Origin of the sequence: Youngimonas ophiurae (nom. illeg.) (assembly GCF_049803795.1) — a bacterium.
Lineage (GTDB): Bacteria > Pseudomonadota > Alphaproteobacteria > Rhodobacterales > Rhodobacteraceae > Thalassobius.
Genome location: NZ_JBNAGJ010000003.1, coordinates 338,356 through 394,493, shown reverse-complemented (window position 1 = coordinate 394,493; position 56,138 = coordinate 338,356). Strand labels below are relative to the sequence as shown.

The 56,138-nt window shown below is 62.2% G+C and carries 57 protein-coding genes (2 of these 57 only partly in view); 14 read left to right on the top strand and 43 right to left on the bottom strand.

Annotated elements, in window-relative coordinates:
* The 28 genes from nuoN to ACP15O_RS09485 form a co-directional block, all read right to left on the bottom strand.
* A protein-coding gene (gene nuoN / locus ACP15O_RS09620) for an NADH-quinone oxidoreductase subunit NuoN (protein WP_425095866.1) crosses the window boundary here: on the bottom strand, positions 1-240 show its start. 1,200 nt of this gene lie to the left of the window's left edge; only the first 240 of its 1,440 coding nucleotides appear in the window; its start codon is at positions 238-240; the stop codon falls past the left edge of the window.
* 17 nt (positions 241-257) lie between these two features.
* A complete protein-coding gene (locus tag ACP15O_RS09615; protein ID WP_425095865.1) occupies positions 258-1,802 on the bottom strand; it encodes an NADH-quinone oxidoreductase subunit M in 1,545 nt (514 codons plus the stop codon).
* Positions 1,802-3,895, bottom strand: coding sequence for an NADH-quinone oxidoreductase subunit L (gene nuoL / locus ACP15O_RS09610; RefSeq protein WP_425095864.1), 2,094 nt, complete (start codon positions 3,893-3,895; stop codon positions 1,802-1,804). Before nuoL ends, ACP15O_RS09615 begins: the two co-directional genes overlap by 1 nt.
* Before the next feature lie 6 nt (positions 3,896-3,901).
* Positions 3,902-4,207 (bottom strand): NADH-quinone oxidoreductase subunit NuoK, encoded by a 306-nt coding sequence (gene nuoK / locus ACP15O_RS09605; protein ID WP_425095863.1) that lies wholly within the window; start codon positions 4,205-4,207, stop codon positions 3,902-3,904.
* A gap of 35 nt (positions 4,208-4,242) precedes the next feature.
* A complete protein-coding gene (locus ACP15O_RS09600) occupies positions 4,243-4,851 on the bottom strand; it encodes an NADH-quinone oxidoreductase subunit J (protein WP_425095862.1) in 609 nt (202 codons plus the stop codon).
* Positions 4,848-5,255 carry a carboxymuconolactone decarboxylase family protein gene (locus ACP15O_RS09595; RefSeq protein ID WP_425095861.1) on the bottom strand — a complete coding sequence of 136 codons (408 nt, stop codon included), beginning with the start codon at positions 5,253-5,255 and terminating at the stop codon, positions 4,848-4,850. The genes ACP15O_RS09600 and ACP15O_RS09595 overlap by 4 nt, the downstream gene beginning before the upstream one ends.
* A complete protein-coding gene (locus tag ACP15O_RS09590; RefSeq protein WP_425095860.1) occupies positions 5,248-5,652 on the bottom strand; it encodes a carboxymuconolactone decarboxylase family protein in 405 nt (134 codons plus the stop codon). The genes ACP15O_RS09595 and ACP15O_RS09590 overlap by 8 nt, the downstream gene beginning before the upstream one ends.
* Complete coding sequence (nuoI, locus tag ACP15O_RS09585) at positions 5,649-6,143, bottom strand: NADH-quinone oxidoreductase subunit NuoI (RefSeq protein ID WP_425095859.1); 495 nt, start codon at positions 6,141-6,143, stop codon at positions 5,649-5,651. Before nuoI ends, ACP15O_RS09590 begins: the two co-directional genes overlap by 4 nt.
* Before the next feature lie 3 nt (positions 6,144-6,146).
* Positions 6,147-7,187, bottom strand: a complete 1,041-nt coding sequence (nuoH, locus tag ACP15O_RS09580) for an NADH-quinone oxidoreductase subunit NuoH (RefSeq protein ID WP_425095858.1) — start codon at positions 7,185-7,187, stop codon at positions 6,147-6,149.
* Between the two features lie 7 nt (positions 7,188-7,194).
* The gene (locus ACP15O_RS09575; protein WP_425095857.1) at positions 7,195-7,587 is read right to left on the bottom strand and encodes a hypothetical protein; all 393 of its coding nucleotides are present in this window, start codon (positions 7,585-7,587) and stop codon (positions 7,195-7,197) included.
* On the bottom strand, positions 7,587-9,605 hold the full coding sequence (gene nuoG / locus ACP15O_RS09570; protein WP_425095856.1) for an NADH-quinone oxidoreductase subunit NuoG: 2,019 nt from the start codon (positions 9,603-9,605) through the stop codon (positions 7,587-7,589). Before nuoG ends, ACP15O_RS09575 begins: the two co-directional genes overlap by 1 nt.
* 6 nt (positions 9,606-9,611) lie before the next feature.
* Entirely contained in the window at positions 9,612-10,016 is a 405-nt protein-coding gene (locus ACP15O_RS09565) for a DUF5333 domain-containing protein (protein ID WP_425095855.1), read from the bottom strand.
* Positions 10,017-10,146: 130 nt separating this feature from the next.
* The gene (locus ACP15O_RS09560; RefSeq protein ID WP_425095854.1) at positions 10,147-10,479 is read right to left on the bottom strand and encodes a hypothetical protein; all 333 of its coding nucleotides are present in this window, start codon (positions 10,477-10,479) and stop codon (positions 10,147-10,149) included.
* Positions 10,480-10,484: 5 nt separating this feature from the next.
* Positions 10,485-11,783, bottom strand: a complete 1,299-nt coding sequence (gene nuoF, locus ACP15O_RS09555) for an NADH-quinone oxidoreductase subunit NuoF (protein WP_425095853.1) — start codon at positions 11,781-11,783, stop codon at positions 10,485-10,487.
* A 4-nt stretch (positions 11,784-11,787) separates the two neighbouring features.
* On the bottom strand, positions 11,788-12,009 hold the full coding sequence (locus ACP15O_RS09550; RefSeq protein WP_425095852.1) for a DUF5337 domain-containing protein: 222 nt from the start codon (positions 12,007-12,009) through the stop codon (positions 11,788-11,790).
* A gap of 12 nt (positions 12,010-12,021) precedes the next feature.
* Positions 12,022-13,143 (bottom strand): NADH-quinone oxidoreductase subunit NuoE, encoded by a 1,122-nt coding sequence (nuoE, locus tag ACP15O_RS09545; RefSeq protein WP_425095851.1) that lies wholly within the window; start codon positions 13,141-13,143, stop codon positions 12,022-12,024.
* Between the two features lie 82 nt (positions 13,144-13,225).
* Positions 13,226-14,449, bottom strand: coding sequence for an NADH-quinone oxidoreductase subunit D (locus ACP15O_RS09540; RefSeq protein ID WP_425095850.1), 1,224 nt, complete (start codon positions 14,447-14,449; stop codon positions 13,226-13,228).
* A complete protein-coding gene (locus ACP15O_RS09535; RefSeq protein WP_425095849.1) occupies positions 14,449-15,051 on the bottom strand; it encodes an NADH-quinone oxidoreductase subunit C in 603 nt (200 codons plus the stop codon). The genes ACP15O_RS09540 and ACP15O_RS09535 overlap by 1 nt, the downstream gene beginning before the upstream one ends.
* An 18-nt stretch (positions 15,052-15,069) precedes the next feature.
* Entirely contained in the window at positions 15,070-15,603 is a 534-nt protein-coding gene (locus ACP15O_RS09530) for a NuoB/complex I 20 kDa subunit family protein (protein ID WP_425095848.1), read from the bottom strand.
* Positions 15,594-15,959 carry an NADH-quinone oxidoreductase subunit A gene (locus tag ACP15O_RS09525; protein ID WP_425095847.1) on the bottom strand — a complete coding sequence of 122 codons (366 nt, stop codon included), beginning with the start codon at positions 15,957-15,959 and terminating at the stop codon, positions 15,594-15,596. Before ACP15O_RS09525 ends, ACP15O_RS09530 begins: the two co-directional genes overlap by 10 nt.
* 365 nt (positions 15,960-16,324) lie before the next feature.
* Positions 16,325-17,107 carry a crotonase/enoyl-CoA hydratase family protein gene (locus ACP15O_RS09520; protein ID WP_425095846.1) on the bottom strand — a complete coding sequence of 261 codons (783 nt, stop codon included), beginning with the start codon at positions 17,105-17,107 and terminating at the stop codon, positions 16,325-16,327.
* A gap of 66 nt (positions 17,108-17,173) precedes the next feature.
* A complete protein-coding gene (locus ACP15O_RS09515; protein WP_425095845.1) occupies positions 17,174-18,028 on the bottom strand; it encodes a hydroxymethylglutaryl-CoA lyase in 855 nt (284 codons plus the stop codon).
* Between the two features lie 3 nt (positions 18,029-18,031).
* Positions 18,032-19,963 carry an acetyl/propionyl/methylcrotonyl-CoA carboxylase subunit alpha gene (locus ACP15O_RS09510; RefSeq protein WP_425095844.1) on the bottom strand — a complete coding sequence of 644 codons (1,932 nt, stop codon included), beginning with the start codon at positions 19,961-19,963 and terminating at the stop codon, positions 18,032-18,034.
* Positions 19,964-19,988: 25 nt separating this feature from the next.
* Positions 19,989-20,714, bottom strand: a complete 726-nt coding sequence (locus tag ACP15O_RS09505; RefSeq protein WP_425095843.1) for a hypothetical protein — start codon at positions 20,712-20,714, stop codon at positions 19,989-19,991.
* 10 nt (positions 20,715-20,724) lie between these two features.
* A complete protein-coding gene (locus ACP15O_RS09500) occupies positions 20,725-22,329 on the bottom strand; it encodes a carboxyl transferase domain-containing protein (RefSeq protein WP_425095842.1) in 1,605 nt (534 codons plus the stop codon).
* Positions 22,326-22,703, bottom strand: coding sequence for a hypothetical protein (locus ACP15O_RS09495; protein WP_425095841.1), 378 nt, complete (start codon positions 22,701-22,703; stop codon positions 22,326-22,328). Before ACP15O_RS09495 ends, ACP15O_RS09500 begins: the two co-directional genes overlap by 4 nt.
* The gene (locus ACP15O_RS09490) at positions 22,700-24,274 is read right to left on the bottom strand and encodes an AMP-binding protein (RefSeq protein WP_425095840.1); all 1,575 of its coding nucleotides are present in this window, start codon (positions 24,272-24,274) and stop codon (positions 22,700-22,702) included. Before ACP15O_RS09490 ends, ACP15O_RS09495 begins: the two co-directional genes overlap by 4 nt.
* 3 nt (positions 24,275-24,277) lie before the next feature.
* A complete protein-coding gene (locus ACP15O_RS09485; RefSeq protein WP_425095839.1) occupies positions 24,278-25,441 on the bottom strand; it encodes an isovaleryl-CoA dehydrogenase in 1,164 nt (387 codons plus the stop codon).
* A gap of 141 nt (positions 25,442-25,582) precedes the next feature.
* Between ACP15O_RS09485 and ACP15O_RS09480 the strand changes: the two genes are divergently transcribed.
* On the top strand, positions 25,583-26,038 hold the full coding sequence (locus ACP15O_RS09480) for a CreA family protein (protein WP_425095838.1): 456 nt from the start codon (positions 25,583-25,585) through the stop codon (positions 26,036-26,038).
* Positions 26,039-26,236: 198 nt separating this feature from the next.
* Here ACP15O_RS09480 and ACP15O_RS09475 read toward each other — a convergent pair whose 3' ends face one another.
* Positions 26,237-27,430 (bottom strand): DegT/DnrJ/EryC1/StrS family aminotransferase, encoded by a 1,194-nt coding sequence (locus ACP15O_RS09475; RefSeq protein ID WP_425095837.1) that lies wholly within the window; start codon positions 27,428-27,430, stop codon positions 26,237-26,239.
* A 31-nt stretch (positions 27,431-27,461) separates the two neighbouring features.
* A complete protein-coding gene (locus tag ACP15O_RS09470) occupies positions 27,462-28,136 on the bottom strand; it encodes an HAD-IA family hydrolase (RefSeq protein ID WP_425095836.1) in 675 nt (224 codons plus the stop codon).
* A gap of 135 nt (positions 28,137-28,271) precedes the next feature.
* Here ACP15O_RS09470 and glmU point away from each other — a divergent pair, with 135 nt between their 5' ends.
* From glmU to ACP15O_RS09455, 3 genes are read left to right on the top strand one after another with little or no spacing between them, the layout of a single operon-like run.
* Positions 28,272-29,627 (top strand): bifunctional UDP-N-acetylglucosamine diphosphorylase/glucosamine-1-phosphate N-acetyltransferase GlmU, encoded by a 1,356-nt coding sequence (gene glmU, locus ACP15O_RS09465; protein ID WP_425095835.1) that lies wholly within the window; start codon positions 28,272-28,274, stop codon positions 29,625-29,627.
* Positions 29,627-31,450, top strand: coding sequence for a glutamine--fructose-6-phosphate transaminase (isomerizing) (gene glmS / locus ACP15O_RS09460; RefSeq protein ID WP_425095834.1), 1,824 nt, complete (start codon positions 29,627-29,629; stop codon positions 31,448-31,450). Before glmU ends, glmS begins: the two co-directional genes overlap by 1 nt.
* Entirely contained in the window at positions 31,447-32,145 is a 699-nt protein-coding gene (locus ACP15O_RS09455; protein WP_425095833.1) for a DNA alkylation repair protein, read from the top strand. Before glmS ends, ACP15O_RS09455 begins: the two co-directional genes overlap by 4 nt.
* Here ACP15O_RS09455 and ACP15O_RS09450 read toward each other — a convergent pair.
* Positions 32,133-32,573 carry a hypothetical protein gene (locus ACP15O_RS09450; protein ID WP_425095832.1) on the bottom strand — a complete coding sequence of 147 codons (441 nt, stop codon included), beginning with the start codon at positions 32,571-32,573 and terminating at the stop codon, positions 32,133-32,135. The genes ACP15O_RS09455 and ACP15O_RS09450 overlap by 13 nt on opposite strands.
* 83 nt (positions 32,574-32,656) lie before the next feature.
* Here ACP15O_RS09450 and moaA point away from each other — a divergent pair, with 83 nt between their 5' ends.
* Genes moaA through ACP15O_RS09435 form a run of 3 tightly spaced genes read left to right on the top strand, consistent with a single transcriptional unit; the run spans position 32,657 to position 35,980 of the window.
* Positions 32,657-33,664, top strand: coding sequence for a GTP 3',8-cyclase MoaA (moaA, locus tag ACP15O_RS09445; protein ID WP_425095831.1), 1,008 nt, complete (start codon positions 32,657-32,659; stop codon positions 33,662-33,664).
* Positions 33,661-34,920 carry a 3-deoxy-D-manno-octulosonic acid transferase gene (locus ACP15O_RS09440; protein ID WP_425095830.1) on the top strand — a complete coding sequence of 420 codons (1,260 nt, stop codon included), beginning with the start codon at positions 33,661-33,663 and terminating at the stop codon, positions 34,918-34,920. The genes moaA and ACP15O_RS09440 overlap by 4 nt, the downstream gene beginning before the upstream one ends.
* Positions 34,921-34,960: 40 nt before the next feature.
* Positions 34,961-35,980 (top strand): polysaccharide pyruvyl transferase family protein, encoded by a 1,020-nt coding sequence (locus tag ACP15O_RS09435; protein WP_425095829.1) that lies wholly within the window; start codon positions 34,961-34,963, stop codon positions 35,978-35,980.
* On the opposite strand, the gene ACP15O_RS09430 is transcribed toward ACP15O_RS09435, so the two are convergent.
* The 5 genes from ACP15O_RS09430 to ACP15O_RS09410 are packed head-to-tail and all read right to left on the bottom strand — an operon-like array spanning position 35,977 to position 42,098.
* Positions 35,977-36,729, bottom strand: a complete 753-nt coding sequence (locus tag ACP15O_RS09430) for a hypothetical protein (protein ID WP_425095828.1) — start codon at positions 36,727-36,729, stop codon at positions 35,977-35,979. The two genes, ACP15O_RS09435 and ACP15O_RS09430, sit on opposite strands and share 4 nt — an antisense overlap.
* 32 nt (positions 36,730-36,761) lie before the next feature.
* Entirely contained in the window at positions 36,762-37,925 is a 1,164-nt protein-coding gene (locus tag ACP15O_RS09425) for a M20 aminoacylase family protein (protein WP_425095827.1), read from the bottom strand.
* Between the two features lie 12 nt (positions 37,926-37,937).
* The gene (locus tag ACP15O_RS09420; protein ID WP_425095826.1) at positions 37,938-39,101 is read right to left on the bottom strand and encodes a M20 aminoacylase family protein; all 1,164 of its coding nucleotides are present in this window, start codon (positions 39,099-39,101) and stop codon (positions 37,938-37,940) included.
* 14 nt (positions 39,102-39,115) lie between these two features.
* Positions 39,116-40,276, bottom strand: a complete 1,161-nt coding sequence (gene argE, locus ACP15O_RS09415) for an acetylornithine deacetylase (RefSeq protein ID WP_425095825.1) — start codon at positions 40,274-40,276, stop codon at positions 39,116-39,118.
* Position 40,277: 1 nt separating this feature from the next.
* Positions 40,278-42,098 carry an ABC transporter ATP-binding protein gene (locus tag ACP15O_RS09410; protein ID WP_425095824.1) on the bottom strand — a complete coding sequence of 607 codons (1,821 nt, stop codon included), beginning with the start codon at positions 42,096-42,098 and terminating at the stop codon, positions 40,278-40,280.
* Positions 42,099-42,374: 276 nt separating this feature from the next.
* Here ACP15O_RS09410 and ACP15O_RS09405 point away from each other — a divergent pair, with 276 nt between their 5' ends.
* The 4 genes from ACP15O_RS09405 to ACP15O_RS09390 all read left to right on the top strand — a co-directional run bounded on the left by ACP15O_RS09405 (position 42,375) and on the right by ACP15O_RS09390 (position 47,410).
* A complete protein-coding gene (locus ACP15O_RS09405) occupies positions 42,375-44,075 on the top strand; it encodes a peptide ABC transporter substrate-binding protein (protein WP_425095823.1) in 1,701 nt (566 codons plus the stop codon).
* Positions 44,076-44,175: 100 nt separating this feature from the next.
* Entirely contained in the window at positions 44,176-45,183 is a 1,008-nt protein-coding gene (locus tag ACP15O_RS09400) for an ABC transporter permease (protein ID WP_425095822.1), read from the top strand.
* Positions 45,176-46,138, top strand: coding sequence for an ABC transporter permease (locus ACP15O_RS09395; protein WP_425095821.1), 963 nt, complete (start codon positions 45,176-45,178; stop codon positions 46,136-46,138). The genes ACP15O_RS09400 and ACP15O_RS09395 overlap by 8 nt, the downstream gene beginning before the upstream one ends.
* A gap of 210 nt (positions 46,139-46,348) precedes the next feature.
* Entirely contained in the window at positions 46,349-47,410 is a 1,062-nt protein-coding gene (locus ACP15O_RS09390) for a YeeE/YedE family protein (RefSeq protein WP_425095820.1), read from the top strand.
* Here ACP15O_RS09390 and ACP15O_RS09385 read toward each other — a convergent pair.
* The 6 genes from ACP15O_RS09385 to ACP15O_RS09360 form a co-directional block, all read right to left on the bottom strand.
* Entirely contained in the window at positions 47,346-48,620 is a 1,275-nt protein-coding gene (locus tag ACP15O_RS09385) for a DUF3422 family protein (protein ID WP_425095918.1), read from the bottom strand. The two genes, ACP15O_RS09390 and ACP15O_RS09385, sit on opposite strands and share 65 nt — an antisense overlap.
* 105 nt (positions 48,621-48,725) lie before the next feature.
* A complete protein-coding gene (locus tag ACP15O_RS09380; RefSeq protein ID WP_425095819.1) occupies positions 48,726-49,139 on the bottom strand; it encodes a PaaI family thioesterase in 414 nt (137 codons plus the stop codon).
* Between the two features lie 157 nt (positions 49,140-49,296).
* The gene (locus ACP15O_RS09375; RefSeq protein ID WP_425095818.1) at positions 49,297-50,730 is read right to left on the bottom strand and encodes an NAD(P)(+) transhydrogenase (Re/Si-specific) subunit beta; all 1,434 of its coding nucleotides are present in this window, start codon (positions 50,728-50,730) and stop codon (positions 49,297-49,299) included.
* A gap of 13 nt (positions 50,731-50,743) precedes the next feature.
* Complete coding sequence (locus ACP15O_RS09370; protein WP_425095817.1) at positions 50,744-52,318, bottom strand: Re/Si-specific NAD(P)(+) transhydrogenase subunit alpha; 1,575 nt, start codon at positions 52,316-52,318, stop codon at positions 50,744-50,746.
* A 124-nt stretch (positions 52,319-52,442) separates the two neighbouring features.
* Positions 52,443-52,895, bottom strand: coding sequence for a methyltransferase family protein (locus ACP15O_RS09365; protein WP_425095816.1), 453 nt, complete (start codon positions 52,893-52,895; stop codon positions 52,443-52,445).
* A 204-nt stretch (positions 52,896-53,099) separates the two neighbouring features.
* Positions 53,100-54,050 carry an MBL fold metallo-hydrolase gene (locus ACP15O_RS09360; RefSeq protein ID WP_425095815.1) on the bottom strand — a complete coding sequence of 317 codons (951 nt, stop codon included), beginning with the start codon at positions 54,048-54,050 and terminating at the stop codon, positions 53,100-53,102.
* 147 nt (positions 54,051-54,197) lie between these two features.
* Between ACP15O_RS09360 and ACP15O_RS09355 the strand changes: the two genes are divergently transcribed.
* Entirely contained in the window at positions 54,198-54,950 is a 753-nt protein-coding gene (locus tag ACP15O_RS09355) for an SDR family NAD(P)-dependent oxidoreductase (RefSeq protein ID WP_425095814.1), read from the top strand.
* Here the strand turns inward: ACP15O_RS09355 and ACP15O_RS09350 are convergent, their stop codons facing one another.
* Entirely contained in the window at positions 54,951-55,556 is a 606-nt protein-coding gene (locus ACP15O_RS09350) for a TetR/AcrR family transcriptional regulator (RefSeq protein WP_425095813.1), read from the bottom strand.
* A 112-nt stretch (positions 55,557-55,668) separates the two neighbouring features.
* On the opposite strand from ACP15O_RS09350, the gene ACP15O_RS09345 reads away from it, so the two are divergent.
* Both ACP15O_RS09345 and ACP15O_RS09340 read left to right on the top strand, forming a co-directional pair.
* Positions 55,669-56,130 (top strand): (2Fe-2S)-binding protein, encoded by a 462-nt coding sequence (locus ACP15O_RS09345; RefSeq protein ID WP_425095812.1) that lies wholly within the window; start codon positions 55,669-55,671, stop codon positions 56,128-56,130.
* A 3-nt stretch (positions 56,131-56,133) separates the two neighbouring features.
* Positions 56,134-56,138: the start of a xanthine dehydrogenase family protein molybdopterin-binding subunit gene (locus tag ACP15O_RS09340; RefSeq protein ID WP_425095811.1), read on the top strand. The gene runs 2,236 nt beyond the window's last position; the window shows 5 of its 2,241 coding nt (coding positions 1-5); the start codon lies at positions 56,134-56,136; its stop codon lies off the right edge, out of view.

Here is a 56,138-nt window from a genome sequence, read left to right as displayed (position 1 = left end):
CGTGACCTTGGCAAAACGCGAGAACGCGTCATCGTGGAACATGCCGCTAAAGGCCAGATTGTCCCCCGAACCGCCCAGCCCGATCCACGCGGCAACCAGCACCAATACGATGGCGGTTGCCCAGGTCAGCATGGCGGCCAGCCGGTCCTTGCCGGTATAGACGGCCAGAACCAGCGCCAGCATCGCGTATACCGACAGAAGGATTTCCGGCAGGATAATATTCAGATCAGCCTGGATCATCTCTCAGGGCTCCCGTTTCAGTGCGATGCGGCGACTTGCGTGGCCGAGTGACCATCGGCAAGCGCCAGTTCATAGTTGTGGACCAGCGCCTCGACCGAGGGGCCAATGATATCGGTGACCAGCGCCGGGTAGACCCCCAGCAGCAGCGTCATAAAGACCAGCGGCGCAAAGATCGCCTTCTCGCGGCCGGTCATGTCGGTGATCGACTTCAGGCTTTCCTTGATCAGATCGCCCAGCACCACGCGACGATACAGCCACAGCGCATAGGCCGCCGACAGGATCACCCCCGAAGTCGCAAAAGCCGCCACCCAGGTGTTGACTTGGAACACACCCATCAGCGTCAGGAATTCCCCAACAAACCCCGAGGTGCCCGGCAGACCAACATTCGCCATGGTAAAGAACATGAAGATCAGCGCATAGGCCGGCATCTTGTTCACCAGACCGCCGTAGGCGTCGATCTCGCGGGTGTGCATCCGGTCATAGATGACGCCCACACACAGGAACAGCGCACCCGAGATAAACCCGTGGCTGATCATCTGGAAGATGGCGCCGTCGATCCCCTGCTGGTTGGCCGCGAAAATGCCCATGGTGACATAGCCCATATGCGCGACCGACGAATAGGCGATCAGTTTCTTCATGTCCTCCTGCACCAGTGCCACCAGCGAGGTGTAGACAATCGCAATCGCCGACATCCAGAAAACCAGCGGCGTCAGCACGTCGGCCCCGACCGGGAACATCGGCAGACTAAAGCGCAAGAAGCCATAGCCGCCCATCTTCAGCAGGATCGCGGCCAGAACCACGGACCCGGCGGTGGGCGCCTGAACGTGCGCATCCGGCAGCCAGGTATGCACCGGCCACATCGGCATTTTCACCGCAAAGCTGGCAAAGAAGGCCAGGAACAGGATGGTCTGCATCCCGCCCACGATGTGAATACCCAGAACGCTGAAACTATCCGAGGCAAACGTGTGGTTCATCAGCGTCGGAATATCGGTGGTGCCCGCATCCGCATACATCGCCACCATCGCCACCAGCATCAGGACAGAGCCCAGGAAGGTATAGAGGAAGAACTTGAACGAAGCATAGATGCGGTTCTTGCCGCCCCAGATGCCGATGATCAGGAACATCGGGATCAGACCGGCCTCGAAGAACAGGTAGAACAGCACCAGATCCAGCGCCATGAACACGCCCAGCATCAGCGTTTCCAGCAGCAAGAAGGCAATCATGTATTCCTTCACGCGCGTCTGAACGCCCCAGCTGGCCCAGATCACCAGCGGCATCATGAACGTGGTCAGCATGACGAACAGAACGCTGATCCCGTCCACGCCCATCTTGTATTTCAGGCCCAGCAGCCACTCGCGTTCCTCGACATACTGGAACCCGGTGTTCGAGGGATCGAACTCGGCCAGAATGAACAGCGACACCAGAAAGGTGATGCCGGTGGCAATCAGCGCCGAATATTTGGCATTGCGTTGCGCCGCGGCATCCTCGCCGCGCAGGAAGATCGCCAGAATGGCGGCCGCCAGCGCGGGAATGAAGGTGACGATGGAAAGAAGGTTATCCATTATTCCGCCCCTCCGGTGAGCGTCATCCAGGTGATCAGAACGGCGATGCCGATCACCATGGCAAAGGCATAGGTAAAGATGTAACCGGACTGTGCGCGCCCAGCCAGACGGGTGAAGAACGGGATGATCCCCATTGCCACACCATTGATCGAGCCGTCGATGACATTGCCATCCCCGCGCTTCCACAAGAAGCGGCCGATTGCCTGTGCAGGACGCACAAAGATGAAGTCATAGATTTCGTCAAAGTACCATTTGTTCAGCAGGAACAGGTACAGCGGACGCTGGATTTCAGCCAGCTTCTTGGGCATTTCCGGGTTCACGATATAGAACCAGATCGCCACCAGAAGGCCCAGGATCATCGCGATGAACGGGCTGACCTTGACCCAGGTCGGAGCGTGGTGCGCCTCGTCCATGACGTGATTGTCGGGGTGCATGAAGATCGCGCCCTGCGGAGCCATTGCATGGATCTCGCCATGGTCAGCGGCGTGATCGTCATGGGCATCGGCTGCGGCGTGATCGTCATGCGCCTCACCGTGCCCTTCCGAGGCCTCAACGTGGTGATCGGGGATACCGAAGAACTTGTTCACGCTGTGATGGTCGCCAAAGAAGCTGTTATACCAGATCATCCCCGAGAACACGGCCCCCAGCGCCAGAACGCCCAGCGGCACCAGCATGACCATGGGGGATTCATGCGCGTGCTCATGCGTGTGTTTATCGCCGCGCGGTTTGCCCCAGAAGGTCAGGAACATCAGGCGCCACGAATAGAACGAGGTGAACAGAGCCGCGACAACCAGCATCCAGAAGGCATAGCCACCTTGCGTGCCGGCCCAGGCGCTTTCGATCACGGCGTCCTTGGACAGGAAGCCCGCGAAACCGATATGAGTCAGCGGGATACCAACGCCGGTGATGGCCAGAGTGCCCAGCAGCATCGCCCAGAAGGTATAGGGCAGCTTTTTACGCAGACCGCCATAGTTACGCATGTCCTGTTCGTGGTGCATCCCGTGGATCACCGAGCCCGCGCCCAGGAACAGCATCGCCTTGAAGAATGCGTGGGTGAACAGGTGGAACATGGCCACGCTGTAGACGCCCACACCAGCGGCCACGAACATATAGCCCAGCTGCGACATGGTGGAATAGGCGATCACGCGCTTGATGTCATTCTGCACCAGGCCGATGGTGGCCGCAACGAAGGCCGTGGTGGCCCCCAGGAAGGTGACGAAGCCCATGGCCTCAGGCGCGTATTCCATCAGCGGCGACATGCGGCAGACCAGGAACACCCCCGCCGTCACCATGGTGGCCGCGTGGATCAGGGCCGACACCGGGGTCGGGCCCTCCATCGCGTCCGGCAGCCAGGTGTGCAGGAACAGCTGCGCCGATTTACCCATGGCACCCACGAACAGCAAGAAGGCCAGCAGGTTCGCCGCGTTCCATTCGGTCCACAGGAAATGCAGCTCGGTTTCCGCCAGCTCCGGGGCGGCGGCAAAGATCACGTCAAAGCTGATGCTGTCGGTCAGATAGAACAGGCCGAAAATCCCCAGCGCAAAACCGAAATCGCCCACACGGTTGACGACGAAGGCCTTGATCGCGGCGGCATTGGCCGAGGGTTTCTTATAGTAGAACCCGATCAGCAGGTACGAGGCCACGCCCACGCCTTCCCAGCCAAAGAACATCTGCACCAGGTTATCCGAGGTCACCAGCATCAGCATGGCAAAGGTAAAGAAGGACAGATAGGCGAAGAAACGCGCCTTATAGTGCTCGTGATGGCCCCAGTTGTCGTCATGGGCCATGTAGCCGAACGAGTAGAGGTGCACCAAAGCCGACACGCTGGTCACAACGATCAGCATGATCGCGGTCAGCCGGTCCAGACGGATCGACCATTCGGTGCTCAGGCTGCCGGACTGGATATAGTCCAGAATGTGGATGTGTTTGACGGTGCTGGCGTCCAGCCCCAGAAAGGTGACCCAGGACAGCGCACAGGCCAGAAACAGCAGGCCGGTGGTAACGAACTGAGCGCCCTTTTCACCGATCAGCCGCCAGCCGAAACCTGCGATCAGCGCCCCAACCAGCGGAGCAAAGAGGATAACGGTTTCCATATCTCTTTACCCTTTCATCACGTTGATGTCTTCGACGTCGATCGTTCCGCGGTTCCGGAAGAAGACGACAAGAATGGCCAGCCCGATCGCGGCCTCGGCGGCGGCGACGGTCAGCACGAACAGCGTGAACACCTGCCCCACCAGATCCCCCATGAACGAGGAGAAGGCGACAAGGTTGATGTTGACCGACAGCAGCATCAGCTCGATCGACATCAAGAGGATGATCACGTTCTTCCGGTTCAGGAAGAGGCCAAAGATACCTATGACAAACAGCGCAGAGGCCACTGTCAGGTAGTGTTCTATACCAATCATTTTTCCCTCGGGTCCTTATTCTTCCAGTGGCGGCCTTACAGGCCCTGCCCCGGTTTCACGTCTTTCAATTCCATGGCTTTTGCCGGATCGCGGTACATCTGGGCCAGCACGTCCTGGCGCTTGATGTCCTTGCGGTGGCGCAGGGTCAGCAGGATCGCCCCGATCATCGCAACCAGCAGGATCAGGCCGGCCAGCTGGAACAGCAGGAAGTATTTGTCATACAGCAGCACCCCCAGCGCGGCGGTGTTTTCCATGCCTTCGGGCGTGACCGCGGTGCGGGCAGCCTGCGCTGTCTCCGAGGTTTCCCACACACCATAAGCCATGCCCAGCTGCATCAGGATGACCACCCCGATCAGCAGCGCCAGCGGCATGTATTTGGCCATTTCGGCCTTCAGCTCGGCGAAATCCACGTCCAGCATCATCACCACGAACAGGAACAGCACCATGACCGCGCCCACATAGACGATGATCAGCAGCATGGCGACGAATTCCGCCCCCAGCAGCACGAACAACCCGGCCGAGCTGAGGAAGGCCAGGATCAGCCACAGCACCGAATGCACCGGGTTTCGGCTGACCACCGTGAACAGCCCCCCGGCGATGGCGCAGATCGCGAATAGATAGAATGCAAGCGCTGCAATCGTCATTTCGATTTATCCTCTTTGTCGTCCATGACCTCTTTGGCCAGTTCCATGCCCTTGGTCATGGCGGGTATGCCTGCGAACATCGACATCTGCGCGATGGTCTCGGCGATTTCATCCTTGGTGGCGCCCGCTTCCAAAGCGTGGCGCACAGTCATCCGAAAGCCCGTCTCGTTCTGGGCCCCCTGCATCGTCAGCCCTGCCAGCGTCAGCAGCAGCCGTGTTTTCGCGTCCAGCCCGTCCTTGCTGATACCCTTGCCAAAGGCCATTTCCATCATGTCCTTGGGCAGGGTCGGCCACAGCGCCTCGAACCCCTTGGGCGAGAAGGATTCCAGCGCGGGGTTAAATGCCTTGGCCATGTTCTGGGCCTGCTGCATCAGCATTTCGAACGGGTTGCCTGAGTCAGCCATTCGCCTCTTCCTCCGTTTCGAAGACTTCGATTGCAGCGTTCATTGCGTTGATCATCGCAGGAAAGCCCCCGTACAGAGTCATCTGGAAAATGATCTCGCAAATCTCTTCGCGTGAGGCCCCGACAGCGCGGGCGCTGGCGATATTGACCTTCAGCTGAGGCCGCGTCTGCCCGCCCAATGCCGTAAGCGCCGCAACCGTGGCCAGAAGGCGGGTTTTCTCGTCCACACCGCCGCGCGCGTAGAATTGCCCATACGCGACATCCACCACGGTCTTGGACAGACCGGGCACCAGCGCGTCGTATCGGGCGCGCAGGGCATCCTCCATACCGGGATTGACCTGTTCAGACAGGGCCTTTCCCAGCGTGTAGGTATCGGTATGCGGCGCGGTCAGGCTCATCGGTAAGGCGCATCCAGTTCCAGGTTGCGGGCGATCTCGGCTTCCCAGCGCTCGCCATTGGCCAGCAGCTTGTCCTTATCGTAGAACAGCTCTTCGCGGGTTTCGGTGGCGAACTCGAAATTCGGACCCTCGACGATGGCATCCACCGGGCAGGCCTCTTGGCAGAAACCGCAATAGATGCATTTCGTCATGTCGATGTCATAGCGCGTGGTGCGGCGGCTGCCATCATCGCGGGGTTCCGCGTCAATGGTGATCGCCTGGGCGGGGCAGATTGCCTCGCACAGTTTACAGGCAATGCAGCGTTCTTCGCCGTTGGGATAGCGGCGCAGCGCGTGTTCACCGCGGAAACGCGGGGACAGAGGCCCCTTTTCATGCGGGTAGTTCAGGGTAGCTTTGGGCGCGAAGAAATACTTCAGACCCAGCTGGAAGCCTTTGATGAAATCCGCCAGCAGGAAGTATTTCGCGGCGCGTCCGTAGTCGATTGCTGCCATGGATCAGCCTCCAATTGCCCAGCGGGCATAGGCCCCGCCGAAGGCTTCGAATTTTGCAAGGAATGCCACGATGACGACCCAGGCCAGCGACAGCGGCAGGAAGACTTTCCAACCGATGCGCATCAGCTGGTCGTAGCGATAACGCGGGGTGATCGCCTTCACCATCGAGAAGATGAAGAAAACGAACAGCATTTTGCCCACCATCCACAGGATGCCATCGGGCAGGCCCGGAATGGGCGACAGCCAGCCACCAAAGAACAGCAGCGAGACAAGCGCACACATCAGCACCACGGCCACCAGCTCGCCGATCATGAACAGCAGGAACGGGGTCGAGCTGTATTCCACCTGATACCCGGCCACCAGTTCCGATTCCGCCTCGGGCAGGTCGAACGGGGGGCGGTTGGTTTCGGCCAGCGCCGAGATGAAAAACAGGAACAGCATCGGGAAATGCGGCACCCAGTACCAGCTGAACAGGCCATAGCTGCCATCCTGCGCGCGCACGATGTCGCCAAAGTTCATCGAGCCGGTCGAGATGATCACACCGATGATGATCAGGCCGATGCTGACCTCATAGGAAATCATCTGTGCGGCAGACCGCAGCGAGCCCAGGAACGGGTATTTCGAGTTCGACGCCCAGCCGCCCATGATCACGCCGTAGACCTCAAGCGAGGAAACCGCAAAGACATAGAGGATGGCCACGTTGATATCCGACAGCACCCAGCCGTCATTGAACGGGATCACCGCCCAGGCGATCAGCGCCATCACCAGGCTGACCATCGGCGCCAGCAGGAACACCACGCGGTCCGCGCCAGCGGGGAAGACCACCTCTTTGACGATATATTTCAGGAAGTCGGCAAAGCTTTGCAGCAAGCCGAAGACGCCCACGACATTGGGGCCCCGGCGCATCTGGACGGCTGCCCAGATTTTCCGGTCCGCATACATCAGGAACGCAAGTGCCACCAGTAGGGGAACGACGATCAGCAGGATCTGCCCGATGATCACCAGCGCCATGCCTAGGTAAGTGTTCGCAAAGAAATCCGCCATTAGGTCCTCACACCGTCGGTATTCCGTTTTCCGCGCAATGAGCAGCGACGACTTCGGCGTCGATCGTTCTCAAACCGCGAGGCAGCGCGGAGGAGATGGTGTAAACAGCATCCCCCAGCCACAAACCGCCTTGTTTCTCGACATTCGTGCGCACGTGACGCGCGAAGCCATATCCCCGGATCAGCGCATATTGTGCGGCTGCACATTCTGCGTAATCCGACACATCCTCGCCGGTGCGGGCACCGGCCATGGCCACCTGAAAGCTGACCAGATCTCCGTCCAGCAGCTGCGTTTCAATCCCGCGATAGTCCGGACGGAAGGCCCCCGGCTCGGGCTGTGCCTGAACACAGCCGGCCACGGTGCCCGTCAGCACAAGGGATATGAGCGCAGCCCGGATCATTACTCGGCCGCCACCGGGGTTTCGGTGCGGGCTTTGGCATTGGCCGCCAGCTCCCCCATCAGAGCGCTTGCGCGCGCAATCGGGTTGGTCAGGTAATGCGCCTCGTCCGAGACAACGGCGGATTTGAATTCGCCCTTGGCCAGAGCCGCAACCTCCAGCGGTTGCCATTCGTTTTCGATAACCGTGTCGATCTGCGCCAGATGCGGCACCAGAGCAACCATCGCCTGACGCAGCTGGGCCAGGCTGTCATAGGGCAGCGCGGCCCCCAGCTCGGCGCTCAGCGCGCGCAGAATGGCCCAGTTCTCCTTGGCCTCGCCGGGGGCAAAAGCCGCCCGCATTGCCAGCTGAGGCCGCCCTTCGGTGTTCACGAACAGACCGTTTTCTTCGGTATAGGCCGCACCAGGCAGGATGATGTCGGCGCGATGCGCGCCGCGGTCGCCATGGCTGCCCTGATAGATCACGAAGGGCCCGTCGGCGATGTCCACCTCATCGGCACCCAGGTTGTAGATCACCTCGGCCCCGTCCATGGCCTTGTCCAGGCCGCCTTCGGTGGCGGCCCCCAGATCCATGGCGGCGACGCGGCTGGCGGCCGTATGCAGAACCAGCATCTTGCCACCCAGTTTCTCGGTCAGCGCCTGCGCGTTGGCCAGAACCTTGATGCCGTCGCCTTCGGTGATGGCGCCCTGCCCGACGATCACAAGCGCGCCCTCTGCGGGCTCGGCCGAGCCTGCTTCGCGGGCCAGATAGGCGCGGCCCGGACCGACATAAGTCACGTCATAAGTCAGGTCGGCGTTTTCACCGATCACGCGGATTTCAGCGCCTTTCAGCCAGGCCTTGCGCAGGCGGGCGTTCAGAACCGGGGCCTCAAGGCGTGGGTTCGTGCCGACCAGGTAAATCACCTTGGCGGTGTCGATATCCTCGATCGCGGCAGTGCCCACATAGGCCGAGCGGTTGCCGATCGGCAGCACGGCGCCGTTGGTGCGGGCCTCGATCGTGCCTTGCTGGCCATCCACCAGCTGTTTGAGCGCAAAGATCGCCTCGGCCGGGGCCAGATCGCCAACCAAAGCGGCCAGTTTCTTTCCCTTGATCGCAGTCGCGGCAGCGGCCAGCGCCTCGCCCCACGAGGCTTTGCGCAGCTTGCCGTTTTCACGGATATAGGGCGTGTCCAGACGCTGACGGCGCAGACCGTCCCAGACGAAACGCGACTTGTCCGACAGCCATTCCTCGTTCACGCCATCATGGTTCAGCGGCATGATCCGCATGACCTGACGGCCCTTGGTGTCCACCCGGATATTCGAGCCCAGAGCGTCCATCACATCAATGGTTTCGGTTTTCGTCAGCTCCCAGGGGCGGGCGGTGAACGAGTAGGGCTTGGACACCAGCGCGCCCACCGGGCACAGATCAATGATGTTGCCCTGCATGTTCGATTGCAGCGTCTGGTTCAGATAGCTGGTGATCTCGGCATCCTCGCCGCGGCCGGTCTGGCCCATTTGCGTGATCCCGGCCACCTCGGTGGTGAAGCGCACGCAGCGGGTGCAGCTGATGCAGCGGGTCATGTGGGTTTCGACCAGCGGGCCCAGGTTCAGATCGTCCACGGCGCGCTTGGGTTCGCGGAAGCGGCTGAAATCCACGCCATAAGCCATGGCCTGATCCTGAAGATCGCATTCACCGCCCTGATCGCAGATCGGGCAATCCAGCGGGTGGTTGATCAGCATGAATTCCATCACGCCTTCGCGGGCCTTCTTGACCATGGGCGAGTTGGTTTTCACCACCGGCGGCTGGCCGTCGGGGCCGGGGCGCAGATCGCGCACCTGCATCGCACAGGACGCCGCCGGTTTGGGCGGGCCGCCCACCACCTCGACCAGACACATACGACAGTTGCCCGCGATCGACAGGCGTTCATGGTAGCAGAAGCGCGGCACCTCGACCCCGGCCTGTTCGCAGGCCTGGATCAGGGTCATCGCCCCGTCAACTTCGATCTCGGTCTCGTCGATGATGATCTTGCGTAGGTCAGACATGGGGTCTCACTTTGCTCTCAGTAGTTGGCCGATCCGGCTGCCTTTTGCGATCTCGGCCTTGCCGAGTTTGCAGAAGGTTTCCGGGTCGGCGTAGCTTGCGCCATTGGCTTTCAGGTAGGCTTCGCCACGGGCACGCATCCGTGCCTTTTCCTCTTTGGATTTGACGTAGGCCTTGATCTCTTGCTTGGAGTAGCCCAGTTCCTGGGCGCGTTTTTCCAGAGCGTTGATATAGTTCAGAGCCCGCAGCATACGGGCGGAAATGCTGCGGCATTCCTTGCGGATTTCATCGGCAACGGCGACGGCAAACAATCCGTCGTTGATTTCCGCGACGTCCCGCAGGGGCGGGCGGGCCTGGGCCATGGGGGCCCCGGCCAAAGCTGCGGCGGCTGCGATCACCATCATCATGCGCATGTCATATCTCCTTGCGTCAGAGCGCAGGCCGACGCGGAATGCGCCTGCCCATCTCTGAAAGAGATGGGAGAAGTCAGGCTTGTCATGCAATAACAACCTGCCCAATCCCTTGATATGACAAAAGAATTCATCATGCCTGGCAACGGCCCCGCAGCAGCAGGGTGTCATCGTCCAGAACCACATCGCGGTCATCGGTTTCGCGCACGACCAGCCATTCCAGCTTGGAATTCCCATAGTTCACGACGCAGTGACGGGTGGCCTCGTAGCGGCCTGCATCCTCGGCGCCTTCGCGGCTTTGCGCGGCATCATGGACGGTCACGTCGAACATCCGCGGATCGTCCTTCAGATGCTGGATCGAGGTTTTGAAGTAATAGCCGTCAAACGCGATGCGCTGCTTGTTCGAGGTGTTCCCACACCCCGCCAGCAGGCCCGCGCATACCACTGAAAGAACCAGAACACGCATCGGGATCACTCCGCCGCCATGGCGCCCATGCGCCCGGTTTTCTGTGCCTTGATCCGATCCTCGATTTCCTCGCGGAAGTTGCGGATCAGGCCCTGGATCGGCCAGGCGGCCGCATCGCCCAGGGCGCAGATCGTGTGGCCTTCGACCTGTTTGGTCACGTCCCACAGCATGTCGATCTCTTCCAGCTCGGCCTCGCCGCGCACCAGGCGATCCATCACGCGCATCATCCAGCCGGTGCCTTCGCGACAGGGCGTACATTGCCCGCAGCTTTCGTGCTTGTAGAATTTCGACAGGCGCCAGATGGCCTTGATGATGTCGGTCTGCTTGTCCATCACGATGACAGCAGCGGTGCCCAGACCCGAGCCCAGCTCGCCCCGCAGGTAATCGAAATCCATGATCGCGTCGCGCATGTTTTCCCCGCGTACGCAAGGCACGGACGAGCCACCGGGGATCACCGCCAGCAGATTGTCCCAGCCGCCACGGATACCGCCGCAATGTTTCTCGATCAGCTCCTCGAAAGAGATCGACATCGCCTCTTCGACGACGCAGGGGTTGTTGACGTGGCCGCTGATGGCAAACAGTTTCGTGCCCGCATTGTTCGGACGGCCAAACCCGGCAAACCATTCCGGCCCACGGCGCAGGATGGTCGGCACAACGGCGATGGATTCCACATTGTTTACCGTGGTCGGGCAACCATAAAGGCCAGCGCCCGCCGGGAAGGGCGGCTTCATCCGGGGCATCCCCTTCTTGCCTTCCAGGCTTTCGATCAGCGCGGTTTCCTCGCCGCAGATATAGGCCCCTGCCCCGTGATGCAGGTACAGGTCAAAATCCCAGCCCGAGCCGGCAGCGTTCTTGCCCAGCAGCCCGTTGTCATAGGCCTCGTCAATGGCGGCTTGCAGCGCCTCGCGCTCGCGGATGTATTCGCCGCGCAGGTAGATATAGCAGGTATGCGCGTTCATCGCGAAGGACGCGATCAGCGCCCCCTCGATCAGCGTGTGCGGATCGTGGCGCATGATTTCACGGTCTTTACAGGTGCCCGGTTCGGATTCATCGGCGTTGATCACCAGATAGGCCGGGCGACCGTCGCTTTCCTTGGGCATGAACGACCATTTCAGGCCAGTCGGGAAGCCCGCACCGCCCCGGCCGCGCAAGCCGCTGGCCTTCATCTGATCGACGATCCAGTCGCGACCCTTCTGGATGATCCCGGCGGTGCCGTCCCAATGTCCACGGGCCTTGGCCCCGGCCAGGGTGCGTTCGTGCATCCCGTAGATATTGGTAAAGATACGATCCTGATCCTTGAGCATCCGATTACCTCTGATCCGATTGGCGCGCGCGCCAGATTTGGTAGATCATCACGATGGCCAGCACAAAGCCCGCCAGCGCGATGAGGTCGAACAAGGCACGGGTGCGCATGTCCAGACCAAGTTGTCCGCCGATAAAGGTGGCCAGAGCCCAGAACACACCTGTCCCCGCGATCAGCAGCGCAACCTTGCGCCCCTTGCGTGCCAGTTCTGTGTCTTTGTCAGCCATCCGTCATCTGCCTCAGTACACGCCGCCCTTATCGACGCGCTTGGAAAATTCTGTGTCCTCGCCCGCGGCCAGTTGCTTGGCCTGACCGATCCAGTCATCCCGCGTGATCCGGCCTTTGAACTTCAGGCGATTGTCCACCCAGGCGATCTGCGCTTCGGTCCAGGCGGCGATCTGGTCGAAATGGTAGAAGCCCAGCTCGTTCAGGGTCTGCTCCAGTTTCGGGCCAACGCCCTTGATCCGCTTCAGATCGTCCGCGCCACCTTCGCGGGCGGCGGTCAGCAGATCGGGCTCGGCCTCGGCCACATCCGCGACATCTGCCACAGGTGCAGGGGCGGCCTTGGCCTCTTCCACCTGCTTGGCCACTGGTTTGGCAGCCGGGGCCTCGGCCGCCGGAGCAGGCGCAGGGGCCTCATCCTTGGTGGCGCGATCCTTCAGCCAGGGGGTCAGCAGCGGCACTTCGGTGCCGTCGATGCGCTTGATCCCGTCGCCGATATCTGTGGCCAGCTGCGCCGAGGCGTTATATTTGGTGTGACCGCTGTCGAAATCCTTGAGCGCGGTCAGCCCGCCCAGAGGCTCGGCTGCGAACCGGCCGTTTTGCGGGCCGGGCACGGGCACCTTGCCAGCGGCCATATCGTCCAGCATTTTCGAGAAACCTTCGGCGGTCAGATCCTCGTAGTAATCCTTGCCGATCTGAACCATCGGCGCATTGGTGCACGCGCCCAGGCATTCCACCTCTTCCCACGAGAATTTACCATCCTCGGACAGGGTGTGCGGCGTGGGGGCGATTTTTTCCTTGCAGACCGCGATCAGATCCTCGGCACCGCAGATCATGCACGAGGTCGTGCCGCAGATCTGGATATGCGCCACCGAGCCGACGGGTTGCAGTTGGAACATGAAATAGAAGGTCGCCACTTCGAGCACGCGGATATAGGCCATGCCCAGCATCTGAGCGACATGTTCAATGGCCGGGCGGGTCAGCCAGCCCGTCTGTTCCTGCGCGCGCCACAAGAGCGGGATAACCGCCGATTGCTGGCGCCCTTCGGGGTATTTGGTGATCTGCGCTTCGGCCCAGGCCTGGTTGGCCGGGGTGAAGGCGAAGCTTTCGGGTTGGTCATGGTAGAGACGGCGGAGCATTACACGATCCCCTTCGCTGCGCGGCGGCCCTGGGAGCCTCCGGCGGGAGTATTTACGGAGCAAAGAAAGGCGGGGTGCGACATTAGCGGTCGATCTCCCCGAAGACGACATCCATTGTCCCGATGATGGCGGCGACATCGGCCAGCTGGTGGCCGCCGGCGACGTGATCCATCGCTTGCAGGTGCAGGAAACCCGGCGCGCGCAGTTTGGCGCGGTAGGGTTTGTTGGTGCCGTCGGCGACCATGTAGACGCCGAACTCGCCCTTGGGGGCCTCGACCGCGGCGTAGACCTGTCCGGCGGGGACGTGGAAGCCTTCGGTATAGAGTTTGAAGTGATGGATCAGCGATTCCATCGAAGTTTTCATGTCGCCGCGTTTGGGCGGGGTCAGCTTGCCGCGGGCCAGCACGTCGCCGGTGGCTTCGCGCAGCTTGCCGATGGCCTGGCGGATGATGCTGGTGGACTGGCGCATTTCCTCCATGCGGCACAGGTAGCGATCATAGCAATCGCCGTTTTTGCCGACGGGAATCTGGAAGTCGAATTCATCGTAGCATTCGTAGGGCTGCGCGCGGCGCAGGTCCCATGCGAGGCCCGAGCCACGGACCATAACGCCCGAGAAGCCCCATTCCAGGATGTCTTCTTCGGTAACGACGCCGATATCGCAGTTCCGTTGTTTGAAGATGCGGTTTTCGGTCAGCAACCCGTCGATATCGTCCAGAACTTTGGGGAATTCGATCGCCCATTCCTCGATATCGTCCAGCAGCTCGTCGGGCAGGTCCTGATGGACGCCGCCGGGGCGGAAATAGTTGGCGTGCAGGCGGGCACCGCAGGCGCGTTCGTAGAAGATCATCAGCTTCTCGCGCTCTTCAAAGCCCCACAGCGGCGGGGTCAGCGCGCCGACGTCCATCGCCTGCGTGGTGACGTTCAGCAGGTGGTTCAGCACGCGGCCGATTTCCGAGAACAGCACGCGGATCAGCGAGGCACGGCGGGGCACTTCGACGCCGGTCAGTTTCTCAATCGCCAGGCACCAGGCATGTTCCTGGTTCATCGGGGCCACGTAATCGAGGCGGTCCAGATAGGGCAGGTTTTGCAGGTAGGTGCGCGATTCCATCAGCTTTTCGGTGCCGCGGTGCAGCAGGCCGATATGGGGATCGCAGCGTTCCACGATCTCGCCGTCCAGCTCCAGCACCAGACGCAGCACGCCGTGGGCCGCAGGGTGCTGCGGGCCGAAGTTGATGTTGAAATTGCGGATTTTCTGTTCGCCGCTCAGGGCATCGACGCTGCCGTCGTCAAACTTGGAGCCGTCCATCACTTGGCCTCCTTCTCATCGCCGGGCAGGATGTAGTTGGCACCCTCCCACGGGGACATGAAATCGAACTGGCGGTATTCCTGCACCAGTTTCACCGGCTCATAGACCACGCGTTTTTGCGCCTCGTCATAGCGCACTTCGGTGTAGCCGGTGGTGGGGAAGTCCTTGCGCAGCGGGTGGCCGCGGAAACCGTAATCCGTCAGCAGGCGGCGCAGATCGGGGTGGCCGGTGAACAGCACGCCGAACATATCGAAGACCTCGCGCTCGAACCAGTTGGCCGAGGGGTGCACGTCCACGATCGAGGGCACCATGTCATCTTCGCGCACGCTGACCCGCAGGCGGATGCGCTGGTTCTGGTACATCGACAGGAAGTGATAAACCACATCGAACCGTTTCACCCGGTCGGGGTAATCCACGGCGGTGATGTCCACCAAGGACGAGAATTTGCAGGTGGGATCGGATTTCAGGAAATCGACGAAATCCACGATCTTGCCGGGGGCTACGTCGATTGTCAGCTCGTCAAAGGCCACGTCCCAGCCGATCACGTCATCGGGGCGTTTCAGCTCGATATGGGTGGCCAGTTCGTTCAGGGCGTCACTCATCAGTTCATTCCTTCCCGCTTAGCGCACGATCGTGCCGGTGCGGCGGATCTTGCGGGCCAGCTGCATGAACCCATACAGCAGCGCCTCGGCGGTGGGGGGGCAGCCGGGCACATAGACGTCCACAGGCACGATCCGGTCACAGCCGCGCACCACCGAGTAGCTGTAGTGGTAATAGCCGCCGCCATTGGCGCACGATCCCATCGAGATCACGTAGCGCGGCTCGGGCATCTGGTCGTAAACCTTGCGCAGCGCGGGGGCCATCTTGTTGGTCAGCGTGCCGGCCACGATCATCACGTCCGACTGACGCGGAGACGCGCGCGGCGCGATCCCGAACCGTTCGGCATCATAGCGCGGCATCGAAGTGTGCATCATTTCCACCGCGCAGCAGGCCAGACCAAAGGTCATCCAGTGCAGCGATCCGGTGCGGCCCCAGTTGATAATGTCATCGACCGAGGTCAGCAGGAAACCCTTGTCCTGAAGTTCGCGGTTCAGCTCTTGCGTGGCGACTTCGCGGTCGAAGCCAGCCGTGTTCGCACCGGTCATCACTCCCATTCCAGGGCCCCTTTCTTCCACTCATAGGCGAAACCTGCGGTCAGCACGCCCAGGAACACCATCATGGACCAGAACCCGACCATCGAAATATCCTTGAACGCGACGGCCCAGGGGAACAGAAAGGCGATTTCCAGATCGAAGATGATGAACAGGATCGACACCAGGTAGAACCGGACATCGAACTTCATACGCGCGTCATCAAAGGCATTGAAACCGCATTCATAGGCCGAGACTTTCTCGGGGTCCGGGTTGCGGACGGCCAGAATGACAGCTGCAAGGATTAGAACGAGGCCAAGTGCGATGGCGATGGCCAGAAAGACGAGGATGGGAAGGTATTCCCTCAGCATCTCTTCCACGAGTGGCTCCTTTCATGCGCGGGCGCGCAGTCAGTAGGCTGATTTTGCTAGGCCGGGTTTACTCCTGCGCCCCTCCGGGGTCAACCGAACCATCGACACATTCAACAACACGAAGATGTTGCGGGATTCCGTAGCATACCGCCGCACACAAAGGCTTTCTTCGTTGCGTTGCGGCAATTCTGATTGGTTTTTTTTGCCGCAGGGGGCTGTAAATCCGGAATTCGTTCCCATGCATATCCGAATTTTTTTATGTGATTCTGACTAAAGTCATCCTTCACATGCATATTTAAACGGGAAAAACGGCGCTTTTGACGGCGCCGTTCCGTTTTTTAGGCGAAAGAGATTCGCGATTGAAAGCCGCCTGATCAGCGCTGCCAGCCCGGTTTCCGCTTTTCGAAAAACGCACCGATGCCCTCGGGCGCTTCAGCGCCCTCCCAGCAGGCGGCCAGCTCGGAAATCGTGTGCTGGATCGTGGTTTCATCAATACGCGGGCCCAGGGTGCGCAGCAGGGCCTTGGCCCGGCCCACAGCCCCCGGCGCGCAGTCCAGATAGGGGGTGATTTCTGCCTCGATCGCGGCGTCCAGCTGATCGGCCGGCACCGCGCGCGACAGCAGGCCCAGCTCCACCGCCTCGGAGGCGTCGAAACGGCGACCCGACATGAACACCCGCCGCGCCCGCGCCTCGCCCATCCGGGCGCAGACATAGGGGCCGATGGTGGCCGGGATCAGTCCCAGACGGGTTTCTGTCAGAGCCATCAGCACGCTGTCTGCCCCGATCACCACATCGCAGACGCTGGCCATCCCAACCCCGCCGCCAAAGGCATTGCCCTGCACCCGTCCGATCAGCGGCTTGGGCAGGGTATTGAGCGCTTGCAGCATCCAGGCCAGCTTGCCCGCTTCCTCCATCCGCTGCGCGGGGGCGGCGGTGAATTGCTGGCGCATCCAGCCCAGATCTCCGCCCGCGCAGAAACTGGCCCCACGCGCGGCCAGCACCACGGCGCGGACAGCGTCATCCGCGCCCAGATCGCGCGCGGCCTGATGCAGCTCAGAGATCATCCGGCCGGACAGGGCATTGTGTTTCTCGGGGCGATCCAGCCACAGCGTGGCCACGCCGCGGGCGTCGCATTCAATCGAAATGGTGTCTGGCATCTCTGCCTCCTTTGTGCGAATGCCGGGCGGCCCCGTGACGGTCGCCCCGGCAGAAATCCGTCATGCTCAGCCAGCCCGCAGCGCGCGCGCCATGGCACCGGCGGTTTGCAGCACATCCGGATCCAGATGCGTCCGATAGCCCAGCCGCACAAGATGCGCGTTGACGGCTTCGGTGGCCACATTTCCCGCCGCTCCGGGGGCATAGGGGCAGCCGCCCAGCCCCCCCACGGCCGCATCGAACACGCGCAGGCCCTGCTCCAGCGAGGCCTCGATATTTTGCAAGGCCCGCCCTGCGGTATCGTGATAATGCCCTGCCAGTTTCTGCACCGGAACCACCTGAGTGACGGCCTTCAGCATATCTTCGATCCGTTCGGGCGTGCCCTGCCCCAGCGTGTCGCCCAGCGAAATCTCATAGCAGCCCATGGCCAGCAACTGTTCGGCAACCTGCGCCACCGCCTGAGGCGCGACGGGCCCATCGTAGGGGCAGTCCGTCACGCAAGAAACATAGCCGCGCACCGGGATACCGGCGGCCTGCGCAGCCTCGGCGACGGGGGCGAACCGTGCCAGGCTCTCGGCGATGGTGGCGTTGATATTGGCCTTGGAAAACCCTTCGGAGGCCGCGCCGAAAATGGCCACCTCATCGGCCTGGGCGGCCAGCGCACGCTCCAGCCCCTGCATGTTCGGGGTCAGCGCCGCATAAGACACGCCCGTCGCGCGGCTGATCCCGGCCAGAACCTGAGCGCTGTCGGCCATTTGCGGCACCCATTTGGGACTGACGAAACTGGCCACCTCGATCCGGCGGAACCCGGCCCCGGACAGGCAATCGACCAGCGCGATCTTACCGTCCGTGGGAATGCGGGCCTTTTCGTTCTGCAACCCGTCGCGCGGGCCGACCTCAAAGATTTCAACGTATTGCGTCATGGCTCAGGCCTCTTCCAGCCGGATCAGCGCCGCGCCCGCTTCGACCTGATCGCCCGCGTCCGCCAGAACCTCGGCCACCACACCATCGCGGGCGGCCAGCAGGGAGTGCTCCATCTTCATTGCCTCCAGAATGGCCAGCCTGTCGCCCTCGGCCACCTCTTGGCCGGCCCTGGCAAAGACGGCCTTGACCAGGCCGGGCATCGGGGCCTCGATCACATTGCCATCGCCCCCCGCGCTTGTGTCCCGGTCCAGCGGATCGACCAGCGTGAAAGGCACGCCGTAATCGGCAAAAATCGTAACCTGCCCGTCGCCCCGATGCCAATCGGCCGCGCGCATGTCGTCAAAATACCACCCATCCGCATAGCGCGCCTGCACCACCATCCCATCAACATCCACCAAGGCCACATCCGGGCCGCGCAGGGTGATCCCCACGGACAGCTCAGCCTCGCCCTGGGTCAGCAGAACCTCGCGCCAGCTGCTGCCCCACAGGGTAAAGCCACGGTCCCAGTCGGGCCGCCCCATCAGGCCCAGCGACAGCATCGCCGCCTGCGCCACCACCTGCGGGCTGGCCGGATGCTGCACCACCAAGGCCTCCAGATCCCGCGCGATCAACCCGGTATCGACCGCGCCGCTGGCAAAGCCTTCATGCGCGCACAAAGCCCCCAGGAAAGACAGGTTGGTCACCGTGCCCGCCACCTGTGTGCCCTCAAGCGCCTGTGCCATCTGTTTCAGAGCAATCTCACGCGTGGGGCCGTGGGTGATGACCTTGGCGATCATCGGATCATAGAACGGGCTGATCGTATCGCCCGAGCGCACACCACTATCGGCCCGGCAGCCTGACGGAAAGGCCAGATGCCCCAGCGTGCCGGTGGCGGGCAGGAACCCCTTGGGGACGTCCTCGGCATACAGGCGGCTTTCAAAGGCATGGCCGGTGATGGTCAGCTCTTCTTGCTGTTTCGGCAGGCCTTCACCCGCTGCAACGCGCAGCTGCCATTCCACCAGATCGACACCGGTGATCGCCTCGGTAACGGGGTGTTCCACTTGCAGCCGGGTGTTCATCTCCATGAACCAGAACCCATCGGGGCGCAGCCCGTTCGCCCCGTCCACGATGAATTCGATCGTGCCCGCGCCCTTATAGCCGATCGCCTGAGCGGCACGGACGGCGGCATCGCCCATGGCGGCGCGCATTTCGGCGGTCATGCCGGGGGCGGGTGCCTCTTCGATCACCTTCTGGTGGCGCCGCTGAAGCGAGCAGTCGCGTTCAAACAAATGCACCGCCTGGGTGCCGTCACCAAAGACCTGCACCTCAATGTGCCGCGGCTGGAGGATATACTTCTCGATCAACACATCGGGGTTGCCAAAGGCCGTCTGTGCCTCGCTGCGGGCGCTGGCCAGGGCATCGGCGAAATCGGCGGGGGACTCGACCAGGCGCATCCCCTTGCCGCCGCCACCCGCAACCGCCTTGATCAGCACCGGATAGCCGATCTGATCCGCTTGCTTGGCCAGAAAATCGCCGTCCTGATCGGGGCCGTGATAGCCGGGCACGACGGGCACGCCGGCTTGCTCCATCAGCGCCTTGGCCGCGTCCTTCAGCCCCATTTTACGGATCGCATCGGCCGAGGGGCCAATGAAGGTCAGCCCCGCGGCCTGCACCTGTTCCACGAAGTCGGGATTTTCGGACAAAAACCCATAGCCCGGATGGATCGCCTGCGCGCCGGTGAGATGCGCCGCCTGCAAAATCCGCTGCGCCAGCAGATAGCTTTCCGCCGGGGCCGAGCCGCCGATGTGGATGCTTTCATCGGCCATGGCGACATGTTTGGCCTGCGCATCGGCATCCGAATACACCGCCACCGTCGCCACCCCCATTTTACGAGCGGTTTCGATGATACGGCAGGCAATCTCGCCTCGGTTGGCAATCAGGATTTTATCGAACATTTTCCCACTCCCTGGAGCTTTGAAATCATTTCGCGGTGTGGCGCGCGTGCGGATCGTCCGGGTGAAACAGCGCACGATACCTGAGCAGAAACATCGGAACGAACAGCAACGTCGCCGGCCCCCACAGGACAAACCAGCTGCGATCCAGAAGCTCGGACCACAGCAGCGGGCCCGCATAGCCTTTGGACCAGACATAGATCCACGGCACTGCCACCAGGCAGGGCATCGCCAGCCCATAGGCATCCCCCAGCACGGCCGAGGATTTGACACTGGGAAACGCGGGCATCGTCAGCTGCCTGACCTGCATTCGCGCCAGATACTGCTGATAATCGCTGCGAATATAAGACATCGCACGCATGGCCGCCCACACCCCGATCAACGCCGCCAAAGCAGACAGGCAGCCGGCAATCACCAGCGCCGCCCTCAGCGTTTCGATCCGTTTTCCAAGCGCCTCAACGCTTTCCAGACAGGTCACAAAAACGCAAAAGGGCGGGCCCGGCTCGGTTGGGGTGAATTCCAGCAGAGAAATCTCGGCCCCCAGAGACAGCCCGTAGGCCGCGAACAGAAAACCGTTGAAGGCCAGCATCCACGCGATGCGTTTGTCCACCAGCCCGTCCTCGTGTTCCACCAGCCTGCGCACCTCGTCGAAGATTCGGTCGCTCTGATCCTCCAGGGCGACGCGCCCCAGCAGTTTGGGCCTGTCCGGCCCCGGATCGTCGGACTGCGGGGGGGTGTCATTGTTTCCGGTCATCTCGGGCCTCCTACATGCGGAACACGCCGAAACGCGTGTCCTCGATCGGGGCATTCAGGCTGGCGCTGAGCGACAGCGCCAGGACGTCTCGGGTTTTGCGCGGATCAACGATGCCGTCATCCCACAGCCGGGCCGAGGCATAGAGCGGGTGGCTCTGCTGCTCGAACATATCAATGGTGGGCTGTTTGAAGGCGGCCTCTTCCTGCGCCGACCACGTGCCGCCCTGCCGTTCGATCCCGTCGCGTTTGACGGTGGCCAGAACGCCTGCGGCCTGTTCGCCGCCCATCACGGAAATGCGGCTGTTGGGCCATGTCCACAGGAAACGCGGGCTATAGGCACGTCCGGCCATGCCATAGTTCCCCGCCCCGAACGAGCCCCCCACCAGCATGGTAATTTTCGGCACTTTGGTGGTGGCGACGGCGGTCACCATCTTGGCACCATGGCGCGCGATGCCCTCGTTTTCATATTTGCGGCCCACCATGAAGCCGGTGATATTTTGCAGGAAAACCAGCGGGATCTTGCGCTGGCTGCACAGTTCCACGAAATGCGCGCCCTTCTGCGCAGCCTCAGAGAACAGCACACCGTTATTGGCGATGATGCCCACAGGGCAGCCCTTGATATGAGCAAAGCCCGTCACCAGGGTTTCCCCAAACCGCGGTTTAAATTCATCGAAGCGGCTGCCATCCACAGTACGGGCGATGACCTCGCGGATGTCATACGGGGTGCGCAGGTCCGAGGGCACGACGCCCAGGATTTCCTCGGGATCATAGAGCGGCTCTTCGGAGGATTGCCATTGCACGCTTGCCGGTTTGGCACGGTTCAGATGGCTGACGGCGCGGCGCGCCAGGGCCACGGCATGGGCGTCATCCTCGGCCAGATAATCGGCCACGCCCGACAGGCGCGTATGCACGTCGCCGCCGCCCAGATCCTCGGCGCTGACCACCTCGCCGGTGGCGGCCTTCACCAAGGGCGGGCCGGCCAGAAAAATCGTGCCCTGTTCCTTCACAATGATCGTGACATCCGACATGGCCGGCACATAGGCCCCCCCCGCCGTACACGAGCCCATCACCACCGCGATCTGCGGGATGCCCTTGGCCGACATATTGGCCTGATTGAAAAAGATACGGCCAAAGTGATCGCGGTCGGGGAACACCTCGTCCTGACTGGGCAGGTTCGCGCCGCCGCTGTCCACCATATAGATACAGGGCAGGTGGTTCTGTTCGGCGATTTCCTGCGCGCGCAGGTGCTTTTTCACCGTCATCGGATAGTAAGAGCCGCCCTTCACCGTGGCATCGTTGCACACGATCATGCACTCGATCCCCTGCACCCGGCCGATCCCGGCCACGACACCCGCACAGGGGGCGGCATTGTCATACATGTTATGCGCGGCGGTGGCGCCGACCTCCAGAAAGGGCGAGTCCGGATCCAGAAGCGCACGAATCCGGCGACGCGGCAGCATCTTACCCCGCGCAACGTGGCGTTCACGCGATTTTTCACCGCCCCCCAGGCGCGCGGCCTCGGCGGCCTCGCGGATGGTTTCCAGCGCCTCCAGGTGATTGCGCCGGTTGGTCTGAAAGGTTTCCGAGGACGGAATGGCAGACGAGTGCAGTTTCATAGGGCCTCCACCTTGAAGAAGTGACGTTCCAGCCGCGATCTCAACACGCTGAAGACCACGGCGAACACGACTGTGAATAAGAACAACGCCCCCCCGGCAGGGCCCAGCCCCTGCGAAGGCGACACGAAAGACAGGGCCAGCGTGGCCCCACCCAGAAACACAGTGCCCAGCAGCACGGGCAGCAGGATTTGCCAGATCAGCATTCCCGGCCCATCCGGGCGCGCCACCAGCACCAGCCGTTGCCCGCAGGCCGCGCAGGTGACAAACGCGTTGAACCGGCTGCGCTTGATCCCACCCCGAAAGGTAGAGTGCAGCGCAAACCAGCCCTGCGGCTCATCGCATTGCGGGCACTGATGTCCCCCGTATCGGCTCATGCGGTGCCTCCTTCGGCTGTGGCGCGGGCCTTCAGCTCTTTGCGGATCACCTTGCCGGTGACAGTCATCGGCAGCGCGTTCAGAAACGATATTTCCCTTGGGTAGGAATGCTTTGCGCTTCGCTCTTTCACAAAAGACTGAAGCTCGCGCGCCAGCGCATCCCCCGGTTTGACCCCCGGTTTCACCACCACATAAGCCTTCACGATCTCCGTGCGTAGCGGGTCGGGTTTGCCGATCACGCCCACGGTGGCCACGGCCGGGTGGCGCAGCAGGCAATCCTCGATCTCGGCGGGGCCGATGCGGTAGCCGGCGCTGGTGATCACGTCATCCTCGCGGCCGACAAAGCGCAGGTAGTCGCCCTGCCACTGGCCGCGATCGCCGGTCAGCATCCAATCGCCGTGGAACTTTTCAGCAGTGGCCTGAGGGCGGTTCCAATAGCGCAGCATCATGCTGGCCGCGCCTTTGGCGATGGCAATGTCGCCCTCGCCCAGTGTCGGCTGCCCTGCCCCATCCAGCACCACGATGTCGAACCCCGGCGCGGGTTTGCCCAGACAGCCGGGCGCGGCATCGAACAGCGCCCCGCAGGACGAGGCCACCATGTTACATTCGGTCTGCCCGTAGAATTCATTGATCGCCAGGCCAAAGGCCCCCTGCCCCCAGGCCAGCATCTCGGCGCCCAAAGGCTCGCCCCCCGACGCAACCGAACGCAGGCCGGCAATCGCCGCCTCCTCGGCCCTGAGCATCCGCAGCGCCGTGGGCGGAAAGAACACGTTGCGCACGCCGGTGGCGGCGATGATACGCTGACATTCGGCGACGGTGAATTTGTCCATCCGCGCGGCAACAACGGGCACCCCCAGCGCCAGCCCCGGCATCAGCACATCGAACAGCCCGCCAATCCAGGCCCAATCGGCGGGCGTCCACAGGCAATCGCCCGTCTGCCCCAGAAAATCATGGCTGACCTCGACCCCCGGCAGATGGCCGATCAGCACACGGTGAGCGTGCAAAGCGCCCTTGGGCGCGCCAGTGGTGCCGCTGGTGTAGATCAGAACGGCGGGATCTTCGGCCCCAGTATCGGCCGTGTCAAACGGCGTGTCAGAGAGGGTCAGATCCTCGGGGATGACCTGACCGTGGCCCTCGATCGCCAGCCAGTCGCGCAGCCCCTCGGTGCCCTCGGGGTCCGAGATCACCCAGGCCACGCCCGCATCCTGCAACCGGGTCAGCAGCGCATCGGTACCAAAGAGTTTAAACAGCGGAATCGAGATCGCGCCCAGCTTCCAGCAGGCGATATGCGCGGCGGCCGTCCATGGCGATTGCGAGCGCAGAACGCCCACCCGGTCGCCCCGCTGCACGCCGCGCGCGGCCAGATCCGCCGCCAGCGTATCGGCCATGCGCCGCAGCGTGCCATAGCTGACATCCACCCGCGCGCCCCCGGTCATGTCGATGATCGCCACCCGGTCCGGCACACGCGCGGCCCAGTCGTCGCAGACCTGCCGCGCCATGTTCAGCCGCGCGGGAATATCCCAGCGGAACCCCCGCACCAAGCTGCCGTAATCCTCCCCTTTCGGCAGCATGGCTTAGCTCATGGCCGCCATCATTTCGCGCCCCACCAGCATCCGGCGGATTTCCGAGGTGCCAGCCCCGATCTCCATCAGCTTGGCGTCGCGGAAAATGCGGCCCACAGGGTTGTCGGACAGATAGCCCGCCCCGCCAAACGCCTGCACCGCCTGATGCGCCACCACCATGGCCTCCTCGGACGCATAGAGACAACACGCCGCCGCATCCTGACGGGTGACCTGACCGCGATCACAGGCCTTGGCCACCTCATAGACATAGGCGCGGGCCGAGTTCATTTTGGTGTACATATCGGCCAGCTTACCCTGCATCAGCTGGAAGTTCCCGATGGGCTGGCCGAATTGCTTGCGCTCGGCCATGTAGGGCATGACCTCATCCAGGCAGGCGGCCATGATGCCAGTGCCGATCCCGGCCAGCACGACACGTTCGTAATCCAGCCCAGACATCAGAACGCGCACGCCGCGGCCTTCCTCGCCTAGCACGTTTTCGAAGGGCACTTCGCAATTTTCAAAGATCAGCTCGGCCGTGTTCGAGCCCCGCATCCCCAGCTTGTCGAAATGTTTGGAGGTGCTGAAGCCCGTCATGGATTTTTCCACGATAAAGGCGGTGATCCCGCGCGATCCGGCCTCGGGGTCGGTCTTGGCATAGACGACCAGCGTATCGGCATCCGGGCCGTTGGTGATCCAGTATTTATTGCCGTTCAGCAGGTAATATCCGTTGCGCTTTTCGGCCTTCAGCTTCATCGAGACAACATCCGAGCCCGCCGAAGGTTCGGACATCGCCAGCGCGCCGATATGCTGCCCCGAAATCAGGCCGGGCAGGTATTTCATCTTCTGCTCATGGGTGCCGTTCAGCTTGATCTGATTGACACACAGATTGGAATGCGCCCCATAAGACAACGAGACACTGGCCGAGGCCCGCGCGATTTCCTCGACCGCGATCACATGTGCCAGATAGGACATGCCCGCCCCGCCGTATTGCTCGGGCGTGGTGATGCCCAGAAGGCCCAAATCGCCCATCTCGGCCCACAGCTCGTTGGGGAATTCGTTGTCCAGATCAATCTGCGCGGCCATCGGCTTCACGCGTTCCTGCGCCCAGCGGTGCACCATTTCGCGCAGCGCGTTGACATCCTCACCCAGATCATAGGCCATCACTGCATTGAACACGGGCCGCTCCTCCGATCTCATTATTGAACAGTTGTTCATAAATAGGCACGAAGGGTGAGTCGCGTCAACCAAAATGACGGCTTGGCAAATCGGGGACGGCTTCCCATCTGAAGGGAAACGAGTTTATTCAGGATCCCCGCAATGCGAATTTTCAATGCCTCTGCCCTTGCCCTTTTGATGGCCGGCACAGCCGCCACAGCCGATCAGGTCGGAGAAATCGGCGTAGACTGGACGGGCAACGACATCATCCTCGAAGCGATCCAGGATCCCAAAGTCAGCGGCGTCACCTGCCATATCGCCTATTTCGAACGCGGACTTCTGGATCGACTGAGCCAGGGCAACTGGTTCGAAGATCCTTCGAATGCCTCGATCGCCTGCCGCCAGACGGGCCCGATCAAGATTGGCGACATCGACCGTGACGAAAACGGAGAAAACGTCTTCTCCACGTCCCGCTCCATCGTGCTTAAAAAACTGCGCGTGAAACGGATTTTTGACGCGGCCAATCAAACGCTGATCTATGTCGCGCACGCAACCGAGCTGACCGAAGGCTCGGCAAAGGTCTCGATATCGACCGTTCCGCTCTATAATGCAGATTGATTGATCCAGCGGAGCGCCTTCGGCGCGCTCGATATCTCGGCCTTACGGCCTCGGGCTGGCGCCTGCCGCCCCGTCTGCGCGTCCCCTTTGACGCTCCCCCGGCAGAGAGGTCCGCGCCGTTGGGGGCAGCGCCCCCAACCCCCGAGGCGGAGGCCGCAGGCCGACAACGAGACATCGAGCGCGCCGAAGGCGCTCCGTTTAACAGTTTTGAAACACCGCGCTGACTTCAGCACGGATAATCCGGGCAATCAAAGCGCAATCATCCGTGCTGAACGTCAAAGGCAGCCGCATATCCAGAATGCCGCGCAACACACGATCAGTTTCTTCCAGCCGGTCCGATGGCACATATTTCCAGCTGTCGTAGCGGCTGGTAAAGCCATTCGGCTCGGCCCCGCCGAACCATTTCAGCTCCACCCCACGCGCGGCGCATCGCTCCAGCACCTGTGCAATTCCCGCCTCGGGCCAATCCAGCAAAAGAAACTGGATCGAGCTGCCGACATATGTTTCCTCGGCGGGGCGTTCCACCACTGTCAGGCCGGGCGTGTGGCGCAGCCCCTCTTCGAGCACGCCATAGCGCGCATTCCAACGGGCACATTGTCTGGGCAGATCCCGCAATTGGGGGCGCAGGATCGCCGCGCGCAGATTATCCATCCGGCCGGAAATATTGGGCGTGTCATATTTGATCGCCTCGAACGTCGCCGGATCAGGCACGGCCAGATGCCGGTCATACAGCATGTAAGAGCCCGACAGCATCACCGCCCGCGCCATCACCTGCGCGTCATTGGTGATCAGCAGCCCGCCCTCGCCCGAGTTCAGATGCTTATAGGTCTGGGTCGAGAAACAGCCGATCAGCCCATCCGTACCGGACAGCCGCCCCCGCCAGCGCGCGCCCATCGTGTGGGCGCAATCCTCGATCACCGTGACATCCGCCGCGCGGCATATTTCCAGCAGGCGATCCATGTCGCACAGATGGCCGCGCATATGGCTCAGCATCAGCACATCGGCCTGGTCCGCCTTGGCCTGCAAATCGTCCAGATCAATCACCAGACCTTCGGTTACCCCCACGAAGACCGGCACGGCCCCCAGGCTGGCAATCGCGCCGGGCACCGGAGCCAGGGTAAAGGCGTTGGTCAGCACCCGGTCGCCGGGCTGCACGCCCACCGCCCGCAGGGCCGTGGCCAGCGCATACCCCCCCGAGGCCACGGCCAGCGCATACTCCACCCCCATCGCGGCGGCGAATTCCTGCTCCAGCAGCGCGGCCTCGCCCGGATCGTCGCCCACCGTATTATAGCGGTGCAGCCGCCCCGAGCGCATCACGCGCAGCGCCACCTCAATCCCCTCTTCGGGGATGGGCTCTTGCTGGGTGAACGTGCCTGTGAAAACCTCGGTCATGGTTCCGTCCTGAAGCCCCGCGCGCCGAAGGTCAAGCCGCCGGGCCCAGCAAGTCCCCGACCAGCCCCAGCAGATCGTCATAATGATCCAGCAGAGCCTCGGGGTTAAGCGCCGCAACGGCGCGGCCCTCGGGGCCGAATGTGACCAGAACGCTGGGCACCCCCATGGCGGCGGCGGTTTTTCGATCGGTCACCGTGTCGCCAATCAGCAGCGATTGCGCCGGATCGCCTCCGGCGCGCAGCACCGCCTGGCGCAACGGCTCGGGGTTGGGTTTGCGCACGGGCAGCGTGTCCGCCCCGATCATCGAGCCAAACGCCCCCCGCACCCCCAACCGCTGCAACAGGGTTTCGGCCAGGGCCTCGGGCTTGTTCGTGCAGATGCCCACCTTATAGCCCGCCCCGCACAAGGCATCGACGGCCTCCATCACACCGGGATAGAGAACCGTGTAGCGGTCAATCTGTGCGCCGTAGGCCTGCAACAGCACCGGATACCACTGCGCGATCTGGCCCTCGATGTCGGGGTGCTTTAGCCGTTCCAGCCCCAGTTTCAGCATCGCCCGCCCGCCATGAAAAGCCGTGGCCGCATCGCCGTCGGGGCACAGGATATCGCCCTGCCCCATCTGCTGAAAACACGCATTGGCCGCCGCAATCAGATCCCCGCTGGTATCGGCCAGCGTCCCATCCAGATCGAAAATCACTGTTTTCATTGCCTGCCCGTCCCTTTCAGCATCATTCCGCCCATCTTTGTCACATGCCGCAATCACAAGTGAAGCACACCGGACTTGCGCCACGCCCCTCAGCGGATAAAACGGGCAAAAGGCAATAACAACAAGAGATATGGCATGAGCACGGCCCTGATCATCCTTGCTGCGGGCATGGGAACCCGCATGAACTCGGACCTGCCCAAGGTTCTGCACCCCATCGCCGGGGCGCCTTTGATCGTTCATGCGATGAAATCGGGCGCGGCCCTGAACCCCGAGCGCACCGTCATCGTCACCGGCCATGGGGCAGCCCAGGTGGAACAGGCCGCGCTGGCCCATGACGAAACCGCCCAGTTCGCGCTGCAATCTCAACAACTGGGGACGGGTCATGCCGTGGCCCAGGCGCGCGCCGCTCTGGACGGGTTCACCGGCGACGCCCTCGTGCTGTATGGCGACACACCGTTTATCCAGCCCGAAACCCTACAGGCCATGGCCCAGGCACGCACCCATCATGACGTGGTGGTGCTGGGGTTCGAGGCCGCAGATCCGGGCCGCTATGGCCGTCTGGTGATGGAGGGCAACACACTGGACCGCATCGTCGAATTCAAGGATGCAACGGATGAGGAACGCGCGATATCCTTCTGTAATTCCGGAGTTATCTGCGCTGATGCCCAGACTCTGTTCTCCCTGATCGAGGCGGTGGAAAACAACAATGCCGCTGGCGAATATTACCTGACCGACATCGTGGGCCTGGCCCGGAAACGCGGCCTGTCGGCCACCGCCGTGGCTTGTGACGAGGCTGAAACCCTGGGCATCAATTCCCGCGCTGAACTGGCCGCGGCCGAGGCTGCCTTTCAGACCCGCGCCCGCCTGTCTGCGATGGAGGACGGCGTGACCCTGCTGGCCCCCGAAACCGTATTTTTCGCCCATGACACCGTGATCGGCCGCGATACCGTGCTAGAGCAAAACATCGTTTTCGGCCCCGGCGTGACCGTGGAATCGGGCGCGCGCATCCGGGCGTTCAGCCATCTGGAGGGCTGCCACGTCAGCCAGCGCGCCACCGTCGGCCCCTATGCCCGCCTGCGCACCGGTGCCGAGCTGGCCGAGGACGTTCATGTCGGCAATTTCGTCGAGATCAAGAACGCCTATCTGGACGAGGGTGCCAAGGCCAACCACCTGACCTATATCGGCGATGCCTCGGTCGGGAAGGCCACGAATATCGGCGCGGGCACGATCACCTGCAACTATGATGGCGTGATGAAACATCACACGGAAATCGGCGCGAACGTCTTTATCGGCTCGAATACGATGCTGGTTGCGCCGGTCACGGTGGGGGCGCGGGCGATGACGGCCAGCGGCTCGGTGATCACCTCCGACGTCCCCCCCGAGGCCCTAGCCATGGGCCGCGCCAAACAGGTGAACAAACCGGGGTTGGCGACAAAATTGTTCGATATTCTAAAGAAAACCAAAGAAAAACGCGACAAAGGGGCAGTATAATGTGCGGAATTGTAGGGGTTCTTGGAAGCCACGAAGTGGCTCCGATCCTGGTTGAGGCGCTGAAACGACTGGAATATCGCGGCTATGACAGCGCCGGGATCGCCACGATCAACGAGGGCCGCCTGGACCGCCGCCGCGCTGTGGGCAAGCTGGTGAACCTCTCGGATCTGCTGGTCCACGATCCGCTGCCGGGCAAGTCCGGCATCGGCCACACCCGCTGGGCCACCCATGGCGCGCCCTCGGTCACCAATGCGCACCCCCACCGCGCCGGCCCCGTTGCCGTCGTGCATAACGGGATCATCGAAAACTTCCGCGAATTGCGCTGCGAACTGGCGCAAAAGGGCTTTGATTTCGTCACCGAAACGGACACGGAAACCGTTGCCCTGCTGGTGCAATCCTACATGTCCGAGGGCAATGACCCGATCGAGGCCGCCCGCCTGACGCTGGCCCGTCTGCATGGGGCCTTTGCGCTGGCATTTCTGTTCGACGGCCAAGAAGACCTGCTGATCGCCGCGCGCAAGGGCAGCCCGCTGGCCATCGGCCATGGTGCGGGCGAAATGTATGTGGGCTCGGACGCGATTGCCCTGGCCCCGCTGACCGATCAGATCACCTATCTGGAGGAAGGCGACTGGGCCGTTCTGACCCGAAATTCCCTGGAAATTCGGGATGTTAACAACACGGTCGTCACCCGCCCGATGCGCAAGATCGAGCTGGACACCGCCCGCGTGGACAAAGGCGGGCACAAGCATTTCATGGCCAAGGAAATCGCCGAGCAGCCCTCGGTGATCGGCGAGGCAATCCGCCACTATCTGACCAACGACGCTGCCCATGTCGCCCTGCCCGGCGCGGGGCTGGATTTCACCCGGATTGACCGGCTGACCATGGTCGCCTGCGGCACCGCCTACTATGCCTGTCTGACGGCGAAATACTGGTTCGAGCAGCTGGCGCAGATCCCCGTCGAAGTCGATATTGCCAGTGAATTCCGCTACCGCGAACCGCCCATTCCCGCGCGCACCGTCGCCCTGTTTGTCAGCCAGTCCGGCGAAACCGCCGACACGCTGGCCGCGCTGCGCTACTGTCAGGGCAAGGCCGATCAGATCGTTTCGGTGGTCAATGTCCCCGAAAGCTCGATCGCGCGGGAAAGCGATCTGGCGCTGCCGATTCTGGCAGGGGCCGAGATTGGCGTGGCCTCGACCAAGGCGTTCACCTGTCAATTGACCGTGCTGCTGATGCTGGCGCTGAAAGCGGCCGAACAACGCGGCACAATCGCGCCCGAACGCCTGTCCGATCTGCTGTCGCAACTGCGGGCGCTGCCCAACACGCTGAACCACGCGCTGGACCAGGACGCGGCGATTGCGCGCTCGGCCCGCCAATTGGCCGAGGCCTCGGACGTGCTGTTCCTGGGGCGCGGGCTGATGTATCCTTTGGCGCTTGAGGGCGCCCTGAAACTAAAGGAAATCAGCTACATACATGCCGAAGCTTACGCATCGGGCGAGCTGAAACACGGCCCCATCGCGCTGATCGACAAAACACTGCCCGTGGTGGTGATGGCCCCGCGCGACGCGCTGTTCGACAAAACCGTTTCGAACATGCAAGAGGTGCTGGCGCGCGGCGGAAAGGTGATGCTGATCTCGGATGCCGAGGGCACGGCCGAGGCCGCAAACGACGTGTGGGAATCCATCGTGATGCCTCAGGTCGATCCGGTTTTGTCGCCCATTCTTTATGCGGTGCCCGCGCAGTTGCTGGCCTATCACACCGCCGTGGCCAAGGGCACGGATGTGGATCAACCGCGCAACCTGGCCAAATCGGTGACCGTGGAATGACCCCGGAGGACGCCCTGGCCCAGCTGCGTGCCGAAATCGAGCCGGGCCGCGCCGAAGGAATGCGCGCCTATCACAAACAAGACCGTCAGGTGCTGGGCATTCCGAACCCCGCGCTCAACGATCTGACAAAGACATGGCGGCAGACGCTGACAGTGCCCGAACGGGTCGATCTGGCGCGGGCGCTGTGGCACACGGATATTTTCGAGGCGCGGATTGCGGCGGCCAAGCTGCTGACTCAGGCCCGGATCAAGGATGACGAACAGGCCTGGATTCTGATCCAATCCTGGACCCGCGATTTTGACAGCTGGGCGATAGCCGATCACGCCTGCATGGCCGGGCAAAAACGCCTGCTGGCCAATCCGACGCGCGTCTCCGAAGTCGAGGACTGGACCCATTCCTCCCATATGTGGACCCGCCGGGCCGCGCTGGTGATCACCCTGCCCTGGACAAAACAAAACAACCCAAAACCGACCGATCTGGAAATCCGCGACCGCGTGCTGCGCTGGTGCGCGCGCTATGTGGATGACAACGACTGGTTCATTCAGAAGGCCATCGCCTGGTGGCTGCGCGATCTGTCCAAACATGACATCCCGCGCGTGCAGGCCTTTCTGGACCGCTACGGCGCGCAAATGAAGCCCTTCGCCCGCAAAGAAGCCTCGAAACATCTGCCCGGCGGGACGGATCAGTCGATATAGACGCGCACCTCGGCCAACCCGGTCAGAGGCGCATCCAGCAGGCGCATCGCCGCCATGGACAGGCGGCTGCCCGCAGTGGCAGGCCCGTCGATCGGGATCAGATCCACCTTGACCGTGCGGCCGGATTTTTCATAGGACACGCGCCCTTTGCCCGCACTTTGCACCAAAGGCGTTTCGAGCCAGAAACCCGCATGTGCGGGATCGCCCAGACTGGCCACCGTCACTCCGATCAAGCCAGGCGTATCGGCCGGTTTGGTCACATCGGGGGTGGGGGTGTTCTCGTCCACGGCGTCCGCGGCGGGCTTATCCTGCACCACCGGGTCGGGGCGCGGGGTGTCCTTCGCGGGCCAATCGACCCCGATTTTCCCCAAAGGATCGCAGCCAGACAAAAAAATCAGCGCCATCGCGGCAGTCAAATAGTGTTTCATAAGAGCAGGCTACGACCATTCACCCCCCTAAATCAATGACATCTGCCCTTGCCGTGGCGGGGTTCCGCGCATAATTTCCCCTCATGACAGCTCCCCTGATTGATCCCTTTCAGCGCGCCATCGATTATCTGCGCGTTTCCGTCACTGACCGCTGCGATTTCCGCTGCGTTTACTGCATGTCGGAAAACATGACCTTTCTGCCCAAAAAGGAACTGCTGACACTGGAAGAGCTGGATCGCGTGTGCTCTGCCTTCATTCGCATGGGGGTGAAAAAACTGCGGATCACCGGGGGCGAGCCCTTGGTGCGACGCGGGATCATGACGTTTTTCCACGAGATGTCCCGGCATCTGGACAGTGGCGCGCTGAACGAGCTGACGCTAACCACCAATGGCTCGCAACTTGGGCGATTTGCACAGGATCTGCATGGCGCCGGGGTGCGCCGGATCAACGTGTCTTTGGACACGATGGACGCGGATAAATTCGCCCAAATCACCCGCTGGGGCCGTCTGCCGCAGGTGCTGAACGGGATTGATGCGGCGCAGCGCGCGGGAATGCGGATCAAGATCAACGCCGTCGCGCTGAAGGGCTTTAACGAGGACGAGCTGTTCCCGATGGTCGAATGGTGCCACGCGCGCGACATGGACCTGACCTTTATCGAGGTCATGCCCATGGGCGACATCGGCAATGAAAACCGGCTGGATCAATACTGGCCCTTGAAGGATCTGCGCGCCACGCTGGCCCAGCAATACACGCTGACCGATTTGGCCGAGCGCACCGGCGGCCCCGCCCGCTATGTCCGGCTGGAGGAAACCGGCCAAAAAATCGGTTTCATCACGCCTCTGACCCATAATTTCTGCGAAAGCTGCAACCGCGTGCGCCTGACCTGCACCGGCGAGCTGTTCATGTGTCTGGGCCAGGAAGACATGGCCGATCTGCGCCCCGCGCTGCGCGACAATCCCAGCAGCGACGCCCCCCTGGAAGAGGCCATTCGCGCCGCGATCAACCTCAAGCCCAAGGGGCATGATTTCGATTATTCGCGTCAGGAAGTGGCCGGGCAGATGTCCCGCCACATGAGCCACACCGGCGGATGACGCGCCCGATGCTCTTGCGGGCCTATCTGGGGCTGACGCGTGCGCTGCCCTGGCTGCTGACGCGCCCCGCACGCCGGGCCCACGCCCGGCTGGGCTGCGATCCACAGCGCCTGCCGGAACGGTTTGGCGCCGGCTCCTTGCCCCGTCCGGATGGCAAAGTGATCTGGATGCACGCGGCCTCGGTCGGAGAGCTGATCTCGGCGCTGGATCTGGCTGCGGACCTGCAAGAACGAACCCAGGCGGCCATTCTGTTTACCACGATGACGCAAAGCGCGGCGCAATTGGCCGCGCGGCGTTTGCCTGCGGGGATGGCGCATCAGTTCGTTCCCACCGACACCCCCGCCGCCGTCGCCCGCTTCCTGGATCACTGGCGCCCCGATCTGGCCTGTTTCATCGAAAGCGATCTTTGGCCGCGCCTGATCTTGCAGGCTCATGCCCGCGCGATCCCGCTGGCCCTGTTGAACGCCCGGCCGTCCTCTAGCCGGAAAAAAGCCCCGAAAACAATGGGCTATCTGATGTCTAAATTCGCAAAGGCAACCGCGCAGGATGAGCAGACACAAAACCAGCTACTGGCGCTGGGGATGCCCGCGGACCGTGTTCTCACCACCGGAGACATGAAAGCCGCAGCCGCACCCCTGCCCTTTGACCCCGCCGAATTGCAGGCATTGCGGGCGAAAATCGGGGATCGCCCGGTCTGGCTGGCCGCCTCGACCCACCCCGGCGAGGAAGAGATCATCCTGAAGGCGCATCGCGCGGCGTTAACCAATTTGCCCGACCTGCTGCTGATCCTGATCCCCCGCCACCCCGAGCGCGCCCCACAGCTGAGCGCGCTGCTCTCGCAGCAGGGGTTTGCGCAGTCTGTCCGGTCCCACGATCAGGCCATCGGCGCGCAGACACAGGTCTATCTGGCCGACACGCTGGGCGAAACGGGCCTGTTTTTTCGCGCCACGCGGCTGGCCTTCATGGGCGCGTCTTTTTCGGATCAGGGCGGGCATAATCCATTCGAGCCCGCCCAATTGGGCGCGGCTGTCCTGCACGGCCCCAAGGTGAGGAATTTCGCCAAGGACTATGCCCAGATGGACAGTCTGGGCGCCGCACAGCAGGTTCTGAACGCAGAAGAGCTGGCCCAGACCGTGCCCGAACTGATCGGCTCGGATAAGCTGGCGCAGATGTGTGCGGCCGGGCAGACCCTGATGTCGCACAAAGCGCAAATCCGCCCCGCAATCCTGGCCCATCTGCGGGACGTGCTGCCCTGACGCTCTTGCCCCCGTTCGGTCACGGACATAGGGTCGCGCCATGATTCAAAAGCCCAAAGTAGTCCTGCTGAACGATACCTCGACGCGCTATCACCACGGCTGCGCGCGCGTGATGCGCCTGCTGGTCCAGGGGATGCAGGACGCCGGGTTGCAGATCATCGCCCGCAGCCCCGCGCGGCACGATTGGGAAAAGGACGGCTCTTTCATTCAGGCGCTTGGCGAGGCCGATCTGATCGTTATCAACGGCGAGGGCACGCTGCATCACGGAAAACCCGCAGGCGAGGCGCTGCTGCGCATTGCAGACCACCCCGCGCGCGGACAGACTCCGCTGGTGCTGCTGAATGCCATGTACGAGGAAAACCCGGCAAAATGGGGGGAGTACCTGTCGAAATTCGCGCTGATTGCGGCCCGAGACAGCGCCAGCGCCGCGCGCCTGTCCGACGCCAGCGGACAAGAGGTGCGCTGGCTGCCCGACCTGTCGCTGTCCGCCCCGGCAGAGATCACGCCTGCCACGCGGGCGGGGGTGATCGTCGGCGATTCCGTGCGGCTGAACAAACGCCGCATTCTGGCCCGCGCCGCAACGCGTTTGCCGCAGGCCAGTTTTATCCCCACAAAAACCCTGCGGGGGAAAATCTGGCGGCTGCCGGGGCTGGGGTGGCTGCTGCGCGGGCTGCTGTTTCGGGGCTATAATGCGGTCTGGCCGCTGCGCGCCCCGCGTTTCGAAATGCCCCTGACCGAGGCCGAGTATCTGCGCAGGATTGCCGGGGCGCGGCTTCACATCACCGGACGGTTTCACGCGGTCTGTCTGTCCATGCTGACGGAAACGCCCTTTCTTGCGCTGACCTCGAATGCCTCGAAAATCGAGCAATTACTGATAGATGCAGGGATGCAGACCGACCGGATCATTGCCTCTGACGCGCTGGATGCCCCGCCGCAAACGGCTGACTTCTCTCCAGCCGAGCTGGCCGCGATCCGCCAGTTCCGCGCCCGCGCCCAGAGCCAGGCACAGCAGCTGTTTACCGACCTGGCCGCGCTGGCGCACGCCCATTCGGACCGTTAAAGATCCGACATCCCACGCCCGGTCAGGTACAGATCGGCGATCGCGCAGGCTGTCTTGGGGCTTAGGCCTCCGTCAGCCACCATCGGCCAGTGCTGCGCCGTGCGCGTGTCCATGATCGCCATCCGTCCGGGGCGCAGACGGACCGGGATATGGCTGTTTCCCAGATGCGCCAGCGCCGCGGCGCGATGCTTGCCCCCCATCACAAAGAAACACGCGCGTGTGCCGTCGGTGATGAAATGCCCCTCGATATCGCCGTGTTTATCCGGCTGAAATCCCGATTTACGAATGCCCGAGGCCACACGGGAAAGGCGCAGCGCCTCAAGCGTTACTTTTTTCGGCGTACAGGGCCCGTAGAAGGCCACGCCCTGGCTGGCGGGCAGGCCTTTCTCGCCGCCGGGGGGGCGATCCTTCAGCACCTTGCGCCAGGGCAGCACATAGGGCGGCAGATCGGCCCCCGCACCGCCGGGTAGCCCATACATCTGCCCCAGGTTTTCCGGCGCATGATGGGTGTAAAACCGGCTCAGAGCCTCTTTGCCCGTCGCAAGCGCCTGCACAAACGGGTGATCCGGCCCGTAGGTGAAACCGCCCTGCATCCGCAGCGCCGACACGGGCAGCTCCATGCGGAGCGGCGCCTTTTCCCACCAATAGGCATAGGGCAACGCGGCCATCGGATCGTCAAACCGGCGCACCACGGCTGCATAGCGCGCCAATGACGCCGCCTGTCGCATCGCTTTGAAAATGCCGGGCATGAGGATCCTTTCAGGAAACGGGTTTTCCCCGTTTACTGCGCGGGCATCCGGCGTTCAACCACCTCGGCCCACCAGCTGCACCCGGCGGGGATGGCTTGATCGTTGAAGTTATACGCCGGATGGTGAACCATCGCCGTATCGCCATTGCCCACCAGGATATAGGCACCGGGGCGTTCTTCGAGCATGAAGGCGAAATCCTCTCCGCCCATGACCAATGGCGCATCGTTGCAGCTGCCGCTGATGCTACGCGCAACCTCGGCGGCGAAATCGGTCTGTTCGGGCGTGTTCACCATCACCGGATAGTTGCGGATATAGTTCACCCGCGCCACCCCGCCAAAGGTGGCCGCCACCCCGTCACAGATTTCCTGAATGCGTTTTTCGGCCAGATCGCGCATCTGCGCGCTCATGGTGCGCACGGTGCCCTTCAGATCCACCCGTTGCGGGATCACGTTGAACGCCTTGGACGAAGTTTCAAACGAGGTAACCGACACCACCACCTGATCCACCGGATCGGCATTGCGACTGGCAATGGTCTGCATCGACAGCACCGCCTGCGAGGCCATCACCGTTGTATCCACCGTGTCATGCGGCTTGGCGGCATGGCCTCCCTTGCCCTCGAACTCGATCTCGAACACATCCGTGGCGGCAAAGAACGCACCAGGACGGATGGCAAAGCTGCCGACGGGCTGGCCGGGCCAGTTGTGCATTCCATAGACCTCTTGAATGCCCCAGCGATCCATCAACCCGTCGTCGCACATTTCCTTACCGCCGCCGCCGCCCTCTTCGGCGGGCTGGAAGATCACCACGACGGTGCCATCGAAATTGCGCGTCTCGGCCAGGTATTTCGCCGCCCCCAACAGCATCGCGGTATGCCCGTCATGGCCGCAGGCGTGCATCGCGCCATCGGTTTTGCTGGCATAGTCCAGCCCCGTCTGTTCGTGGATGGGCAAGGCATCCATGTCCGCGCGCAGGCCGATCACCTTGCCGCTGCCGGTCTGTTTGCCCTTGATCACACCGACAACCCCGGTGCGGCCGATGCCCTCGGTCACCTCGTCACAGCCAAACTCGCGCAGCTTTTCCGCCACGATCCCGGCGGTCCGCACGGTGTCGAACAGAATCTCGGGGTGTTCGTGGAAATCGCGGCGCCAGGCGGTGATTTCATCCTGCAACTCGGCAAAGCGGTTCTTAACTGGCATGGGTCTTATCCTTTATGCGCCGCGAGGCATCCGGCGTTCGATCAGTTCGGCAAAGAAACTGCACCCCAAAGGGATGGCCGCATCGTTGAAATCATAGGCGGGGTGGTGGCACATCGGGCTGTCCCCGTTGCCCATAAAGATATAGGCGCCGGGGCGCGCTTCCAGCATGTAGGAAAAATCTTCGGCCGGCATGATCGGCGGGGTGTCGGTTTCCACATGGGTGGCAACGGCCTGCGCGGCCGCGATCGCGTGCCGGGTGGGGGCTTCGGCATTCACGGTGGGCGGGTAGCCGCGTTCGTAAATCACCTCGGCCGTGGCACCATAGGCCTCGGCGGTCAGGGTGGCGACGGATTTCAGGCGCGCCTCGACCAGATCCCGGATTTCAGGCTCAAAGCAGCGCACGGTGCCGCGCAGTTTGGCCGTCTGAGGGATCACATTTTGCGTATCGCTTTCCGTCAGGAAGGTGGCCACCGTCAGCACCGCCTGTTTCACCGGATCCACATTGCGCGAAACGATGGATTGCAGCGCGATCACCACATGGCTGGCGGCCAGAGTGGTATCGACCGCATCATGCGGCTGTGCGGCGTGCCCGCCCACGCCCGTCACCAGGATCTCGAACTCATCGGCCGAGGCCATCAGCGGGCCGGGCCGGATCGCAAACTCACCCACAGGCACGCCGGGCATGTTGTGCAGGCCATAGACCTCTTGCACGTTCCAGCGATCCATCGCGCCATCCTCGACCATTTTCAGACCGCCGCCTCCGCCCTCTTCGGCCGGTTGGAACAGCAGCACCACGGTGCCGTCGAAATTGCGCGTCTCGGCCAGGTATTTCGCCGCCCCCAGCAGCATCGCCGTATGGCCGTCATGGCCGCAGGCATGCATGGCGCCGTCAATCTTCGAGGCATATTCAAGCCCGGTAATCTCCGACATCGGCAGCGCGTCCATATCCGCGCGCAGCCCAATCACCCGGTCCGAGCTGCCGCCCTTGATCACCCCGACCACGCCGGTGATACCGATGCCCTCGACCACCTCGTCGCATCCAAATTCGCGCAGCTTTTCGGCCACGATCCCGGCGGTACGGTGAACGTCGAACAGGATTTCGGGGTGTTCATGGAAATCGCGGCGCCAGGCGGTGATCTCCGAATGCATTTGCGCAAAGCGGTTCTTGACCGGCATGGTCTGTCCTTTCGTTATGCCAGCAGATCCAACAGGCGGCGCATGAAATCATGCCCCTTGTTGAACTGCGCGACAGAGATGAATTCGTTCGGCTGATGCGCCTGTTCGATATTGCCCGGACCGCAGACAACCACCGAATAGCCCGCCGCCTGGAAATGGCTGGCCTCGGTGCCGTAGCTGACAACATGCGTGCCGTTATCCCCGGTGATCTGGCGGGCCAGGGTTTCGGCCTCGCCTTCGGGTTCGGGCATGAAACCGGGCAGGGAAAAATCGGCGCGGATCTCAATCCGGGTGGCGGGGTGGACGGCCTGCATCTCGGCCTCGATCTGGGCGGCGCGGGCCCGCAGACGGGCATCCCAATCGGCTGGATCCTGCCCCGGAATGATGCGAAAGCCAAAGCCGAATTCGCAATCCTTGGCGGTGATATTATGCGCTGTTCCGCCGCTGATCTGCCCCACATGGGCGGTGGTCCAATGCGGATCGAACATGGCCGCCACGGGGCTGGGCGGGGCCGCGCGGGTTTCGGCGTTTACCGCGTTGGCCCAGTCGATCAGCCTGGCCCCGTACATGATCGCATTGACGCCCTTATGCAGGATCGAGCTGTGGACCTCATGCCCATGCACATGAATCCAATAGGAAATCCCGCCCTTATGCCCAGTCACGGCCCGCAGCATCGAGGGCTCTCCCACGATCACCGCGCTGGCCAGTGGCAGCGTTTCCTGCATCCGTTCAATCAGGGGCGGCGCGCCGGTGCAGCCGATTTCCTCGTCATAGCTGAGCGCCAGTTGCAAGGGCCGGGTGACGCCGCGGTGCTGCGCCTCGACCAGCGCCCAGATTGCCAGCGCGTCAAAGCCCTTCATATCCGCGCAGCCGCGCCCGTAATATCTGCCGTCCTTTTCCACCACCGTGAATGGATCCGAGCCCCAGGGCTGCCCATCCACCGGCACCACATCCGTATGCCCGGACAGAACCACGCCGCCGGCCACTTCGGGGCCGACATGCGCGAACAGGGCCGCCTTATCCCCGTCCGCGTTATACATGCGATGAGCGGTGATCCCGTGGCTGGCCAGATACGCCTCGACCCACTCGACCAGGGCCAGATTGGAATCGCGGCTGACCGTCGGAAAGGCCACCAGCCGCTCCATCAGATCATAGGGCGTAAGGCGCGCGGGCATGTCAGTATCCGCTGTCCGTGGTCAGGATGAAATGGCCGGGGCTGACCTCGGTATATTCCGAGGGCGCGGGCTGATAGCCAACCGGATGGATCGGCGAGGGGATGGGTTTGAAGTTCAGATCCCGCTCGGATTTGCGATTATGCGGATCGGCAATGGGAACCGCCTGCATCAGCGCCTGGGTATAGGGATGCTGCGGGTTTTCGAACACCGCCTGGCGCGGCCCCAGTTCGACGATCCGGCCCAGATACATCACCCCCACATCGTGGCTGACCCGTTCAACCACCGCCATATCGTGACTGATGAACAGAAAGGACAGGCCCAGATCGGCCTGCAACTCCATCATCAGGTTCAGCACCTGCGCCTGAACAGAGACATCCAGCGCGCTGACGGCCTCATCGGCAATGATCAGCTTGGGGTTCAGCGCCAGAGCCCGCGCAATGGCGATGCGCTGACGCTGGCCGCCGGACATCTCGTGCGGGTAGCGGCGCATGAAACTGCGCGGCAGCTCGACCCGGTCGAACAGCATTTCAACCCGGTCCATCAGTTCGCTGCCGGTGTGGGTGCCGAAATTGCGCATCGGCTCGGCCACCTGATCGGCCAGCTGCATCTGCGGATTCAGACTGGCAAAGGGATCCTGAAACACCATCTGCATGTCCTGACGCGCCCGGCGCAGATCGCGCGGGCTGAGCGCCATCACATCCGTGCCGTCCAGCATGATTTCCCCCGATTGCGGCTGCACCAGCCGCAAGATGGACCGGCCCGCCGTGGATTTACCGCAGCCGGATTCGCCCACCAAAGACAGGGTACGCCCCTTATTCAGGGTAAAGGACACGTCCTCGACCGCGTGCACATTGGCCACCGTCCGGCGAAAGAACCCGCCCTGCACCGGAAAGCGCGTCACCAGGTTTTTCACCGTCAGCAGAGGTTGATCAGTGCCTTCGATCGGCTGAATATCGGCCTGTTCGCGCCCCAGCAGCTTCATCGGTTCGGGCAGGGGTTTGCCCGTCATCTCGCCCAGTTTGGGCACCGCCGCCAGCAAGGCCTTGGTGTAATCGTGCTGCGGGTTTTCGAAGATTTCGGTGACCGTTCCCTCTTCGACCTTGTTGCCGCGGAACATCACGACAACCCGGTCAGCCATCTGCGCCACCACCGACATATCATGGGTGATGAACATCACCGCCGTGCCGGTTTCACGCTTCAGCCGGTTCATCAGCGCCAGGATTTCCGCCTGAATGGTCACGTCCAGCGCGGTGGTCGGCTCGTCCGCGATCAGCAGGCGCGGCTCGCAGGCCAGAGCCATGGCGATCACCACGCGCTGACGCATCCCGCCCGACAGCTCGTGCGGATATTGTTTCAGGCGGCGCTCGGGCTCGGGGATGCGCACCTGTTTAAGCAGGTCCAGCGCGCGGGCTGTGGCGGCCTCTTTGGACAGGCCTTTGTGCAGGCGCAGCCCCTCGGTCAGTTGACGGCCGACGGTAAAGACCGGGTTCAGCGCGGTCATCGGCTCTTGAAAGATCATCCCGATCTCATTCCCGCGAATCGTCCGCATCAAGGACTGATCGGTTTTGGCCAAATCCAGTTCTTCGCCTGATTTTCGATCAAAAATCAGGCGCCCGCCCGCGATTTTCCCGCCGCCGAATTCCACCAGACGCATCAAAGACAGGCTGGACACGGACTTGCCCGAACCGGATTCGCCCACAATGGCCACCGTTTCCCCGGCGTTCACCTGAAACGAGACATCCTCGACGCCGACAACAGGGCCATCCTTTGTTTGAAACTCGACTCGTAGATTCTCGATCGAGGCGATTGGCTGATCCAGCATCACCGATTTTCCCATGCAGTGCCCGATAATGCACCGACGCTAACGACAGCCGGGCGCCAGTGTCAAATCGGTTGCAAACTTCCCGCCGGGTCAACCAACGGGATACTTGCATTTTTTGACCACTTGGTTTGGAGTTTCGGCACACGCGGTAGCCGCACCCCGAAAAATCGTGGTGCTGGAAAGGTATATTGGTGCATCCTTCGACCATACCGCGAAAAGAATCACACCCGATCGCACCGCGGGAACAGGCATTTTATGCCCAACAAGGAGAGAGACATGAAACTGAAGTCCCTGATGATGGGCGCAGTCGCAACCGTCGGGCTGGCCCCCGCGGCTTTTGCAGAACGTGGCGCCGATGGCCATGTCAGCGTCATCTACTGGCAAGCGCCGTCCATCCTGAATCCGTATCTGTCGGCTGGAACCAAAGACATTCAGGCCTCGTCGCTGATCGTCGAACCGCTGGGCCGGTTCGATCAGAACGGCGCGCTGGTGCCCTTCCTGGCCGAGCAAATCCCCACCGTGGAAAATGGCGGCGTGGCCGCGGATCTGACCTCGATCACCTGGAAACTGAAGCCGGGGCTGAAATGGTCGGATGGCTCGGCCCTGACCTCGGCGGATGTGAAATTCACCGCTGAATACTGTATGCACCCCGAAGGCGGCTGCGCCCAGCTGGCCAAATTCGAAGGCGTCAGCAGCGTCGAGGCGCTGGACGACCTGACCGTCAAGGTCAACTTCTCCGAGCCCAAGCCGAACCCCTATCTGCCCTTCATGGGCGGCCAGTCGCCGGTGATCCAGAAGGCGCAGTTCGAAAACTGCATGGGCGCCAAGGCCCCCGAATGTACCGACGCCAACTTTGGCCCCGTCGGCACCGGCCCCTTTGTGGTGGATGAGTTCCGCCCCAATGACGTGATCTCTCTGTCTGCGAACCCGAATTATCGCACCCCGAACAAACCGGCCTTCGCGACCATGACCTTCAAGGGCGGCGGCGATGCAACGGCTGCGGGCCGCGCCGTGCTGGAAACGGGCGAATTCGACTACGCCTGGAACCTGCAACTGGCCCCCGATGTCATCGCCAAGATGGAAGAGGGCGGCAAAGGCAAGGTTGTGGCCGCCTTCGGCTCTTTGGTGGAACGGATCGAGATGAACATGACCGATCCCTCGCCCAGCCTGCCCGAAGGCGAGCGTTCGACCGCCAAACACCCCCACCCGATCCTGTCGGATGTGAAGGTGCGCAAGGCTCTCTCGATGGCCATCGACCGCGAATTGCTGGTGGAAATCGGCTATGGCAAGGCGGGGCGTCCGACCTGTAACCTGGTCCCTGCCCCGGCGCTCTATGCCTCGGATAACACCGATTGCATGACCCAGGACATCGAAGGCGCCAAGGCCCTGCTGGAGGAAGCCGGCTGGAAAGTGGGCGCAGGCGGCGTGCGTGAAAAAGACGGCATGAAGCTGAAGCTGCTGTATCAGACCTCGACCAACGCGGTGCGTCAGGATTTCCAGGCGCTGATCAAACAGTGGTGGAGCGAAATCGGCGTGCAGACCGAGCTGCGCAACCTGTCCGGTTCGGTGTTCTTCGGGGGGGATCCGGGCTCGCCCGATACGTTCCAGAAGTTCTATGCCGACGTGGAAATGTATGCCAACAACTTCGACGGCACCGATCCGGAATCCTATCTGGCCGAGCACACCTGCGAAAAGGCTCCCAAGCCCGAATCGCAGTGGCAGGGTGAGAACATCAACCGTTTCTGCGATCCCGCCTATGATGCGCTGGTGGCCGAGCTGAGCCGCACCGGCGAGCTGGCAAAACGCGGTGAGATCGCCAAGAAGCTGAACGACATGCTGACCAAAGACAGCTATGTCATCGTGCCGCTGGTGGATCGTGGCCGCGTGTCGGCGCATTCCAACAGCCTGGGCGGCGTTGTGCTGAACACCTGGGATTCAGAGCTGTGGAACGCGGCCGACTGGTACCGCATCAAGTAATCACGCATACTCCAAGCCCCGGCCCACGCTGGCCGGGGCTTTTGTTTTTTCGGCGTCCGTATACGCCGCTCCTCTAACGATAAGCCGCAAAGGCGACCTTATGCTGACATTCACGATACGTCGATTGGTTCTGTCCGTTCCGACGCTGTTGTTCATCAGTCTTGTTATCTTTCTGCTGCTGGAACTGGCCCCCGGCGATCCGATGGCCCAGGTTCCGCTGACCGTTCCCCCCGATGTCAAAGAACGTATGCGCGAGGCCCTGGGCCTGGGCGATCCGGTGCATGTGCGTTTCGCCAAATGGCTGGTGCAGTTCTTCTGGGTCGAGCCTCAGGTGCTGATCGACAATCTGTTCGGCACCTCGCTGACCGAGGGCCAGCAGCGTGTGCTGTCCTGGCAGACCCGCAGCCCGGTGATGGACATCGTTGTCCAGCGCCTGCCCCAGACCCTGTGGGTGGTGGGGCTGTCCTATGTGGTGGGCGTGCTGATCGCGCTGCCCATCGGAATCTATTCGGCCTACCGGCAATATTCGATGTTTGATCAGCTGGGCACCTTTATTTCGATGATCGGCTTTTCGGTGCCCACCTTCTTTACCGGCGTGTTGCTGATCGTGATCTTCTCGGTCCATCTGGGCTGGTTCCCGTCGATTTACGACACCACGCATAAGGTGACGGACTGGGACAGTTTCGTGCACCAATTGCGCCAGATTGCGATGCCGGTCTTTGTGCTGGCGCTGTATAATGCGGCGCAGGTCAGCCGGTTCATGCGGGCCTCGATGCTGGACAACCTGAATCAGGATTACGTCCGCACCGCCCGCGCCAAGGGCCTGGGCGAAAAAACCGTCGTGCTGCTCCATGTGCTGCGCAACTCGATGATCCCGGTGGTGACGGTGATCGCCCTGGGCGTGCCGCAGGTTTTTGGCGGCGCGATCATCACCGAGCAGGTGTTCAAGGTGAACGGGCTGGGCCATCTGCTGATCGGCGCGATCGAGGCCAATGACCTGCCGATGGTGCAGACCCTGACCTTTATCTTTGCGCTGCTGATCGTGCTGTTCAACCTGATTGCCGATGTTCTCTATGGCATTCTGGACCCGAGGATTCGCTATGACTGAGCCCGTCGAAAAAGTCATCCCCGGCGCGGGCGGCGCCACCCCCGCAGGCGCCCTGAGCGATCCCATCCCCGTGGCGCCTCCGCGCAGTCAGTGGCGCGACATCTGGGACCAGTTCAAGCACCACAAAGGCGCGATGCTGGGCGGGATCATCTTTCTGCTGATCGTTCTGGTGGTCTTTGTCGGGCCGCTGTTCTGGCCCTATGACCCCACCTATATCGACATCCGTGCACGCAATCAGGGGCCCAGCCTGGCGCATCCGATGGGCACCGATCAGTTGGGCCGCGATACCTTTGCCCGGATGATGGCCGGCGGGCAGATCAGTGTCTCGGTCGGGATCACGGCCATGTTGCTGGCGCTGTTTCTGGGCAGCCTGGTTGGCGTGCTGGCCGGTTTTTTCAAACGCCTGGACGGGCTGCTGATGCGCTTGACCGATCTGTTTCTGGCGCTGCCTTTGCTGCCGCTTCTGCTGGTGATGGTGCTGCTGTTCCGAGACCCGCTAAACGCCGCCTTCGGCCCCGAGCGGGGGATTTTCATCCTGATCGTCGTGGCCATCGGCGTGACCAGCTGGATGCCCACCGCACGCATTGTCCGCGGCGACGTGCTGGCTCTGAAAGAGCGGGAATTCGTGCTGGCCGCGCGCTCGATCGGGACCACGAACACCAAGATGATCACCCGCCACATCCTGCCCAACGTGCTGTCTCCGATCATGGTGTCCGCCACGCTGGGCATCGCCAACGCAATCATCACCGAATCCGCGCTGTCCTTCCTTGGGCTGGGCTTTCCACCGGATTTCCCCACCTGGGGGCGGCTGCTGTTCGATGCGACGGATTATCTGCAACAATATCCCGAACGCGTGTTCTGGCCCGGCGTGGCGATCTCGCTGACGGTGCTGAGCGTGAATTACCTGGGCGACGGGCTGCGCGATGCGCTGGATCCGCGTATTCGCGGGCGCTGAGTGCAAAAAAGGATCAAGATACGGCCTGCCTGTGACCCGGCGGGCCGTTTTCATCTGAATCCATTCGCATAAATAGATTCGTTTTGATTTTCCTGCGGTTTCAGAAAACTGTTCCGCATTCATGGGCAAAGGAACAGAGCCACGCTCTTGATCTATGCCTCCAGCCGCTGCATTTGGGAAAAAGTTCCAAACCACCGCTGAGGACAGATCATGTTTGAAACCTTCGGCTTCGAAGAGCTTACCGCCCCGCAGGCGGCCGTTTATTTTGCGCTGGCCATTGGGTTGGCATTCGGCATGCTGGCACAGATCACCAGGTTCTGCTTTCGCCGCGCCATCGTGGGCGAGGACCGCAAACAGGCCGCAGGCGTCTGGCTGACCGCTCTGGCCGTGGCCATTCTGGGCACGCAGGGCGCTGTTGCGGCCCAGCTGATCGGCTTCGAGGATCACCGCTTCATGGCCGCCGACCTGCCCGTGCTGGCCATTGTCGTCGGCGGGCTGCTGTTCGGGATCGGCATGGTGCTGACGCGCGGCTGTGTCTCGCGGCTGACGGTGCTAAGCGGATCGGGCAATCTGCGCGCCCTGCTGGTTCTGGTGGTTTTTGCCGTTGTCGCCCATGCCACGCTGAAGGGCCTGCTGGCGCCGCTGCGCACCAGCCTGGGCGGCTATACCGTAGCGCTGGAAAATGCCGCCTTGCCGGGCAATCCGCTGTTCTGGGCCGGCGCGCTGGCTGTGCTGGCGCTGGGGATCGCGCTGCGTTCGGGGAACCGGGCGGGGACGTTGCTCGGGGCTGCTGTGCTGGGCGCTCTGGTGCCGCTGGCCTGGGTCGGCACGGGGTTTATCCTGTACGATGATTTCGACCCGGTCGCGATGGAAAGCCTAAGCTTCACCCTGCCCGCCGCCGACACGCTGTTCTGGTCAATTGCCAGCAGCTCGATTCCGGCGAATTTTGGCGTCGGCCTGCTGGGCGGCGTACTGGCCGGAGCCTTCATTGCCGCGCTGATCCGTGGCCAGTTCCAGTGGCAAAGCTTCGAAAGCCCGCGCCAGACCGGCCGCTACCTGAGCGGCGCGGCGCTGATGGGCGTGGGCGGCGTGCTGGCGGGCGGCTGCACGCTGGGCGCGGGCCTGTCGGGCATCCCCACCCTGTCGATTGCCGCGATCCTGGCGATTGTCAGCATCGGGCTGGGGGGCTGGAGTGCCGGACGGGTGCTTAGTGCATCTTCTTCTGAATCCGGCGCAGCATCCACCACACCGCCCCTACAACCGGCACAGTAAGCGCCGCCGTCAGCTCGGCCTTACTCAGGCCGAGCGCCCCGGCCAGCGGATAGGCCGCATAGGACGCCAGCGACACCGCGTAATAGCTGATCGCCACGACCGACAGCCCCTCGACCGTCTTTTGCAGGCGCAATTGCAGATCGGCGCGGCGGTCCATGCTTTCCAGCAGCTTCTGGTTCTGGGCCGAGCGTTCCACATCCACCCGCGTGCGCAGCAGTTCGCCCGCACGAATGGCCCGGTCGGCCATGGCGGCCAGGCGGCGCTCGGTGGATTTGACGGTGCGCATGGCCGGATCATAGCGGCGCATCATGAATTCATTGAAGGTCTGGCGCCCGTCAAAGCGGTGCTCGCGCAGAACCTGGATACGGTCATGAACGATCGCCTCATAGGCCGCCGTCGCCCCGAACCGGAATGAATTGCGCGCCACCATGCGTTCCAGCTCGGCCGAGGTGCGCAGCAGCCCCGTCAGCGTTTCATCCGCCGAGTTGTCATCGCTGGTCATCTGATCCATCAGGCTGGTCAGCTGCCCATCCAGCATCGCCAACCGCACGGCCAGCTCTTTGGTGCGGGCGAAACCCAGCATGGACAGGCTTTTGTAGGTTTCGATCTCGCACAGGCGGGTGACGATCCGGCCAATCCGGCGCGCGCCCGTTCCCGGCGCGACGAACACCGCAAAGCGCAGATGCCCCGCCGGATCGATCCGGAAATCGCCGGCAATCACCCCCGCATCGTCCAAAACACGGCTAGAGGCCAGGCTTTCGGGGACAAACCAGTCGTTGCAATGCGCCACGACCTGCTCTTTGTCGGCCATCGGCGCGACCCGGATCAACGCCGAGGTCACCCGGTCCCCCGGTGCTTTTTCCAGCCAGTCGCCGGGGAACACGTCAAAATCCACCGGATCGAAAGGCCGGTCGCTGAGGTTTTCGCAAAAGGCCGTGTAGGTGACGAATTCGGTGTGCTGTTCCCACTTGAGCAGATGGCGGCCCAGCTTACCGAAATAATGCGTGGCGCCGGGCTGCGGATGCGGTGCGCCATAGCGATCCAGCAGCGCAATCAGATGCGCCCGGTCATGCGCGCGGTCGCGGCTGGCCGCATCCTCGGCGCGTTTGATCGCCAGAAACGCCGCTGTCCCCGGCACCGCCAGAGACGGGAAAGGACGGGCGTGCAGCTCGTTCGCCAATTCATAGCGCAATGGGTGGTCAGTGATCATTCGTGCGGCCTCGGTCAGGTTCGATGCGGCCACAGATGCCACATCATTTGAAAAAGATAAAGCTTTTTCAATGACTTGAAGGAATGCAACGGTATACTGTTGCCGTTATTTCCCGCGATTGACTGCGGCCATCGTCCCCTGGGCCGCCGCGCAGAGCCGCTCTTGGCCATCTTGCACCGCGAAAACATCGGCGCGGCAGACGGCCTGTGTCTTGCCAAAGGACATCACCGTCCCGCGTGCAATCAGCGCCTCGCCCACGCCGGGGCGGATCAGGTTCAGCTTATATTCCAGCGTCACCACATCGCCCAGCCTGGACCCTCCGGCAAAGGAAATCGCATTATCCGCCATCGTGGACACCAGCCCCCCATGCGCAAAGCCATGCTGCTGCAAATGGTCGGGCCTTAGCGGCAAAAGCAGCTCGGCCAGGCCGGGCTCAAAGCGGGTCAGCTCAACCCCAAGCAGCACGCTGAACGGCTGCTGCGCCAGGATTTTGCGCCCCATTTCCAGAATATCGGTCATGTCAAAGCCTCCCTGATGGCAGCAAAGCACACGGGGCCAGCATGTCAAAACCGACGCCACGTCAGAGCAGAGCCTTCCCCAAAGGCACCCCCCGGCCGACCCAGACGCAAAAAGGGCGCCCCGAAAGGCGCCCTTCGCAATTCCCAATGACCGTGGATCAGGAGATCTTGGTCAGCAGCTCGTCCAGCGACTTCTTCGCGTCGCCATAGAACATGCGGGTGTTTTCCTTGTAGAACAGCGGGTTTTCGATGCCCGAATACCCGGTGCCCTGACCACGTTTCGACACGAACACCTGTTTCGCCTTCCAGCATTCCAGAACCGGCATCCCGGCGATGGGGCTGTTGGGGTCTTCCTGTGCGGCCGGGTTCACGATGTCGTTCGAGCCGATCACGATAACCACATCCGTTTCGGGGAAGTCGTCGTTGATCTCGTCCATCTCCATCACGATGTCATAGGGCACCTTGGCCTCGGCCAGCAGCACGTTCATGTGGCCCGGCAGACGGCCGGCAACGGGGTGAATGGCGAAACGCACCTCTTTGCCCTTGGCGCGCAGACGTTTCGTCAGCTCCGACACGGATTGCTGAGCCTGCGCCACGGCCATGCCGTAACCGGGGATGATGATGATGCTGTCGGCCTCTTCCAGCGCGGTGGCAACACCGTCGCTGTCGATCGCGACTTGCTCGCCCTCGACTTCCATCGCGGGGCCGGTGGTGCCACCAAAGCCGCCCAGGATCACCGAAATGAACGAACGGTTCATCGCCTTACACATGATGTAGGAGAGGATCGCACCCGAGGAACCAACCAGCGCACCGACCACGATCAGCAGATCGTTGCCCAGGCTGAAACCGATCGCAGCCGCGGCCCAACCCGAATACGAGTTCAGCATCGAGACAACAACAGGCATGTCCGCGCCGCCGATGCCCATGATCAGGTGATAGCCGATGAACAGCGCCATCAGCGTCAGGATCGCCAGCGGCAGGAAGCTGGCCGAGCCAAAGTACCACACCAGACAGACCAGCGAGATCACGGCAGCACCCGCGTTCAGGATATGGCCACCGGGCAGTTTCTGCGCGGCCGAGGTGACCTTGCCCGCCAGTTTGCCATAAGCGATGATCGAGCCGGTAAAGGTCACCGCACCGATCCAGATGCCAAGCGCCAGCTCGACCTTCAGGATGTTCAGCTCAACGGTGTCCTTCTTGGCCAGCAGGGCGGCGAAACCCTCCAGGCCTTTCTTGGCCGTATCGTCCAGCGCCAGCACGTTGCCCATTTCAATATGCGCGTTAAAGCCCACAAAGACAGCGGCCAGACCGACCAGGCTGTGCATGGCGGCCACCAGCTGGGGCATCTCGGTCATCTGCACGCGCTGCGCGACATAATACCCGATGGTGCCGCCCGCGGCGATCAGAACCAGCGACAGCAGCCACAGGCCCGAACCGGGGCCGATCAGCGTGGCCGCAACGGCCAGCGCCATGCCGACGATGCCATACCAGACGGCGCGCTTGGCGCTTTCCTGGCCCGACAGACCGCCCAGCGACAGGATGAAGAGAACAGCGGCAACAACATATGCCGCAGTGGTAAATCCGAATTCCATGTGTCCCTACTCCTTACGATTTCTGGAACATGGCGAGCATACGCCGGGTCACGAGGAAGCCGCCGAAGATGTTGATCCCGGCCATAAAGACCGAAAGCGCGGCAAGGAGGATCACCAGGAACGAGCCCGATCCGATCTGCATCAGAGCGCCCAGGATGATGATCGACGAAATGGCGTTGGTCACAGCCATCAGCGGGGTGTGCAGCGAATGCGACACGTTCCAGATCACCTGGAAGCCCACGAACACGGCCAGAACGAACACGATAAAGTGCTGCATGAAGCTGGCAGGGGCCACCAGACCCACGCCCAGCAGCAGAGCCGCACCAACCGCCAGCAGGGTCACCTGCTGTTTGGTCTGCGCCTTGAAGGCCGCAATTTCCTGCGCGCGTTTTTCTTCGGGCGTCAGTTCCTTGGGGGCTTCTTTGGGTTTCTGGGCGGCAATCGCCTGAACCTTGGGCGGCGGCGGCGGCCAGGTGATTTCCTTGTCAAAGGTCACGGTGGCGCCGCGGATCACGTCGTCTTCCATGTTGTGATTGATCTGGCCGTCCTTTTCAGGGGTCAGGTCAGTCATCATGTGACGGATGTTGGTGGCATACAGGCTGGAGGACTGCGCGGCCATGCGCGACGGGAAATCGGTGTAGCCGATGATGGTCACGCCATTTTCGGTCACGATTTTCTCGTCTGCGACGGTCAGTTTGCAGTTCCCGCCCTTTTCAGCCGCCAGATCCACGATCACGGAACCGGGCTTCATCGCCTCGACCATATCCTTGGTCCACAGCTCGGGGGCTTCGCGGTTGGGGATCAGCGCGGTGGTGATCACGATGTCCACCTCGGGGGCCAGTTCGCGGAACTTGGCCAGCTGCGCCTCGCGGAATTCGTCGGACTGAACCGAGGCATAGCCGCCGGTGGACGCGCCATCCTGCTGTTCTTCTTCGAAGTCCAGGAACACGAACTCGGCGCCCATGGATTCGACTTGCTCGGCCACTTCGGGACGCACGTCGAAAGCATAGGTGATCGCACCCAGCGAGGTCGCGGTCCCGATGGCAGCCAGACCGGCCACGCCGGCACCCACGACCAGAACCTTGGCGGGGGGCACTTTACCGGCGGCCGTCACCTGCCCGGTAAAGAACCGGCCAAAGTTGTTGCCTGCCTCGATCACGGCGCGATAGCCGGCGATGTTGGCCATGGACGACAGCGCGTCCATCTTCTGAGCCCGGCTGATGCGCGGCACCATTTCCATGGCGATCACATTCGCGCCCTTGGATTTGGCAAGCTCCAGGCCCTCTTCGTTCCCTGCCGGGTTGAAGAAGCTGATCAGGGTCTGACCAGCGCTCATACGTTTCAGTTCGGTCTCGGTGGGTTGGCGCACCTTGGCGACCACATCCACACCTTTCCACAGCTGGGCTGCGGATTTGACGATCTCGACCCCGGCCTTTTCATAGACCTCATCCGAGAACCCGGCGGCGGCACCCGCCCCGGACTCGATGGCGCATTCGTAGCCCAGCTTCTGCAATTGCAGAGCCGAGTCAGGAGTCATCGCAACGCGATTTTCTCCCTCGAACACTTCCTTAGGAGTTCCGATTTTCAACTTTTTTGTCCCCCTTAAGAACAGTTAACCCCTTCACCCCGACATATTCGGAGCTTGTTATTCTGTGTCGCGCAATTTTATTGCGCAACGATTTCGCCTCAGATGCACTGAACAGACCGCTAAGTCAAATCCAACGACGCGTCTTTTGGCAGTACCGTGCATAATTAGCACGAAATTTCAGCCTCAGTCTGTTCTCCTCTGGTAGTACAAAGCGTTTTTCCAGAAGCCACAGCAAAAGCGGCACCAATGGCAGCGCCAGCACGGCATCGAACCACAGAACCAGCCCCGCCAGCAGCAGAACATCCCCCAGATAGATCGGATTGCGCGAGCGCGAGAAAATACCGGACGTGACCATCGCATCGGCATCGCGATGCGGGATCGCCGTGGTTCTGTGCTTGCGCATCTCAACCAGGGCCAGAACCATCAGCAGCACACCGCCGCCCACCAAAATCCCCGCCAGAAAATCCGCCCAGGCCCCGCCAAAGCTAAGCCCCATCGGGAAAAACCGCGCCTGCGCCCAGGCCGCAATCGCAGCCGCCAGCACCCAGACCTGCGGAATATCAAGCCATTTGACCATTAGGATGGCGCCCCTTGTTTGTGCACGGGGGCCCCCCCCGGAATCATCTGCTGCGCCAGACCGACGCTGCGGCTGCACAATGGCACTATTTTGTTGAGGTTGCCATGCGTCATCTTTTTTACCATACCTGAGAGGATGGTTTGCACCGCACGCTGCAAAAGTTTGCAACGCGGGCGGCCTTTGCGGCCTGCCCGCCATAGAGGGTTATTCCCACTCCATTTCTTCGTAGACGCGGCCCGCATTCTTGGTGGCCAGCTCATCGAACGTGTCCAGCACGCGCCAGCGTTCCTGATCCACGTAATAGGCTCCGGCCAGGTCGCCGCCCTCGTCAATATGCGCGCCGACCTTCTGGCGCAGATCGACCAGATAGTCCCGCGTATAGCGGCGCACCTGCGCCAGGTTGGTCGGATGTCCGTGACCGGGGATCACATAGGTGGGGTTCAGCGGCTCAAAGGCCTGTTCCCAGGTTTCGATCCAGCAGCTGGTGCAGGTGTCCGGAAAAATCGGAGGCATCCGTTCGTGAAACGCGATATCGCCGGCGATCATCATGCTCCATTGCGGAATCCAGACCTGCGTGTCGCCCGGCCCATGAGCCGGCCCCAGATGCAGAATGTGGAATTCCACATCCCCCATGGTAAAGACCTGCTGCGCCTCGAAGGTCTGCGTGGGCGGCACAACCCGCGTGCCCTCGGCCTTGTCGCGGTTATAGCGCTGCATCCCTTGCAGGATGAAATCGCCGTTTTCCTCGATTTCATGGGCGGCATCCACATGCATCAGGATTTCAACCCCCTGATCGGCCCAATATGAATTCCCCAGCATCGCGTGCCCCTGCCCGTTCTCGCTGATCACCAGCTTGACGGGTTGGTCGGTCACGGCCTTGATTTCGTCATGCAGGGCAGCGGCCAGACGGGCCGAGGCCCCGCCATTGACCACGACAACCCCGTCGCCGGTGATCACGAAGGACAGGTTGTTGTTGTGGCCGCTGTTCTCATAGGTGGGCGGAGCCGTAGCCCCAATGGCCGAGAACACATGCGGGATCACCTCGACCGGCTTTTCGTAAAGCTCGGACTGGGGGTACTGATCGGCAATATCTTCGCTGGCCAGGGCGGTCTGCGCCAACAGGCCCGTCATGGCGGCAATAATAAATGGTTTCATGAAATCCTCCCTCATGATTCAGGCGACAAATTCACTCATATGAATGCGTTTGTAAAGCACGCGCAGAGCCGAAGTGACGGGACGGCGCTCTTGCCTGCCTGTGCGCGGCCCTTAACGTGGAGCCCATAATGCGAGGAGGAACCACACATGACATTAGAAGGAAAACACGCGCTGGTGACGGGTGGCGGCACGGGGATCGGCCTGGCCATCGCCCGCGCCCTGGCCGGGGCCGGCGCGCAGGTCACCATCACCGGCCGCCGCCTGAACGTGCTGGAAGAGGTTGCCGGCGACACCCTGCACCCCGCCGTGATGGACGTCACGGACGAAACCGCCGTGCGCGATGTCATTGATCAGGCCGTGGCCGAACGCGGCCCCATCCAGATCTGCGTGGCCAATGCGGGCATCGCCGAGGGGCGCAAGTTGCACAAAACGGACACCGAGTTCTGGCGTCAAATCATGGCGACCAATCTGGACGGCGCGTTCTTTACGGTACGCGAATCCATGCGCTCGATGCTGCAAACCGACTGGGGACGGGTGATTGCCATTTCCTCGATCGCGGGGGTGCGCGGACTGCCGGGAGGCGGCGCCTATGCGGCCTCGAAACATGGGGTGATCGGGATGATGCGCTCGATTTCCGAGGATTTCATGGGCTCGAATTACACGTTCAACTCGATCTGCCCCGGCTATGTGGCCACCGACATCATCACCCGCAATGTGGATTCGATTCAGGAACGCTCGGGCATGTCGGCAGAGGACGCGATGAAAGTCATGGTCAACGCCAACCGCCACCGCCGCCTGATCGACCCCGACGAAATCGCCCAGGCCGCGCTGTGGCTGTGCGGGCCCGGATCGGGCAGCGTCAACGGGCAGGAGATCGAGATCGCCGGCGGCAAGGTCTAATCATTTCGCCAGCGCGCGCCCAAACAGATGCGCCAGCCGGGTGATCGAGACCTTGTATTCCTCGATGCCCGGCAACGCGGTTTTCACCCCGTGCAGCGCGCTTAGCATCGTGCGTGCCATGGACAGCGTATCCCCGCCGACGGCCTGAATCACCTGGGCCTCGATGTCGCCCGCGCCCACCCGGCGATCCAGCCAGGCGGCATAGATCTGCGCCAGACGCTCTTCGCCCGCGATCACCAGATCCTCGGAATGGGCATGTTTGGTGTCCAGCAATTCCTGCCCGTGCGGCGAGCTGAGCAGCGCTTCGAAAACCGGGCCGGCCTGCGTCAGAAAAGCATTGCGCAGGGACTCGGACAGGGGGGCATCCTGACGCAGAACCTGTTCCACCTGCTGGGTCGCCAGATCATAGTAACCCGTTACCAGAGAACGGAAAATATCCTCTTTGTTGCGGTAATGCAGATACAAAGCCGCCCGCGACATCCCTGCCCCGCTGGCAATATCCGCCATCGAGGTGCGCTTGACCCCATACAGCCGGAAGGCCTCGAATGCGGCGGCCATGATCGCCTGCTGCTTCTCATCCAGGCCGGGAATTTTCTGTTCTGTCATCTGCATTTAGACTGATTGACAAAAATTGCCAAAAATGTCAATTGACAGATATGACACTTTTGACCATTTTTGTCATAACGTCACACTTCACCGCCAACCAGAGGAAGCCACCATGCCAACCACCCTGACCGTCAACGGAGAAATCCATCGGCTTGACCTGCCCGATGACGTGCCCCTGCTGTGGGTTCTGCGCGACGAGCTGGGCCTGACCGGCACCAAATTCGGCTGCGGCGTGGCGGCTTGCGGGGCCTGCACCGTGCAGATCGAAGGCGAGGCCGTGCGCGCGTGTCAGGTGCCTCTGGCCGATGTCTGGGGCGAGGTCCGCACGATCGAGGGGCTGGGCAAGCCGGACGCCCTGCACGCGCTGCAAGAGGCATGGGTCAAACATCAGGTGGCGCAATGCGGCTATTGCCAGTCGGGCCAGATCATGCAGGCCGCCGCGCTTCTGGACACCACCCCCACGCCATCGGATGCACAGATTGACGAGGCGATGCAGGGCAACCTGTGCCGCTGCGGCACCTACACCCGTATCCGCGCCGCCATTCATGACGCCGCCAAGATGATGGAGCGCTAACCCATGTC

Bases quoted from the DNA above. Each gene is read 5' to 3' on its own strand.
- ACP15O_RS09615 (WP_425095865.1), bottom strand. From the start codon at position 1,802: ATGGATAACCTTCTTTCCATCGTCACCTTCATTCCCGCGCTGGCGGCC.
- nuoL (WP_425095864.1), bottom strand. From the start codon at position 3,895: ATGGAAACCGTTATCCTCTTTGCTCCGCTGGTTGGGGCGCTGATCGCA.
- nuoK (WP_425095863.1), bottom strand. From the start codon at position 4,207: ATGATTGGTATAGAACACTACCTGACAGTGGCCTCTGCGCTGTTTGTC.
- ACP15O_RS09600 (WP_425095862.1), bottom strand. From the start codon at position 4,851: ATGACGATTGCAGCGCTTGCATTCTATCTATTCGCGATCTGCGCCATC.
- ACP15O_RS09595 (WP_425095861.1), bottom strand. From the start codon at position 5,255: ATGGCTGACTCAGGCAACCCGTTCGAAATGCTGATGCAGCAGGCCCAG.
- ACP15O_RS09590 (WP_425095860.1), bottom strand. From the start codon at position 5,652: ATGAGCCTGACCGCGCCGCATACCGATACCTACACGCTGGGAAAGGCC.
- nuoI (WP_425095859.1), bottom strand. From the start codon at position 6,143: ATGGCAGCAATCGACTACGGACGCGCCGCGAAATACTTCCTGCTGGCG.
- nuoH (WP_425095858.1), bottom strand. From the start codon at position 7,187: ATGGCGGATTTCTTTGCGAACACTTACCTAGGCATGGCGCTGGTGATC.
- ACP15O_RS09575 (WP_425095857.1), bottom strand. From the start codon at position 7,587: ATGATCCGGGCTGCGCTCATATCCCTTGTGCTGACGGGCACCGTGGCC.
- nuoG (WP_425095856.1), bottom strand. From the start codon at position 9,605: ATGTCTGACCTACGCAAGATCATCATCGACGAGACCGAGATCGAAGTT.
- ACP15O_RS09565 (WP_425095855.1), bottom strand. From the start codon at position 10,016: ATGCGCATGATGATGGTGATCGCAGCCGCCGCAGCTTTGGCCGGGGCC.
- ACP15O_RS09560 (WP_425095854.1), bottom strand. From the start codon at position 10,479: ATGCGTGTTCTGGTTCTTTCAGTGGTATGCGCGGGCCTGCTGGCGGGG.
- nuoF (WP_425095853.1), bottom strand. From the start codon at position 11,783: ATGCTCAAGGATCAGGATCGTATCTTTACCAATATCTACGGGATGCAC.
- ACP15O_RS09550 (WP_425095852.1), bottom strand. From the start codon at position 12,009: ATGGCTGACAAAGACACAGAACTGGCACGCAAGGGGCGCAAGGTTGCG.
- nuoE (WP_425095851.1), bottom strand. From the start codon at position 13,143: ATGCTCCGCCGTCTCTACCATGACCAACCCGAAAGCTTCGCCTTCACC.
- ACP15O_RS09540 (WP_425095850.1), bottom strand. From the start codon at position 14,449: ATGGACGGCTCCAAGTTTGACGACGGCAGCGTCGATGCCCTGAGCGGC.
- ACP15O_RS09535 (WP_425095849.1), bottom strand. From the start codon at position 15,051: ATGAGTGACGCCCTGAACGAACTGGCCACCCATATCGAGCTGAAACGC.
- ACP15O_RS09530 (WP_425095848.1), bottom strand. From the start codon at position 15,603: ATGGGAGTGATGACCGGTGCGAACACGGCTGGCTTCGACCGCGAAGTC.
- ACP15O_RS09520 (WP_425095846.1), bottom strand. From the start codon at position 17,107: ATGCCAGACACCATTTCGATTGAATGCGACGCCCGCGGCGTGGCCACG.
- ACP15O_RS09515 (WP_425095845.1), bottom strand. From the start codon at position 18,028: ATGACGCAATACGTTGAAATCTTTGAGGTCGGCCCGCGCGACGGGTTG.
- ACP15O_RS09510 (WP_425095844.1), bottom strand. From the start codon at position 19,963: ATGTTCGATAAAATCCTGATTGCCAACCGAGGCGAGATTGCCTGCCGT.
- ACP15O_RS09505 (WP_425095843.1), bottom strand. From the start codon at position 20,714: ATGACCGGAAACAATGACACCCCCCCGCAGTCCGACGATCCGGGGCCG.
- ACP15O_RS09500 (WP_425095842.1), bottom strand. From the start codon at position 22,329: ATGAAACTGCACTCGTCTGCCATTCCGTCCTCGGAAACCTTTCAGACC.
- ACP15O_RS09495 (WP_425095841.1), bottom strand. From the start codon at position 22,703: ATGAGCCGATACGGGGGACATCAGTGCCCGCAATGCGATGAGCCGCAG.
- ACP15O_RS09490 (WP_425095840.1), bottom strand. From the start codon at position 24,274: ATGCTGCCGAAAGGGGAGGATTACGGCAGCTTGGTGCGGGGGTTCCGC.
- ACP15O_RS09480 (WP_425095838.1), top strand. From the start codon at position 25,583: ATGCGAATTTTCAATGCCTCTGCCCTTGCCCTTTTGATGGCCGGCACA.
- ACP15O_RS09475 (WP_425095837.1), bottom strand. From the start codon at position 27,430: ATGACCGAGGTTTTCACAGGCACGTTCACCCAGCAAGAGCCCATCCCC.
- ACP15O_RS09470 (WP_425095836.1), bottom strand. From the start codon at position 28,136: ATGAAAACAGTGATTTTCGATCTGGATGGGACGCTGGCCGATACCAGC.
- glmU (WP_425095835.1), top strand. From the start codon at position 28,272: ATGAGCACGGCCCTGATCATCCTTGCTGCGGGCATGGGAACCCGCATG.
- glmS (WP_425095834.1), top strand. From the start codon at position 29,627: ATGTGCGGAATTGTAGGGGTTCTTGGAAGCCACGAAGTGGCTCCGATC.
- ACP15O_RS09455 (WP_425095833.1), top strand. From the start codon at position 31,447: ATGACCCCGGAGGACGCCCTGGCCCAGCTGCGTGCCGAAATCGAGCCG.
- ACP15O_RS09450 (WP_425095832.1), bottom strand. From the start codon at position 32,573: ATGAAACACTATTTGACTGCCGCGATGGCGCTGATTTTTTTGTCTGGC.
- moaA (WP_425095831.1), top strand. From the start codon at position 32,657: ATGACAGCTCCCCTGATTGATCCCTTTCAGCGCGCCATCGATTATCTG.
- ACP15O_RS09440 (WP_425095830.1), top strand. From the start codon at position 33,661: ATGACGCGCCCGATGCTCTTGCGGGCCTATCTGGGGCTGACGCGTGCG.
- ACP15O_RS09435 (WP_425095829.1), top strand. From the start codon at position 34,961: ATGATTCAAAAGCCCAAAGTAGTCCTGCTGAACGATACCTCGACGCGC.
- ACP15O_RS09430 (WP_425095828.1), bottom strand. From the start codon at position 36,729: ATGCCCGGCATTTTCAAAGCGATGCGACAGGCGGCGTCATTGGCGCGC.
- ACP15O_RS09425 (WP_425095827.1), bottom strand. From the start codon at position 37,925: ATGCCAGTTAAGAACCGCTTTGCCGAGTTGCAGGATGAAATCACCGCC.
- ACP15O_RS09420 (WP_425095826.1), bottom strand. From the start codon at position 39,101: ATGCCGGTCAAGAACCGCTTTGCGCAAATGCATTCGGAGATCACCGCC.
- argE (WP_425095825.1), bottom strand. From the start codon at position 40,276: ATGCCCGCGCGCCTTACGCCCTATGATCTGATGGAGCGGCTGGTGGCC.
- ACP15O_RS09410 (WP_425095824.1), bottom strand. From the start codon at position 42,098: ATGCTGGATCAGCCAATCGCCTCGATCGAGAATCTACGAGTCGAGTTT.
- ACP15O_RS09405 (WP_425095823.1), top strand. From the start codon at position 42,375: ATGAAACTGAAGTCCCTGATGATGGGCGCAGTCGCAACCGTCGGGCTG.
- ACP15O_RS09400 (WP_425095822.1), top strand. From the start codon at position 44,176: ATGCTGACATTCACGATACGTCGATTGGTTCTGTCCGTTCCGACGCTG.
- ACP15O_RS09395 (WP_425095821.1), top strand. From the start codon at position 45,176: ATGACTGAGCCCGTCGAAAAAGTCATCCCCGGCGCGGGCGGCGCCACC.
- ACP15O_RS09390 (WP_425095820.1), top strand. From the start codon at position 46,349: ATGTTTGAAACCTTCGGCTTCGAAGAGCTTACCGCCCCGCAGGCGGCC.
- ACP15O_RS09385 (WP_425095918.1), bottom strand. From the start codon at position 48,620: ATGATCACTGACCACCCATTGCGCTATGAATTGGCGAACGAGCTGCAC.
- ACP15O_RS09380 (WP_425095819.1), bottom strand. From the start codon at position 49,139: ATGACCGATATTCTGGAAATGGGGCGCAAAATCCTGGCGCAGCAGCCG.
- ACP15O_RS09375 (WP_425095818.1), bottom strand. From the start codon at position 50,730: ATGGAATTCGGATTTACCACTGCGGCATATGTTGTTGCCGCTGTTCTC.
- ACP15O_RS09365 (WP_425095816.1), bottom strand. From the start codon at position 52,895: ATGGTCAAATGGCTTGATATTCCGCAGGTCTGGGTGCTGGCGGCTGCG.
- ACP15O_RS09360 (WP_425095815.1), bottom strand. From the start codon at position 54,050: ATGAAACCATTTATTATTGCCGCCATGACGGGCCTGTTGGCGCAGACC.
- ACP15O_RS09355 (WP_425095814.1), top strand. From the start codon at position 54,198: ATGACATTAGAAGGAAAACACGCGCTGGTGACGGGTGGCGGCACGGGG.
- ACP15O_RS09350 (WP_425095813.1), bottom strand. From the start codon at position 55,556: ATGACAGAACAGAAAATTCCCGGCCTGGATGAGAAGCAGCAGGCGATC.
- ACP15O_RS09345 (WP_425095812.1), top strand. From the start codon at position 55,669: ATGCCAACCACCCTGACCGTCAACGGAGAAATCCATCGGCTTGACCTG.